We start from the raw sequence: 57,671 nt of genomic DNA, 5'->3' as shown, positions 1-57,671 counted from the left end.
CTAAAATGAAAAAGGTGAAAATCATTGCTATTACAGGTTCGGCGTTGTCTCCAATAAGGGATTATGCAAGTGCTTTGTTTGCATTAGGCTTGAAAAATCAATCTTCTTTGGACATTGTACCTGTATTGTTTTCTTTTATGCATGCATTGATTGAGGAAATGATAAGCCAAGATAAAGAGCGCTATGAGAAATATCAACAATCGTATGAACAAGTAGAAAATAATTTATTGTTTTTAGATATTGCAAGAGAGAAGCAAGTATTTTAATAAAATACAGCGTATAGATTGGGGAACAACTGCTAATCTATACGTTTTTTGCGATAGGTAATTTCGAATTAGAAGTAAAAAAAGATGTCCAAATAAGGCATTAGACATCCTTGGGAAATAATTTATAAAATTTTGCTAAAGCTATATTCAGCCTTAAACGTATCTTTTAGTTTAATAGCATTGGCGCGGGTTCCTTCTTGCTGAAACCCATGTTTTTTAAATAACTGTAACGCAGCATCATTGTGCTCCATAACGGATAATTCTAAGCGGGAAATATCTCTTTTACTAGCCCAGTCTTCCACTGCATTCATAAGTGCTGAACCGATACCTTTTCGTTGGTGTTCTTTCTTAACGGCCATGTGAATTGATGCAACATGTTTAGCTTTAGAATGCTTATAACCATGGACAACGGCATAGCCCGCAAATGTGCCATTTAATATGCAAAGCAAAATCGTGCGGTTTTTTAATTGCTTCCAATAAGTTAGGTCTTTTCTTAGCTGCTGTACGGTAAGCTCTAACTCATTTTCTACATTATACAAAAAGTCAGTTTGCTGAAGGATTTCTTCTTGTAAAAGAATAAATGCTCTAGCATCTGTTGCTTCAATCGCTCGGATTATGTACGCAGAAGTATTTTCGTTATTTTCAGAAATATTGTCCGAAGGTATTTTCTCTTGTGTGCGAGAGAAAGTGACACTCGTGCCCAATTTGACATCAATGACATAATAACCTGCATTTGTCCAAGATAAAAAGTGCGTAAGAGGGGGCTTTGTTTTTTTCCACCAGCTCTTATTCAAGTATGCAGCATTGGGTAAAGCTTGTCCCATAATGTTTTCTAATGCGCTAAAGGATAATGTAATCTCATTTTGCGAAGCTACGTCAAAATAGCTTGCTAAAGGAATATACTTTTTTTCCATCTTCTTTGTCATCATAATCCCCATTCCTGTAATTCCTAAAAAATTTTGACTACATGATAATAGCATAAAATTATCGTTTCTTGTATAAAAATCACAACTATATATCTATCTAAAATAAGGAAATTTATGCTTAACATAGAAAAAGTAAAAAAGTGTATGGTAAAAAATAGATAAACTACAAAATGAAGGGGAATGCTTTTATTATAGTATAGCTCAGCATGAATGAACAAGAAGATAGTTAACGAAAAGGCAGGATGATGAAAGTTATACTTTATATCATGTTCTGTCATAAATTATGTTAAAATAAATGAAAATGTAGAAGCCATTTAGGAGGAAAAGTATTAATGAGTAAAGTTTTAGTTTTCGGACATAAAAATCCAGATACAGATACGATTACATCTGCAATAGTATATGCATATTTAAAACAACAAATTGGTGTAGATACTGAAGCAGTACGTCTTGGTGAAGTAAATAACGAAACAAAATATGCCCTAGAGAAATTTGGCTTTGAGGCACCTCGTTTAATTACTTCCGTAGTAGGGGAAGCGGAAAAAGTTATTCTTGTAGACCATAATGAATTCCAACAATCGGCTGATGGAATTGAAGAAGTACAAATTACAGAGGTAATTGACCACCACCGTATTGCAAACTTCCAAACAGCAGACCCATTGTATTATCGTGCAGAGCCAGTTGGTTGTACAGCAACTATTTTAAATAAAATTTTTAAGGAAAACGATGTTAAAGTACCATCAAATATTGCTGGTTTAATGTTATCTGCTATTATTTCTGATACATTATTATTCAAATCACCAACTTGTACAGAACAGGATGTAAAAGCAGCACAAGAGCTAGCAACAATCGCAGGAGTTGACGCTGCTGACTATGGTCTAGCAATGTTGAAAGCAGGCGCTGATCTTTCAGATAAATCATTAGAAGACCTTTTATCATTAGATGCTAAAGAGTTCCAATTCGGTGAATATAAATCAGTAGTGGCTCAAGTAAATGCTGTCGATATTAATGATGTACTTGGTAGACAAGAGGAATTAGAAATTCTTTTAAACAAAAATGTTGCTGAAAATGGCTTAGACTTATTCTTCTTTGTGGTAACAGATATTTTAAACAATGATTCAACAGCTGTTGCAATTGGACAAGTTGCAGAAGCTGCAGCAAAAGCATTTGGTGCTGAGCTTACAAACAGTCGTGTTGTATTACCAGGTGTTGTTTCTCGTAAAAAGCAAATCGTACCTGTGTTAACTGAAGCATTAAAATAAGTTAGAGTATGACCCTAACTTAAGAATGAGGATGGGGCAAAACTTTAAATTTTAAAAAAGATGAACAAAATTTTTAGTGAATTTTCATGAAGTACGTAAAAGTTAAAATAGAGTACTAGTTGATGTTAGCGGAGGTGGCGACTCCTGTGGGAACGCACAAAACGTTAGACGCAACAGGCGGCGCTATAGCGACGGTTGTTGCTTACAATGTGCCTGAGGAAAGCGCCCGCCGTAGCAGACATCAACGGCAATGCAAAAAGTGTTAGATTGACTGTCTGTAGTTAATCTAACACTTTTTTCTGTTGTCTCAGCCTTCTGCAGTCGAACTAGGTGCTGGAGGAAATGCTTTTAGTACGTCGTTTTTGGGCTATCCTTTTTAGTCAAGCTTCAGTGGCTGCACTGCTGGCCCCTCTAGCACTTCACCTTGGGAATTAAAACGTGAGCCGTGACATGGGCAATCCCACGTTTCGTCGGCTTCATTCCATTTAGTTTTACAGCCTAAATGTGTACAAGTTGGCGCGTTTCCATTTTTAATATGGCCTGAGACAAATTCCTTTGCCACGAAGCCTCCTACCTTAAGCATTTGCATAAATTGTGCACCAAATTTCGTGCGTGCTGGCGAATAGAGTGCACTTGCATCGTTGTCATTTGTAGTCCCGGTAATAAGTGATGACAGTAAATCTCCAGCTACGAACGAATTAGAAATTCCCCATTTACGATACCCTGTTGCTATAAAGACATTAGGTAAGGATTTTGTGATTCTACCGACATAAGGTACCATGTCTGGTGTTTCAATATCTTGTGCCGACCATCTATAAAGTGGCTCCTGCCCAAAATGCGCTTTCATTTCATTTTGAATGGCGTCATAATAGGGCTCGGTTTTTGCCGTTTCACCGGCTATATGATTAGCCCCACCGAGAAGTAAGTAATGTTCATCGTTTATTGTCGTTGTACGAATAGAACGGGAAGGGAAATCAACCGATAAATATTGTCCTTGGAACGTCTCAGTTATTTTACTAGCGACCATATAAGAGCGATTATTCGAAAGCTTTAAAAGTTGTAGCCCTTTGAAGGCTTCAATTGGATAATGTGTGCACAAAATTAGCTTGTTATATTGAACCGATATATTTTTTTCGGTATGTAAGTTATTTTGCGCAATTTGAAGTTGCTGAACACGGGTATTCGCATATAGTTTTGCACCCATTGATAACGCCTCTTTAATAAGAAAATTGCTAACCATTACAGGATTTATTTGCGCCTGTTGTGCAATACTGAGCGCTTTTGTAACAGGGAAAGGGAGCTCTGTGTCAGAGGTAATCTTAGACTTTATATTTAATACTTTATAGGCGTTCCACTCTTTTAATAATTGTGAGTAGCCTTCTTTTGTTTGACAATAAAGTAATGAATCCACTTGCCGAATGGACTCTTTAGGTAATAACTGTAATGCTTTCTCTATAGCAAGCTGATTCAATTGATAGTAAAGCCGAGCATCATCTACAGAAAGCTTTTCGATAAGATTCGCATAAACTAAGCCATGCTGGGCGGTTAATTTTCCTGTTGAATGACCAGTCGTACCATGACTAAGCTTAGCATTTGCCTCAAGCAGTACAACATCAACACCTGCTTTTGCTAAAACATAAGCAGTATATAGTCCAGTCAAACCCCCTCCAATAATACAAACATCACATTTAGTTGAAGCCGTCAATGATGGCAAGGAATCAGAGTCGGTCGTTGCTAGCCAAAGAGATTGTGTCATAGATAACCCTCACAGTGTTTTTATGCTTAGTATGGTGATAGGTTTGAAAATTTATGCAATGAAGCATAAAAATTGCTTCAAGGGAACTGGTGTCGTTACAATGTAGCAAAAGGAGCGTGTTTAATTATGAAAATTGAAATTTGGTCAGATTATGTTTGTCCATTTTGCTATATTGGCAAAAAGCAATTAGAGAAGGCTATTCAGGATACAGGCTTTGAGGGACAGGTGGAACTTGTTTATAAAAGCTATCAGCTTGATCCAACAACACCAGAAGATACGAATGAGTCAGTCTATGAATCTTTGGCAAAAAAATATAGTATGACTTTAGATAAAGCGAAAGAAATGACGCAAGGTGTGACTGCGCGCGCAAAAGAAGTCGGTTTAAACTATAACTTCGATAAAATGAAGACAGAAAATACATTAAAAGCACATCGACTTGTGAAATGGGCTGAACAGCAAGGGGACGCTACAGCACTTGTTGAGGCACTGTTACACGGCCATTTTATAGAAGCAAAGCGTATTAGTCATGATGATGTGTTAGTAAGCATAGCAGAACAAGTAGGCCTAAACCGTGATGATGTTCTAAAGGTTCTAGACAGCAATGAGTTTAAAGCTGATGTAGAAGCAGATATACAAGAAGGGCTTCAACTTGGTGTGAAAGGTGTTCCGTTTTTTGTGCTAAATCGTAAATACGGTATTTCAGGTGCACAACCTCAAGAAGTGTTTGAAAATACATTACGAAAAGTAGCAGAGGAAGAAGGTTTGCAACCTGCTTTAAAAATGGAAGGCTCTGGTGATGCAGGTGTCTGTACAGATGAGAGCTGTGAATTTTAATTTAATTTAATATAGTGGCACTTAAGCCCCTGCTGCTGTCTCAGGTTGTTAGAGGAGTTTTTCAAGCAGGCTCGAAAAAAATTGGACGCCATTACGTTGCAACGGTTTGGGGCTCATACTAAAATTATTCAGTCAAAAGTCTTAGGTTAGGAACATTGACTTTTTATCCTGATTTTTTTATTATAAGTATATATCTTGAATTCGAGATATTAAACTAAGATATTTAAGGGAGATTTATATAATGAACGTATTAGTAGTAAAAGCTAACAACCGTCCAGACGGAATTTCAACAAAAATGTATGACACTTTCATGGAAAGCGTACAAGATGTAAACGTAACAACATTCGATGTGTATGCTGAAGATATGCCATACTTCGGTCAAGATCTTTTCAACGCATTTGGTAAAGTTCAAAACGGTGAAGAATTATCTGATATCGAATCACGTCTTTTAGCTGCAAAACAAAAAGCTATGGATGCATTAACTGCAGCAGATGTTGTTGTATTTGCTTTCCCACTATGGAACTTAACAATCCCAGCTACATTACAAACTTTCATTGACTATGTATACCAAGCTGGTTTCACTTTCAAATATGATGAAAACGGTCAATTAGTTAGCTTAATGACGGATAAAAAAGCTGTCATCCTAAATGCTCGTGGTGGTTATTATTCAGCACCAGAAGCACAACCTATGGAAATGTCAGTAAACTACATTAAAAACGTAGTTGGTGGCGTATTCGGTATGGAAATTATCAATGAAGTGATCATTGAAGGTCATAATGCTACACCAGATAAAGCAGAAGAAATTATTGCAAACGGCCTAGAAGCTGTTAAAGAAGTAGCAAAATCTTTACAAGCTGTAAAAGCGTAAGTAACTTTTTTTTACTAAAAGTCCTCTCATTATTGAGAGGATTTTTTTTTTGTTTTTATAGAGGTATGGTAGAGGTATAAAGGTCTGACATATTGGTATTGTGCATTTATTAAACATTTACATAAAATAACATACTATAAATAACGATAATTAAGAAATGATAATAATATATGATTTACTTAAAAAGTGTTCTGCTATTAGTTAAAAAGTACATACAATTAGGACTAAGTGTTCAGTTAAATTGATGATTAGTATAATATAATAGAAAACGAAGGAAAATATTATATTTATAGGGAGGGAATTGCTTGAATAAGAAAATAATAACTAAATTGTTAGCCGTGTTACTTGTTCTATTTGCTGTATTACCATTTGGCCTTTCAGCGAATGCTGCATCTAATGATGTAACACGTGGAGATTACGTGAAGGAACTAGTAGAAAGCTTGAATGTCGAGCTTGGTGACGGGTCTTCACTTGGTTTTACGGATGTCCCTAAGGATTTAGCACCTTATGTGGAAAAAGCGGTAGAACTAAAGTTAATTAAAGGTAAAACGGCAACTTTATTTGGTCCAAATGATAAATTAACTCGCCAACAGGCATTTGTTATTTCGGCCCGTGGATTAGTAACAAACAATGCTTCGCTTAGTGAATTAGACAAATTCAAAGATGCTGATCAAGTTGCTGAGACACATAAGCAAGATTTAGCAAATGCTGTAGCAGCGAATATTTTACAAGGATACGAAGATAATACAATTCGTCCGCGTGACTATGTGACAGCAGATCAAATGCAAAGTATTGTTGAACGTTTTGTCACTGAATACAAAGTACCTACATCTGATGCGACAACAGTAGATCTTCAAATTTTAGGTACTACTGATATTCATACTAACTTAGCAAACTATAACTACTATTTAGATGCAAAATCTGCTGATGTTGGACTAGCAAACACTGCTTCACTTATTGAGCAAGCGCGTACAGAAAACCCTAATACATTATTATTTGATAATGGAGATTTGATTCAAGGAACACCACTAGGTTCTTATAAAGCACTAGAAAATGTATTAAAACCAGGTGAAACACATCCAGCTATTGCTGCTCTAAATGCGCTAAAATATGATGGCGGCACTTTAGGAAATCATGAATTCAACTATGGTTTAGAATTTTTAACAGAAGTACTAAATGATGCACAATATCCAGTTGTGAATGCGAACACTTACGATGCAAAAACAAAAGAACATATGTATACACCATTTGTTCTTATCGATAAAGAGGTTGTGGACAATACAGGTAAAAAACATACACTAAAAGTGGGTGTAACAGGTATTGTACCAACTAAAATTGTTGAATGGGATGCTATTCATCTAGAAGGTAAAGTTGAAATGCAAGAGCCTGTAGAGGCAATTAAAGAAGTTGTACCTGAAATGCAAAAAGCAGGTGCAGATGTCATCGTAGTACTTTCACATTCAGGTATCGGTGAAGATACGAATGTAAAAGGTGCTGAAAACGTTGGTTATCAAATTTCTGAAATTGAAGGTATTGATGCTTTAATTACAGGTCACTCACATTTAACATTCCCAGGGGACTATAAAGACCTTAAAAATGTCGATCAAGAAAAAGGAACAATTAATGGTGTTCCAACTGTCATGGCAGGTAGCTATGGTAGCCACCTTGGCGTAATTGATTTGAAATTAGAGCAACAAGGTTCTAAGTGGGTTGTTGTAAATGGACAAGGTTCAATCCGTTCTATTAAGCAAGAAGGATTACAACCGTCGCAAACTGTGTTAAACGCTATTAAAGAAGCACATGAAGGTACATTAACGTATATTCGCCAAGCTGTTGGTGAAACGACTGCACCTATTCACAGCTACTTCTCAATGGTTCAAGATGATCCATCTATTCAAATCGTAACACAAGCTCAAAAATGGTTTATTGAAAAGGAACTAAAAGGCACTGCTGATGAAAACACACCTATACTTTCTGCTGGTGCTCCTTTCAAAGCGGGCTCTCGTAACAACCCTGCGGACTTCACAAACATTCCTGTAGGTCCACTTGCTATTAAAAACATGGCAGACATCTATCATTACGATAATACTGTTGCAACGATAAAAGTAACGGGTGCACAAGCTATCGAATGGTTAGAAATGGCTGCTGGTATTTACGCAACAATTGATCCAAATAAAACTGAAGAACAAAATATTATTGATGCGGAAGCGCGTTCTTACAATTTTGATGTGTTAGATGGTTTAACATATCAAATTGATGTAACATCACCAGCAAAATACGATCGTCGTGGAGTGGCTTTAGATGACAAAGCGAATCGTATTAAAAATGTACAATACAATGGTAAGCCAATTGATTTAGAGCAAGAATTCATTATCATCACAAACAATTACCGTGTTGGTGGTTCTTATGGAGCAACGTTTAAAAATGCAGAAGGCACAAACGTAACAAACTATGCTTATGAAAATCGTCAAGCAGTAATTGACTATATTATGGTAAACAAAACAATTAATCCTGCTGCGGATAACAACTGGTCATTCGTACCGTTCCCAGCGAATACAAAAGTTATTTACCATTCTGCGAAGGATGCTCAAAAAGTAATCCCAGCAGGTAGCAATATCGAGTATCTTGGTGATACTGAAGGCGGCTTCGGTAAATATTTGATTAAATAATACTGCATAAAAAAGGAGAGCACGATGATTAATCGTAGCTCTCTTTTTTATGGCGTTCAAATGTTTTAAAACGCGTTCCTTGAAATGTTAATAGACCAAAGTCATGCTCAGCAAGCATGCCATATTCTCGACCATCGAGTTTTAATTCTAACCGATCCCCACTCTGTACTTCGAACGTTATATAGTAGGAAGTATGGGCACTTGAGTTACCTGATCCGCCCCATGTATCCGAGCGTTTGGTTACGATTTTAGCAGGCACTGTTAATTCGGGTTCATTATTATTTTTAGCCCATTGTCTGATGCCGTTTAAAATCATAAAGGCAAACGTGCCGAAGTCGATGAAAAAGATCAAGGAAATAATTTAAGGAAAACGAATAGTGGTTGTCGTGTCATTGATCTGCAGCATGCTAATTTTGAAAGTATTTTAAGTAGTATTTACCGTCTAACTGCGTATGAAATGGCAATCTAAAAAGGACTTTAAACATCTAAGTAAACATCAGAATTCGGCTCGAAACGCTGTTATATCAACGTCGAGTGTAGAGGTATCTCACGCGCGATTAGAAGTGATTATGTATCAATTATTAGATGCAGCTATTTCAGCGAGCAGTCAATACATCAAAACGAATCAAAAATAACGATTATAGGCCTCCTACAAATAGTGTCTTTTACTAATATTCTGTAACAAAATCTTTACAAAATATTATTACTTTTTTAATATTCTCATGTTACATTTTAAAAAAAAAAAAGGGAGGTAGTAATTATGAGAAAAATTTGGTCTTTAATTATTGCGACAACTTTGATGTTCACTGTATTTGGATCACTTAATATTGCTAAAGCAGAAACAAATTTCATGGATAACAAAATTCCAGATAATGAAATTGAGTTTCTGACAGGAAGCACTCTAGATGGTTATAACTATATTGAACTTTCGGAACCCGTAACAGAAAACTATGATGGAGTTTACGAAGTATTAGTTGGATACTACATAGAAGAGAACTTAGATGAAATCAAAACACTCGACAATTATAGGGAATATGACACGTATTTAGTTTATGATTAGGGTATAACTCAAAGCTGGTCTTGGTTATCAAGACCATATTTTATTATGAGTATTGCAAGAGGTATGTCTTATAAAAGTTCAACAGAAGTATCAGCTACTATTTCAGGCACATTTAGTAGTGATATTCCGAGTAAGGCTTTACCAAAAGTTAAATCTTCTTTCGGTTTCAGTGCATCGGGCAGCAAAAAAATAACTGAAGAAGTTGTTTTATCGGGTCCTGACGCAGGTTATTCTAGTAGAGATTTTTACTATAAGCAAGGAAGACACACACATAGAGTAAAAATTATACAAGAACACAGATCCAATTGGGATGGTGTGTTATGGACTAAAACATACTACGGTAGTGTAGGAAAACCAGCTATAAAACATTATTCAGTTGATAGAAAGTAGGTTCTTAAAGTGATTCAACAGATAGTTAAATGGTTTTTGCTTACTATACTAATAATTTCATCGATTAGTTTTATAATTGTTCTTCAATCAAATTATTTAGCGGCTGAATTAACTGCTCGTTCGATTCCAATAGCTATTGTAGTAGGTTTGTCTTCAGTAGCGGTTGCTATAATGTTTCGAAAATAATATTTGTATAAGAAAAACCGGGCAAAAACTATGTCCGATCCCAGACTGTAAACAAAGTCGATTTTTTCGACTTTGTTTACATAAGAAATGAATCCCTATCAAAACAAAAAGAGAACAGCTTTTGCTACTCTCAATCTTTTTTTATTTACTTAATTTTTTACTGGCACTTTTTCCAAAACCCCTATAATTCTTTTATATCATTTTCCTGTGTCTTCTAATTCTTCCCGAAAAACTTCTGCTACTAAACAGGGTGACTTCACTTTTCCAACAACAACATTATCACCAGGTTAAATATTAAATTCACGTAAATGTTTAGGGATATGCCACGTATATTTCTTTGGATATAATTTCAATGCCTCTGATATGAAATCCCGAAAGTGTATTATTCTCCATCTACATTCTTTCCAATCATCAACTTTTATTGATTTTCCTAACGTACTTCTATAATAAATCGCAACATGAATGGCAACGTGACGTCAATTTTCCTAATAAAGATATGACTTTTAATGAAAATCTTTCGTTTTATTATAATTTGAAATAATTAACGAACATAGAAAATCATTGCATCTTCATTGTTATCTATAACTACTAACTGTTCATTGTCGAATGTAAATGGAATTTCCTTGTCTTTTAAATTAGACAGCAACTTTTGTAATTCTTCAGGTGAAGAAAGGGAAAAAGTGTAGCTGAGTAAACCCGTAGTTTGTTTTGGTGGAACGGGAGCACCTACCCCTTGCCATATATTTACTGCAATATGATGGTGATAACCCCCTGCAGAAATGAAGAGTGCGCTATCATGGAAGTTAGTCATAATATCAAAACCAAGTGCATCTATATAGAAGTAAGTCGTTGCTTCATTTATAACGCTCACATTTAAATGGATGTGACCTAATACTGTTCCTTTAGGGAAACCTGTCCAAGGGCGCTGACGGTCATATAATGCCATCACGCCTTCTATATCCACTGCCTCTGTGCCAGTTACAAGCCCACCATGACCATCGCTAATCCATTCAGTACGAGGGCGATCATGATAGATTTCTATACCGTTTCCTTCAGGATCGTTTAAGTAAAAGGCTTCTGAATAAATATGATCACCAGCCCCTGTTATAGATACGCTTGTGTTTAATAAATTGCCAATCACATATGCTAAATCCTCTCGGGAAGGAACTAAAATAGCAAAGTGGAATAAACCAGTCGTACGAGGTGGACGAATCGCTACACCTTCTTCTGCTGATAATACTAAAATGGGCTTCGTATTGCCTGGGATTGAAAATGTCACTTGCGATGTTGTTTGGTTGAGGACTTGTAGTCCAAGTTTTTTATAAAAACTAGTCATGGTTTCTAGTGACTGTACGAGTAAATGTAAATGCTCAAGCTCTAAATTTGCATCAATTTTAAATGTCATTGCTAATAAACCCTCCAAATAGATAAGTTACTTTTTGTAATTAAATATAAAATAGTAAACACATTACGTCAAGTAAATAAGTTACTTTAAATTTACTTTTACTAAATTAATCGTTACAATAGAATACATAAGAGGTGAAAAATATGAATGAGACAACTTTATGTCCTCGTTTAGCTAAGGCAATGGATTTAATCGGAAAACGCTGGACTGGGCTAATTTTATATCAATTATTAGACGGATCGCAGCGTTTCAATGAAATTGAATCAGCATTGCCTGTAAGTGGCCGTTTATTATCTGAACGTTTAAAGGAACTTGAAAAAGAGGGGCTTGTTGAGCGCAAAGTATTTTCAGAGGTGCCTGTGCGTGTAGAATATTCTTTAACGGATAAAGGTCGAGCATTAGAAGGTGCTATTCGTAATATTGAATCATGGGCAACTAACTGGCTCTAGTATTTAAAACTATTATTTGTGATAATTCAGCGGTTAATGTCAGTGTGAAAGCGCGTTATAGTTTAAACTTCATCAAGTGAAAGCCGTTTTACTTAGATGATTAGTTGAACAAATCGGGCAGTTATAAAGTCCCGGATGCTCGGGAAAATACAGAGTATAACTGAAAAGGACAATAAACTGCCCGTTAAAGCGCGAAAAATACCCTTCATTTTACTTGTCAAATCGAGGTTCTAAATCCATACTAGTGTAGAGTAAGAAGGACGTTAGAAAGGAATTAGCTCTCATGACAAAAGAACAATGGGCTGCGGATTTAGCACAAAACATAAATCCGGCCAATATTAAGTTAGATGAATTATTACAGCAATATACAATGACAAAATTAGGTGGTAAAGCGGATGTTTTTGTTCTTCCTGAAACAGAGGAAGAAGCAATTGCCGTTATTCGCTATGCACATTTAAATAATATTCCATTATTAATGTTAGGAAATGGATCTAACATGGTTGTCCGAGATGGAGGCATGCGTGGGATTGTTGTGACATTCGCGCATTTAGATGAAATTCATATTAATGGTGAGCATGTCTATGCACAAAGTGGCGCACTCATTAAAGATGTATCAAAGCTTGCAGCTGCTGCATCTCTTACAGGTTTTGAATTTGCGTGTGGTATTCCTGGCTCTATTGGTGGAGCGATGGCCATGAATGCAGGTGCTTATGGTGGCGAAATAAAAGATATTATTATTTCTTCGAAAGTTTTAACAAAAGAAGGGGAAATTTTAATTTTATCAAAAGAAGAGCTAGAATTAGGTTACCGTCAAAGTAGTATAGCCAAAAAGGGTTATTATGTACTGTCTTCTGAGTTTCAATTAGCTCCAGGAGTACAGGCAGAAATTGATGCGAAAATTGCTGATTTAACGTTTCAACGTGAATCAAAGCAACCATTAGAGTATCCATCAGCTGGTAGCGTTTTTAAACGCCCGCCAGGACACTTTGCAGGCAAGCTTATTCAGGATAGCGGCCTACAAGGAAAAGGGGTAGGTGGAGCGGAAGTTTCTACAAAACATGCCGGTTTTATTGTCAATAAAGGAAATGCTACGGCTACTGACTACATTGCAACTATTAAAATGGTACAACGAGTTGTGAAAGAAAAGTATGATATTGATTTGGAAACAGAAGTGAAAATAGTCGGTGACGACCTATAAAAACAATGCCGCTCTTCGCTTTGGCGAAGGGCGTTTTTTTGAGGAGTGGGAATGAATGAGATTTATTTCGTGGAATGTGAATGGTATACGAGCTTGTTTGGGGAAAGGTTTTTTAGATTTTTTTAATAGTGTAAATGCAGATTTCTTTTGTATTCAGGAATCCAAATGCCAAGCAGGTCAAGTTGAGCTTGCATTACAAGGTTATGAGCAATATTGGAATTACGCTCAGAAGAAAGGTTATTCAGGTACAGCAATTTTTACAAAGCATACCCCTCTTTCTGTGCACTACGGTGTTGGTGAGGAGGAGTCGCAGGATGAAGGAAGAATTATTACATTAGAGTATGAAAACTTTTATTTGGTAAATGTTTATACGCCAAATGCGCAACGGGATCTAGCAAGATTACCTTTTCGATTAGACTGGGAGGATCGATTAGCGTTGTATTTAAAAGAACTTGATGCTAAAAAACCAGTCATTTATTGTGGAGATTTGAATGTTGCACATGCTGATATTGATTTAAAAAATGCAAAATCAAATATTGGTAATTCAGGTTTTACATATGAAGAACGAGCTAAAATGACAGATTTATTAGCAAGTGGCTTTGTAGATTCTTTCCGCTACAAGCATCCAGATGTGACCGATCATTATACGTGGTGGTCGTATATGAATAAAGTTCGTGAACGAAATATTGGATGGCGCATTGATTATTTTATTGTGTCTGAGCGTTTAAAGGAACAAATTGATGTAGCTACAATACATCCACATATAATGGGCAGTGATCATTGCCCAATTGAACTTCGACTGAATATATAGCCTTTTTTTATTTGAAATTGTTTGAGAATTGTTTGAGTGCCTGGCACTTTAGGTGGGCACTTTTGGTGAACCGTATTATCCATTAGGAAATACGGTTTTTTGTTTGTATAAAAAGATAACTTGAATAGATGTAGAAAAAAAGTGCGTAATACAGCAAAATCCGATAAAAGTTGAGGTTATTCTGAGTGTAGAAAAGGATTTGAGAAGACAAATAAAGAATATATTGCTTATAGAGGGGGTTGTAAGGTGAGAAAGTTGAAGTGGAAAAAGTGGTTATTGGCAATCGCTGGTGTGTTGGTGGTAGTCGCAATAACATCTGTTATTGTCTTTACATGGTTTATGAATAAATCAAAACCGATTATTGATGGAGAGCTCGCTGTTAGCATGCTCGATCAAGATGTGACCGTGACAAGGGATGACAAAGGGGTTCCTCATATATTTGCCGAGACAGATGCGGATTTGTATCGGGCACAAGGCTATGTACAAGCGCAGGATCGTCTGTTTCAAATGGATTTAGCACGTAGGCAGGCTAGTGGCCGCCTGTCAGAAATCATTGGCGAGGCAACGATTGAGACAGATAAGCATTTTCGTACATTTAGTCTTCGTAATGCTGCTGAGAAATCATTAGCAGCGTATGATTCAGATAGCAAGCAAGTTCTTGAATGGTTTGCAGAGGGCGTAAACGCCTTTATAGAAGAGGCGAAGAGTACGAATACGCTAAGCTATGAATTTGCGTTACTAGGTTACGAGCCAGAAGAATGGACTGTTGTAGACTCTTTAACAATTGGAAAATATATGGCCTATGATTTAGGTGGAAATTGGAATACGCTTGCCTTCCGCCATTGGGCTTTACAAAACTTTGATGAAGAAAAGGCAAAGGAATTATTTATTACGTATCCTGAAAATGCATCATCGATTATCGAGGCAAATAAAGAAAATCCAGTGTCTGTGGTAGGGCAGTTTAATGCTGAGTTATTGCCCAATGAATTTAATGGCAGTAATAACTGGGTTGTATCTGGCGATAAAACAAAGTCAGGAAAGCCAATTTTAGCTGATGACCCTCACTTAGGGTTAAGTACACCATCTATTTGGTATCAAATGCATTTACAATCACCAGATCTAAATGTAAGTGGTGTAATATTTGCGGGAATTCCAGGGATTATTTTAGGTCATAACGACGAAATTGCATGGGGGGTAACGAATGTAGGTCCTGATGTACAGGATTTATATATTGAAATTCCGAATCCAGATAATCCAACACAATTCCGCTATGACGGTGAGTGGGAACAAGCAGAGGTACGTGACGAGTCAATAAAGGTAAAGGATGGAGAAACGGTAGACTTTGAAGTAATTGTTACACGCCATGGCCCAATTATGACAGATTTAGTGTTTAAGGAAACTGAGCCTTCAGCCCAATTTTCAATGCAGTGGACAGCACTTCAACCAACTGCTGAATTAAGAGCGGTGCTTGGTTTTAATAAGTCGAAATCTTGGAGTGACTTTGAGAAGGCTTTAGAAGATTTTAAAGCACCCGCGCAAAACTTTGTTTTTGCATCTAAGGATGGCACGATAGCTTATAAAGCTAACGGCCAAATTCCACTGCGAAAGCAAGGGGATGGACAATTACCAGTACCTGGTGACTCAAGTGATTATGGCTGGGAAGGCTTTATTCCTTGGGATGAGTTACCGACTGTTGTCAATCCAGAAGAAGGATTTATTGCAACAGCAAATAATGAGGTTATTGGCGACGAATATCCATATCATATTACTGATTTTTGGGCGCAGCCTTATCGCTTTGAACGGATTAAGGAAGTGTTAGAAGCGAATGATTCAATAACAGTTGAGGATATGATGAATCTGCAAATGGATCAGCATAATCTATATGCACGTGAATTTTTACCCGATTTATTATCGTCTATTAAAAAGATGGATAAGGGTGGGAAGTATACGGAAGTGATTACTTTGTTAGAGGATTGGAACATGGTGGATGCCAAAGATTTAGGAGCTCCATTAGTGTTCCATACGTTAATGGTGCAATTACAAGAAGTATTGTTTAAAGAACAGATGCCAGAAGATATGTATAAAATGATGTACGGTAAATTTAATATTACTGATCAGCTTTTACGTAAAGCATATGCAGGGGAGAAAAGTATTTGGATGGAAGAGCAAGGTGGTGTAGATGCCACAGTTTTTGAGGCGTTAGAGCGCACTGTTACACAAATTGAAAATCAGTTCGGGAAAAATGTATCGAAATGGCAATGGGGTGACTTCCACCAACTAACGTTTGATCATACATTAGGCAGTGCTTCGCCGATACTTGCTGCATACTTTAATGCTAAGAAGGTTCCGGTTGGTGGCTCGAAGGTGACGGTGCAGGCAGCCGATAATGATTTAGCAGGCAACGTTAATCACGGTGCATCATGGCGTTTTGTTGCTGATGTAGGTGATTTAAGCTCTGCTTACCATATTGTAGGACCTGGCCAAAGCGGTCACGTGAAATCGGATTGGTATCAAGATCAAGTAATGGACTGGGCAAATGGTAATTATCATGAAACGTTTGTCAAAAAGGAAGATATTAAGGGTAAAACTGTATTATTAAAATCGCAATAATAGATAAGAGAATCAGCGCAAGTTTTTTATGCGCTGATTTTTTGTTGAGCGGAAAGTACCTGTTTAGAAGGTGCCATGCACCCAAACAATTTATATAACATCCTAAGTAAAAATCCACGTAGACTCCTGCCGGAAAGCACAGAGCGTAAGTCGCAACAATCCGCGCGTTAGCGAGGGTTGCAGCTTACTCGTGCCCAGGGAAAGCGGAGTAGATTTTTACGATTTAGGAGCCACTACTATGTTAGAAATCTAAGTGAGGTGCCAGGCACCCAAACAATTCCCAAACAATTCGCAAACAATTTATTATACTTTCGTGATAGTAATCATATACATTCAAATGACTGTTTGAATATGATGGAATATTATGCTATATTAAAAACAATCAAACGAATATTTGAATGAGGTGAGGAAATGACAAAAGAAGTATGTGAAGTGACACATATTAATGAACAAGCGGTCACAAAGGTACAGCAACAAATGCCAGACTTATCAGGTGTAGCCAAATTTTTAAAGGCATTATCTGATGAAACAAGACTCAAAATAGCATATGCCTTAACAGTAGAGGATGAATTGTGTGTTTGTGATGTTGCAACAATAATAGGTTCATCTGTAGCGACAGCATCGCATCATTTACGATATTTAAAAGAACATAGTTTAGCGAAATCGCATCGTAAGGGGAAGCAAATGTATTACGCTTTAGCCGACGAGCATGTATACCAAATTGTAACGATTGCCTGTGAACATGCGAAAGAAGGGATTGCCAATGGCAGTGATACCAAGTAAGCAAGAGTATCGTCTACAAAACTTATCCTGTGCTAGCTGTGCAGCTAAATTCGAAAAAAATGTAAAAGCTCTTCCCGACGTTCAAGATGCACAAGTGAACTTTGGGGCTTCTAAAATAATGATTGTAGGAGCAGTTAGTGTTGATCAAATAGAAGAAGCAGGGGCATTTGATGGCATTAAAGTTTCACAATCTGGGGCAAAAGCAAGTGAAGCAACAATTCCTTTTTATAAGAAAGTGGAGAACATATTAGCTAGTGTCTCACTGCTATTCGTTATAGTTGGTTATCTATTATCTTCTGTTCGTGGAGAAGAAGACTTGTTGACGATTGCTATGTTTATCATTGCGATTATTGTTGGCGGGGTAAAGATTTTTAAAACAGGCTTCCGCAATCTTGCACGATTAGAATTTGATATGAAAACCCTTATGACCATTGCAATAATTGGTGCTGCAATAATTGGTGAGTGGGAAGAAGCGGCCGTTGTTGTCTTTTTATTCGCAGTGAGTGAGGCACTTGAAGCATATTCAATGGATAAGGCGCGTCAATCAATTCGTCAGCTAATGGATATTGCTCCGCCTACTGCCACTATTAAACGAGCGCATGGTGAGCACTTCCACGAGATGGAATTGGCAACAGAACAAATTGAAATTGGCGATATTTTAATGGTGAAACCTGGTCAAAAAATTGCAATGGATGGCATTGTAATCACGGGGTTATCTGCCGTTAATCAGGCAGCCATTACAGGTGAATCAATTCCTGTCAATAAATCAGTCGGTGACGAGGTATTTGCAGGAACGTTGAATGAGGAAGGTGCATTAGAGGTACGTGTAACGAAACGTGTAGAGGATACAACGATTGCGAAGATTATTCATTTAGTGGAAGAGGCGCAGGCAGAAAAGGCCCCATCACAACAATTTGTAGATCGTTTTGCTAAATACTATACACCAGCAATCATGCTTGTGGCGCTTCTTGTAGCGATCGTTCCACCTTTATTTGTTGGGGATTGGCAACACTGGATTTATCAAGGGTTGGCAGTTCTTGTTGTTGGTTGCCCATGTGCGCTTGTTGTTTCCACACCAGTGGCAATCGTAACTGCTATCGGGAATGCTGCAAGACAAGGCGTTCTTATAAAAGGTGGTATCCATTTAGAGCAATTAGGTCATATAGATGCAGTTGCATTTGATAAAACAGGGACATTAACAAAAGGAACGCCTGTCGTAACAGATATTGTTACACAGAAGGGATTGCTAGAGAATGATGTATTACAGCTTGTAGCAGCAGTTGAAAAGCAATCTCAGCATCCATTAGCAAAAGCTATATTGAAGGCGTTACATGATAAAGAGCTGACAGCGCTGGTTCCAACAGATTTTCAATCCGTAACTGGTAAGGGTGCTTATGCAACGGTAGACGGTCAGAAAGTTTACGTGGGTAGTATGAATTGGATTTTATCGTTAGCGACAGTTGATGATACGATAAATGAACAGGTTAATAAACTTCAAAAGCAGGGTAAGACAGTAGTAGCAGCTGTTAGTGATGGCAAGTTTATAGGATTAATAGCCATTGCTGATCAATTGCGTGCGGAAAGTAAGAATGTGCTAGAAAAGTTAAGTGCTTTAAAGGTGAAGCATACTGTGATGCTAACAGGAGATGCCAAATCAACTGCCGAAGCAATTGCCTCTACATTAGGAATGAGCGATGTGAGAGCAGGATTACTTCCAGCCGAAAAACTCTCTGCTATTAAAGAAATACGTACGAAATACGGAGCTGTCGCAATGGTCGGAGATGGTGTAAATGATGCGCCAGCATTGGCTTCGGCTAATGTAGGGATTGCAATGGGTGGCGCAGGTACAGATGCCGCATTGGAGACAGCTGACATTGCACTAATGGGTGACGATTTAACAAAATTACCGTATACGATAGCTTTAAGCAGAAAAACATTACGAATTATTAAAGAAAACATTATATTTGCACTAGCTTTAAAATTAATTGCCCTATTACTCGTTATCCCAGGGTTGTTAACATTATGGATTGCCATTTTTGCAGATATGGGTGCAACATTACTCGTTGTTTTCAATTCTTTAAGGCTTATTAAAACGAGAAAATAATAGGTACAAAGATGTGTGTCATTTTTCTCTGTAGGTAATTAATCGTTCCAATGTTTATTTATTATTGTTGTATAGATGCTACTAGCGATTCTTGAAAAGCGTTAAAATTAACGATATTATTAATGGAGGAAAAATGTAACAATACATTATAAATGAGGCGAAAGTTTTATATGTCAGAACCTATTTTGGTAAATGTTACAGAGGAAATTGTGCGTGGTTTAGTAAGTTTTCTACTTCGGGGACCAGAATATCAAACATTTTGTAAATGTCAAAACTGCGAATTTGATACAGTGGCACTTGCATTAAATGCTTTGGCTAGTAAGTATGTTACATCTATGGAAGCGCGAGATGAAGCATTTAAAGTGTTGAATACTCCTGAAAATATCGAGTTGATTAACAGAGAAATTATTCATGCATTACATGTGGTAAATAAGTATCCTCGACATTAAAAAGAGCCCACTTCTATAGTGAAGTAGGCTTTTTTTATGTTTCAAAGAAGTGTTTATCTTGGATATGTATTTTCAGTTAACTTTTAAGGCAAGCTTGTAGTAAACTAGAGAGTAAGAATAGGAAAGAGAGGGAATAAGATATGCCAACACCTAGTATGGAGGACCACATCGAACAAATATATTTATTGATCGCTAATAAAGGGTATGCTCGAGTGTCTGACATTGCTGAAGCATTATCTGTTCTTCCTTCTTCTGTTACTAAGATGGTTCAAAAATTAGATAAAGACGGTTATTTAGTTTATGAAAAATATCGTGGACTTACATTGACGCCAAGAGGAGAACAACTTGGGAAACGTCTTGTGCAGCGACATGAACTGCTAGAACAATTTTTGCGAATCATTGGTGTAGATGAAGAGCGTATTTACAATGATGTAGAAGGAATAGAGCATCATTTGAGTTGGAATTCAATTGATCGTATTGCGGAACTTGTGCAAGTAATGGAAGAAAATCCAGACATCGCAAAAAAATTAGAAGCATCAAGAAAACAGCACAATCTATAAGATAGAACATTCATCTTTGGGGGTTACGACGACTGTTATGGATAATTTATTCTCCATGTTAGAGACGATGCTTATATGACCAATATTGTGTAAACTTGTGCTCGTTGCTTTGAAGTATATGCATTAAGAACGGAATTATATATTTTGCGAAATTGATGGTATGAAGGAAAGGAAGACATTATGAACGAATTAAAATCAGGTGAAGTTGTTACTTTAACAGTGTTAGAGCAACAAGCATCGAAATGGATCTTAACAAATGGGGTAGTTGAACTGCCATTAAATGCTTCTGAGGTAACAGAACCACTAGCTGTAGGGGATCGTCTTGAAGTGTTTTTATTTGCGGATCGACGTGGTGATTTAGCAGCTACTACTGCTATTCCAGCATTTGCACAAGGCGAATACGGCTGGGCTCGAGTTCTTCGTGTTGTAGAGCATGAAGGTGCTTTTGTAGATATTGGTACTTCGCGTGAAGTGCTTGTCAAAGCAGAGGATTTACCTGCTGTTAAAGAAGTATGGCCAGAACCGGGTGACCATGTATTTATGACATTACGAACAGATCGAAATGGAGATTTATTTGGTCGTTTAGTAACGGAAGAAAAGATTTTGGAGCTATTCGAAGGTGCATTTGAAGATATGCACAATAAAAATATTACAGCTCGTCCATATCGTTTATTACCAGTAGGCACATTTTTACTAGGGGTAGATCAACCATATCGTATTTTCGTGCATGAAACAGAACGCTATGAGGAACCACGTCTTGGACAAGATGTAGATGTACGTATTATTGATATAAAAGATGATGGCTCAATGAATGGGTCTCTTTTACCTCGAAAACACGAGCGCATCACAGGAGATGCACAGCAAATTTTAAGCTACTTGCAAGATGTCGGTGGTAAAATGCCATTTAGTGATAAGTCTTCACCAGATGAAATTAAAGAAATGTTTAATATGAGTAAAGCAGCATTTAAACGTGCACTTGGTACACTTATGAAGGCCGGTAAAGTGAAACAGCAAAATGGCTGGACAGAAGAAATTTAATTTCTTTAAAAAATATATAGAAATGACGAGAAACATGCCTGAAACCTTCTCGTCATTTTTTCGTACTAATAATTGTATAATGACATACATTATACAGGCTAAATGATTTTTCTAGCGAAAGGGGTCACACAATTTGAAAAAAACATGGGGGAAAATACTAGTAGCAACGATGCTAGTGTTTGGTGTGCTGGCACCAACAACGGGATATGCAGCAGACAATACACCACCGAAAGCAATTGATGAAAAATTAGGTGTACCAATTGTCGTATATGGCGCAAACCTATCTGAAGCCGAAAAAGAATCTGTAAAAAAATCGTTAAAAGTAAATGAAGATCCTGAAGTTGAGGAAATAACAGTCTCAGGGAATGACTTAGCTAAATACATTAAAGATAGTAATTCAAGCTCACGTATGTATTCTTCTGCAAAAATTACGCGTAAGGATGCGGGAAAAGGCTTAGTTATCGAAATTGTCACACCATCAAACATTACACAAGTAACTTCAGAAATGTATGCAAATGCAATGCTGACAGCAGGTATTGAGGATGCTACGGTTCAAGTAGCAGCACCAAAGCCTGTAACAGGCCACTCTGCGCTTGTAGGTATTTATAAAGCCTATGAGGTAACAACAGGCGAAACGTTAGATATAGACCGTACAGACGTTGCCAATGAAGAATTATCAGTAGCAACGAAACTAGCTGATTCTGCTGGTGTAGATGATGCAAAGGTTGCGGAATTACTTACAGAAATAAAAAAACAAATAGCTGAAGTAAAGCCAGAAACACGTGAAGATGTTGAAAAAATTGTTCAAGAGCAGCTAGATAAGCTAGAAGTAAATTTAAGCGAAAAAGATCGTCAGCTACTAGTTGACCTGATGGACAAAATTAGTAACCTAGATATAGATTTTAGTAAATGGTCCGATCAACTAAATGATATTAGTAATACATTGCAAGAGAAGTTTGGCGCATTGATGGAAGATGAAGGCTTCTGGACGAGCGTGAAAAATTTCTTTGCAAATTTAAAGGATACAATTTCAACATGGTTTAACTAAATGAAAGAGCGCTCTGCCATAAGGTAATAGTGCTTCAGACTGTAGACAAAGTCAAAAATATTTGGCTTGTTTATAGTCTTTTTTTATATAAACAAAATGATGTTCCGTCAGTGCGTGAATACGAAACGATATCTACTATTTTTGTAAAAATGCAAATAGCTATGGTACTATGAAAAAAAAGGAGTGGTGAGAAATGGAATTCCAATTACAAAATGTAACGGAAAACAAACTGGCTTTTGTTTATAAGCAGGATGGGGAACAGTTAGCGGAAATTACATGGAAACAGGAAGGTCAAGTAATGGTCATGGATCACACCTACGTTTCAGATAAGCTTCGTGGTCAAGGGGTAGCAAAAAAATTATTAGATCGTGCTGCAGATTACGCTCGTGAAAATAAGTATAAAATGGTAGCTGTTTGTTCATATGTAGTCGCAGCATTTGAAAAATCGGATGCTTATGATGATGTAAAACAATAAAAAATAAAGCAATCTGCTACATAGCTTCGAGCTATAATGCGGATTGCTTTTTAGGTTGAATGTAGAAATTTTTCATTGCACATATTATAAAAAAAGGACACTGTAAATAAGTACTGTTAAGAAGCCTGCTCCTCCAACTAACGAAGCCATATCTACCCAATCATAAACTAAATCTAAATCTTTCATAAAAGACATCCTCCTATCGTTTGTATTATTGTATTATTTCCCTCATATTGTCAGTACTAATCATATATAAGTACAAAATAATAAAGAATTACGAAAAAATATTAAGAATTATGTGATAATAACGAGTAGGAGAGTGATTGCGAATGTCTTGGAAAATACAGACGTACGATGAATTAACGACGGAAGAACTGTATAAAATTATTCAGCTACGAGTAAATGTTTTTATAGTTGAGCAACAAACATGCTATGAGGATTTGGATAACCATGATCAAAACTCTATACATATATCATATGTGGAGAATGGAAAATTATGCGCATATTCGCGTATATTGCCTCCAGGTGAAAAATTTGAAATGGCCTCAATTGGGCGAGTTATTACTAGTCAGGAGATGCGTGGGACAGGGCTAGGTAAAGAAATGATTCAATTAGCATTAGAAACAATCGAGCAGCGATGGCCAGGTTCTGAAATATTTATTCAGGCTCAGGAATACTTAAAAAATTTTTATGGTTCCTTTGGCTTTCAACAAGTCTCAGCGCCATATATTTACGATAGCTTGCCACATTTAGATATGCTATATCAAGCAAAAAAATAATGTTTAGTCCTCTTCGAATAGGGAATAGCTATAGTATAAGGCTAGTTTCTATATTATTTTTAGGAGGGATTTATTATGGCAAAGCGTAAAGGAACAGGTGTTGTGCTTGCTGGATTAGCAGGATTTGCAGCATCTTATTTAAGTAAAAAAGAAAACCGTGATAAAGCATGTGAAATGTTCAACAGTGCAAAATCCAAACTTGAATCTTTTCTGAATACTTCGAATGTAAATATGGATGATAGAATTGCGGAACGTGTAACAGCTGAAGTAGCAACAGAAGCAGGGACAGCGCCTACAAAGCTAGCTTCAAACGAGATGGTTTCCGAAGGCGGAGGACATACAGGTGTTCATTTCTACAATGAAGAAATACAAGAAAAAGAAAAATAATAAAAAACCTTCTCATTTAGCTTTGAGAAGGTTTTTTAAAGTGCCAGGCACTTAAACAATTCTGAATTTAAAAACCCACGTAGACTCCTGCGGGAACATTACAGAACGTAAGAAGCCGCAATCCGCGCTGTAGCGGCTTACTCTGCGCCCGCGGAAAGCGAAGTGGGCTTTTACGAAATAGGTAATCCAATAGTTTGTTTATAGCGAATTAAGGGGTAGCCCCTTTTTATTGGGAATAAGGGTAACACCAGCGAAAGTGATTAACACAATTCCTGTGAAGATGAATCCGCTGACTACACCAAGTGATAACCATCCGAGTAATGAGGAGCCTAACACTACTCCTAATGAAAAGAAGGCATAAAAATAACCGTATGCTTTTCCGCGGATTTCAACAGTCGTAGAGTCAATTAATAGTGAATTCACAGACGGGAATAATAAACCGAAGCCAATGCCGTAACAAGCCATTGCTATATAAAGTAACGTACTCGAATCAGCCTGACTAATCAGTATTTGACTTAAGCCCATTAAAGCAATACCAAGCGATAATGTTTTAACGGGAGCTACTTTATCAAAAATGCGATTACTCGGCAATATAAATACAAGTACAGCAACAATACCGAAAGCACTCATTAAAGTACCGCTTAAGCGTGAATCAAAACCTAAAGATTGAACCTTTAAAGGTAGTAAATAGGCGATGACACCTTGTGAAAACATTAAAAAGAATGCGCCAGTGAAAGCCTTTAACGTACCTACATTATTAAAAAATACACTAATTGGGATATAGGTTTTAGAAGAAGTCTTTTCTTTTTTTACTTTATTAGAGTTCAGTAAAAAGAAAGAAAGGATACCTAACAGTAGCATAAAACTTGCAGTAATATTAAAGACAAAAGGTACACTTGTACGACTTGCTAGGATACCACTAAAAGCTGGGCCGATAATGGCTGCAATTCCTACAAATGCTCCGGAAATCGCACTGCCTTTGCCCCGTTTCTCTTGCTCGGTAGCATTAGCTAAAAAAGTAAAAGCAGCAGGGACAATAAAACCAGCAACTAGTCCATGAATAAAGCGGACTATTAATAGGGCAAGTGGTGCTTCTACTAAATTATATAATGTTAGCGAGAGTCCTGTTGTTAAAAGACCGATAATTAAAATGATAAAGGGTCCCTTACGATCGGTTAAAAAACCGGAAATAATATTTCCGAACGTATTAGAAAGTGAATACATACCAACGGCAAGGCCAGTTAAAAAGGCAGATGCACCTAAAGATTCTGCATATGTACTCATTACAGGAAGCTGAGTAAATAGGTCAAAAAATGAAAAGAATATAATCAAATAGATAAACTTTTTCATAACTCCTCCACTACAAATTACGACATAGTGGGTTTATTATACCATTTTCGACAAAAAAAGAATGCCTAATAAGTGGAACTTATTAGACATTCGATAAAGAATAATATTAAGCTTTAGCAATTTCTTTTTTCATTGTTTTGTTTTTCGCAAGGTTTACGTGCCAAGAAAGAGCCTCTTCTAAAATATGAGGAGTTTGTTGGTTACCTGTTGCTTCGATAGCACGGTTGTAGTAATCCCATAATTGTTCCTTGTAATCTGGGTGTGCACAGTTTTCAATAATTAAAGGTACACGTTCTTTTGGTGCTAAACCACGTAAGTCAGCAATACCTTGCTCAGTGATGATTACATCTACATCATGCTCAGTGTGGTCTACGTGAGAAACCATTGGTACGATTGAAGAAATCGCTCCGCCTTTTGCATAAGATTTTGTTACGAAAATACCAAGACGTGCATTACGTGCGAAGTCTCCTGAACCACCGATACCATTCATCATACGAGTACCTGATACGTGAGTTGAGTTTACGTTACCGTAAATATCTAACTCAAGAGCAGTGTTGATTGAAATTAATCCTAATCGACGGATAAGCTCAGGGTGGTTAGATATTTCTTGTGGACGTAAGCAAATTTTATCAGCATATTTTTCTAAATTGCCGTATACTTTTTTCTGTAATTCTTCAGTAAGTGTAATTGAAGTAGCAGCTGCGAATTTAACTTTACCAGCGTCGATTAAGTTAAATACAGCGTCTTGTAGCACTTCTGAAGCAACTACTAAATCTTCGAATTCAGAATCTGCAAAGCCATCAAGTACAGCATTTGCAACAGAACCTACGCCAGATTGTAATGGCATTAATTGATTTGTTAAACGACCCGCTTTAATTTCATCACGGAAGAAGTCTAATAGAATGTTAGCCATTGTTTGTGTTTCTTCATCTGGTGGTACGATTAATGAAGGAGCATCTGGCTCTTCAGAAATAACAATCGCTTTAATTTTAGCCGGATCAACTTTGATACCGATTTCACCAATGCGTTGCATAGCATCTGTCATTGGAATTGCTTCACGATTACCTTGTTCTCCAGGCACATAAATATCATGGATACCTACTAAAGCTTCTGGATGAGAAATGTTTAACTCAATAATAATATTTTCTGCGTATTGAGCAAAGATTGGTGAGTTACCTACAGAGTTTGTTGGGATAATATAACCATCTTCTGTAATAGCAACTGCTTCAAGAATTAGATATTTAATTGGCCCGATAATTCCTTGACGCACTAACTCAGCATTATGAGAAAGGTGAGCGTCTACATATAGGACATCGCCAGAGTTAATTAAGTTACGGATACCAGAGTCTCCTTGGAATGGTCCGCGTTTACGAATTGCACCAGCTTCAGCTAAGTATTTATCTACTTCTGGACCTAATGATGCGCCTGTGTATACATCAATTTTAAATTCTTCATTTTTTGCACGTTCAACTAATGCCATTGGAACTACTTTTGCATCCCCAGCGCGAGTAAAACCACTCATACCAACTACATCACCGTTAGAAATAAGTGCTGCTGCTGCTTCAGCAGTAACAATTTTACTTTCAAGTTCTTTTAAACCTAGGCGTTTTTGAATATTTGCATCCATAAAAAAATCCTCCCCTAAATCATTTTGATGGAAACCGATTACAAAACTAGAAAAAACCTGTATGAATTTTCTGTTTATTCAGTTGTAGTATGACTCCAACCATTTGATTAATACTATCACCAATTTGTCACAAAAACTTTATAATTAGCATTAAATTAAGTAAACAAAGAAAAAACGAGCGGAAGGTTGATTTTTCGACAGAGAAAACGTTTTATTGTAGAGCTGAGGTTTCCAGCTTTAAATAAAAAAGTACAGCAAGCTATCTTAAAGAAGATATTTGCTGTACTAGAGAAAATTAGAAGCCTAAAGAACGACGGAAATAACTTGCGTAACGTTGACTAACAGGGATACGCGTACCATCTTTCATTATTAATAAGAAAGTTGAGTGTGAATCTGGTTGAATTTCATCAATGTAATCAATGTTTACAATATAAGAACGGTGACATCTAATAAATGAGTCAGGTGCTAAAAATAGCTCAAGATCACTTAAATTTAAACGGTGATAGCCTTCTCGTCCCATTGTTTTAACAAATGTTTTACGAAGCTGTGTTTCAAGATAAATGACTTGATCATGCTTAATTGGATACCAACAATCATCGATTTTAATCGTGATATAGTTTGTTAAAAATGCAGATGGCTTTTGCGGGAAGATGGCTGTGATAGCACCTTTTGTTTCGCCTTCTTCCATTAAAGGGATACTCATACCATAGTAAGCAACACCAAATACATCAGGTTCGATATACGTGCTGATTTTTTGATTATAGCTTAAAGCCTTATGTGCAGCTGAACCTTCTTTAATCGGATCACCTGGCTTAATTTTTAAATCAACCTTTTTGCTCGGTTGGTAGTACAAGTATTCATTTGTATCAGAAATTGCGATTGAAGTATTCTCAGGGAAAAACTCCTTAATAATCTCCATGATTTCTTCTATTTGTTTTGGATCCACTATTAGCACCTCGTTTTAACTTTTAAAAATAGTATTATCATCTATTTTACTACATATTCGTATAAATTATATAGAGAAGATTTCGGAATAAAATAGAGATATGTCGATTGCTAAAATAAAAAGTAGGAAAAACACTTACATAATATTCATTATAGAGTAATTAATTACTAATTATTTTTATTATGTATATGGTAAAATTTAAATGTCTATTAATAAGTTTACAAGGTTTCAACTATCTTTATATGATAAATAAGAACTAGAATGATGTACAAAATGTGGTTGAAAGGAAATCGCAGAATATGGTAAAATTCACTGTAAAGTATATTTTTTTTAATAATGGTGTTTAAGGTGGGTTATTTTTAAGCTACATTCAATATATAATTGTGTAATAGGACTCAATTCATACGATAAATAAGTAAATACTTTTTTCTTATTTTGAAATTGTAATTCGATGTCAAATATTGTAATGTAATTCGTGCACTCTGAGGAAAGATGGGGAAGATTATGCAACTACATCAACATTCTATGTCCGAAACGATATCAAAAAGATACTTCCAAGAAATCGATAATATTAACCAATATGTCGGTGTAGAAGAATTTTTTAATATTGAGTCAAAGTTAATATTTGAAATTTATCATTTAGAATCTGCGAAGGCAAAAAAATCTTTGCATGAATTAATTGATATTCTTTCTATACGTTTTGGCAAGCAAGTCATTAAAATTGTGAGAGGTTATTTTTCTGTGTTAGCGTCGATTGTTGCTCGTAAATTGCTAGACAATCAAGTACCTTCAAAGAAAGCCTTTGCTTTTAATATTGCTTGTAATGATATGATTGAAAACCAAATGAAAGACGCTGAATTTTTGCAATTTGCTGATGATTTAATTGATTTCTTTGTCTATTTTATCGCAGATAGAAAACAACCGACTTTCCGTCATCAGACAGTCAACAAAGTGATTATGTATATAAATGATGAGTTAGAAAATGATCTGACGGTAGAAAGTATCGCGAATAACTTCCATATTAGTACTAGTCACTTATCACGTATTTTTAGAGAACATGTGGGCATAACATTGGTTGAATATTTAAATGTTCGTCGAGTAGAAGAATCACAATATTACTTACGTCATACAAATAAAAGCATTACGTCAATCTCAGACCAATTCCATTTTTGTAATCAGAGCTACTTTACACGTATTTTTAAAAAATACACAGGTGTAACGCCTAAACATTTCCGTGATGAGTTACACCATGAATTTTATCGTTTTGAAATGAACGAGACTGAGATGCAAAACGTATAATTATAATCTTGGACATGGAATGACTGGCGCTAAATATAGAAACATACTGTAAGATGCGATCGTATTAGCGATGCTAAAGCGCGCATCTTTTTTATTTGAAATGATCGCCATAGTTACAAACTCACAATAACATCTAGGAAGAATTGATAAGTAGCGCTTGCTATTTGATAAAGATAGTCTCTATAAGGTATACTTCACATTAGTTGAAAAATAATAGTAGGTGGAAAAATGAAAAATTTGAAGCTATTATCAATGCTTGGTCTTGTTGTTTTTGTATTAAGCGGCTGTCAAGCAGTTGAGAACAAAGAAGGCTTTTTCTATAGTGTTTTTGTAAAACCTATGGAATTTTTACTGGAGTTTTTCGGAAATGATATTTTTTCAGGTAGCTATGGTTTAGCGATTATCGCCATTACGGTCCTTATCCGTTTAATCCTAATGCCGATTATGTTGAAAAACTATCGTCAGCAACAATTGATGAAATCGAAAATGGATGCCTTCAAACCTGAAATGGAAGCTGTTCAGAAAAAAATGAAGGAAGCAAAGACAAAAGAAGAACAAATGCAATATCAACAAGAAATGATGGCATTGTACTCAAAACACGGTGTGAATCCATTGAATATGGGTTGTTTACCAATGTTAATTCAAATGCCAATCATTATGGGTCTTTACTTCTCAATTTTATATTCTGCCGATGTGAAATCACATGAGTTTTTATGGTTTAGCTTAGGTTCACCAGACATTGTTATGACAATTATTGCAGGGATCGTTTATTTAGTACAAGCACGTGTATCTTTATGGACTGTACCTGAGCAACAAAAAAAGCAAATGAAAATGTTTATTTACATTTCGCCAATTATGATTGTCTTTATTTCTATGTCCTCTATGGCAGCTCTACCTCTTTACTGGTCTGTCAGCGGTGCATTACTAATTCTTCAAACATATATTGGTCGAAAATATTATTCGGAGCATCCCGAAAAAGCAAAATCATAAATGAATTTATGTCGAGGCGCTTATGTAGCCTCGATTTTTTTTAGGAGGAAAACAGAATGAACACAAAATGGATATCATCAATACTCGTGGCAATTTTTAGTATCGCTGCAATTGTATGCATTGTTTTAGGAAACTTCAATTTTGCTGTATTAGCGATGACAATAATGTTTGCCATGTCTAATGGTTTCAGAGCGAAAAGCTTTAAAGAGCAGGGATATATTAAAGAGGCAAAATGGATGAAGTATATGTCTATCTTTTTCTCCATAGCTTCAATTGTTGTCCTTATTATCATTTTTACAGAATAATAGTGAAAAGCTTCACTTAAAAATGTGAACAGTGATAAAATAAAACTATCAAATTAAAATGTTTTAACTTGCTTTAGCAGAAGTACTCCACTTCAATAAGTGGGGGATGAATAGAATTGGCACTGAAATCTATGGGGGTTCAAATCCTTGCTGAACCAAGTTAAAAGCCCCGGCGGATGTCACAGATTTTTTAGATGTACTTTTCGAGCAGGCTAGAAAAAAATCTGGACGCCATTACGCCGAGGCGTAATTGATTAAAGGTCTTAGGGTTGCTCAAACTCCCGATGAAACGACCTATCTGGTAGTTTAGCAACCCTGTATCTGTACAAAAGGGGCAAAAAAAGTGAAAAAAAGTCGTTTACCACTTATTATTGGCGCTGTTATTTCAGTGGCATTGATTGTTTCTATTTTTGTAGTGATAAACTATAAAAATAGCCAAGTAAATGTAGCGTCTGATGAGGAACAACCAGTAGCACAAAAAGGCAAAGAAGATGAGCCAACAAAAGAACAACCAAAAACACCTGATAATACATCTGAGCCTCAAGAACAGCCGGATGAAAACGGCTATTATCCAAATCAAACTATCCCAACAGAGCCTACTTATATTGATGGTATTTTATTAGCAAATAAAAGATATCCACTACCATCAACATTTGCTCCTGGTGAAAGTCCAGAGGCTCGTCAAGCGTTAAATAAGATGATTGCAGAAGCGAAGCAACAGGGCTTTAACTTAGTAGCATTTAGTGGATATCGTTCTTACGAATATCAAACAACATTATATAACAACTATGTTAAACGTGATGGTCAGGCTGCAGCAGACCGCTATAGTGCGCGACCAGGTTTTTCTGAGCATCAAACAGGCTTAGCATTTGATATTGGTGAAGTTGGCAAAGATGATTTATGGCTGACTGAGGAATTTGGAGAAACTCCAGCAGGGCAATGGTTATTTGATAATGCTGCGCAATTTGGTTTCATTTTACGATTCCCTCAAAACAAAGAAGACATTACAGGTTACATGTATGAATCATGGCATTACCGTTACGTTGGAGTCGACATTGCGAAAAAAATTAAAGAACAAAACCTTACTTTAGAAGAATATTTAGGCGTGAAGTAAAATAGAAGACTACTATCGTTGATTTCCACTACAGGCGGGCGCCTTCCGCTCCAATCAACTGACCGCGTTGAAAGGGAATCCCATTTTTTGTTTATAAGCACCTTTAGCGGAAATCAACAGTATAGAAAAAGTGTTAGATTGATTGAAGTCAATCTAACACTTTTTTCTTTTGTCTCGGCATCTATTGAACATAATTAAGTAGCTACAATACTGGTGTGAGTAAGCGTGAAATAGATTCCTTAAACTTTATCATGCTCGAACGATTTTGATACATTTCCCAAGTTAATTCCGTGCAGTCAAAAATATCCTTTTCAAATAGCTCCGCTAACTGATGTGAAATCGTTGAATCGTAAATAAAAGCATTTACTTCGAAATTTAAACTGAAACTTCGTACATCGATATTGGCAGTTCCAACTGTAGAAGCCTCGTCGTCGATAATAATGGCTTTAGCATGAATAAATCCTTTTTCATAAATATAAACTTTTGCCCCAGCGCGCAGTAATTGTCCCACATAAGAGTATGTAGCCCAATAAACAAACATGTGGTCCGGTTTATTTGGAATCATTATACGAACATCAATACCTGAAAGCGTAGCAATTTTAATAGCATCTAAAAAGCTGACATCTGGAATGAAGTAAGGGGTTTGAATATAAATATATCTCTTGGCCATATTAATAAGCTTTAAATAACCAATTTTAATTTGCTCCCACTCAGAGTCTGGCCCGCTTGAAACAATTTGTAAGCCTACATTACCTTTTTTCGGAATAGCAGGGAAGTAGCGATCCGAATAGCCCATTTTTTGCTGTGCACAAGCTTGATTCCAATCTAGAAGAAAGCGTGTTTGCAACGGATGGACGGCACTACCTTCGATACGTAAATGTGTATCTCTCCAATAGCCAAATTTCTTTTGAAGTCCAAGGTATTCATCTCCTACATTAAAGCCCCCAATATAACCAATACGACCATCAATTACTACGATTTTACGGTGATTTCTGAAATTTAGACGTGGATTAAGTAGTGGGAATATTGAAGGGAAGAACACTTCAACCTCACCGCCCGCTTCAAGAAGTTCTTTGAAATGTCTTCTTTTAACATTACGTGAGCCCATTTCATCATACAAGAGCCTTACTTTAACGCCTTGTTTTGCCTTTTTAATCATTGCGTCGACGAGACGCGTACCTAAATTGTCTAAACGAAAGATGTAATATTGAATGTGGATATGATCTTTTGCTGCTTCGATATCTTTTATAAGCTGTTCAAATTTGTCTGCACCATCATCGAAAATAGAAATATGGTTGTCTTGTGTTAATACGGCATTATTCGTTTTTAAATGCATGTAAATCATCTCTTTATAATTTTCAGCATTTTCAATACGAAACTCAAATGTATCATCTCGAATCGTATCAATTTGATAGCTAATCAGATTATCAATCCCAATATCCTTGCGCCCTTCCCAACGAAACAAATGTTTCTTCCGCAGTTGCCTGCCGACTAGTAAATATAAAATAAATCCAACTAATGGCAAGAAAAATAGGACAAGAATCCATGCCCATGTAGAAGTGGCATCTTTACGCTCTAAAAAAATTATGGTCATCGCTGATAAGATGTTAAAGATTAATACTAAAGGTACTAGATATTCTACATCTGTAAAAATGCTCATTCCTGCACCCCTCTACTATTTTTCATATAATACTTAGTATAGCCTACTTTTCGGGTGGAAAGAAAGAAGAGTCCGCTATTTGTTGTCACCATAGAAAAGATTACCCCAAAATAGGAAGAGGTAATCCGTGCGCTACTATAAATGAAAGTGTATAAATAAACGATGCTTAGATTCGTGCTGTATAGGCAACGGGCAAACTATAACGTAAAACCGGCAAGCCTCCCCTGTGGTATGGCTTGCCGGTTTTGACTATTGTAGATAAGCCCTTCTAAAGAGAAGGGAACATCTTACTAGCTTATGAATAACATTCCCATTGAAATAGTATATCGGAAAAATCTTGTTGTAGAAGTTTTTCACGATTGATAAAAAACTTCCCTACGCCGCTATCCGCCCACATAATACCGAACTCATCATTAGAATCAATTTGTAGTAAAAGTACATCATATCGTTGTAAAAGCTGAGACGCATGTCGAATGTCCTCTTCTAAAAAATATGCATAACCACCTATCTTCGCCCCCGCACCTAAAAAATGCTGTAAATAAATTTCATACAAATTAACATCATAATTTAAAGTTGCTATTAGGCTAGGTAAATAATGCACAGCACGATAATCTAACGCAGAAACAGGTTCTTGCGTGTAGTGGAATTGTAATGCTAATTCCTCATTAATAGGAAACCAATTATTTGAGGATTGTGATAGGTTATTATGTGTTGGCATCGTTATTTTGGATTCTACTGTCGGGTAAAATCGTACCTTATAAAACTGTTGAAAAATGTCTTCTTTATAATGCGCTGCATTGGAAAAAATATTTGATGATATAAAAAACTGTAAAATACCTTGTGTAGGGAAGCCTTGTATGAGCGGTATTTCTGCAAAATTAATTTGAGCTAATAAACGCATAGATTCACCAGTAATATCCTTTGGAACTGTTTGATAATATGGTAAATAAGGTTCACCGGCAAATTTACTTTCTGTTAATGAAGTTGCTCGTTTAGATGGCGTAATAATAATCGCTGGAAGAAGCGAATCTTCAATTTCAGAACGTAATGGGTAGAGCTCTTTAGGTAGTGATAAATTTATCGTTTTGTTCATGCAGTGCCCTCCGAGTTTACACTTTCAAACATTGATGTCTTTAACTAACATAATCAAAAACGTCTGTTACTATAAGGTACGACATTTTGTAAGTAAATTATTCAAGGCGTAAAGTTTTATTTGATGCTTTATAAATAAATATTAAACTAATTGAGATAATGGCGATTGCTGCAGCAATGTAGTAGCCAAGATTCGATTCCATTGTGAATAACCATGTGAAGAATAGAGGACCGAGAATACGTCCTAAATTGTCCATAGAATAAGAAAGACCTGCTGCTGTTCCGTATTGGCCACCAGATTCTTTGGAGGATAGTGATACAACGCATGTTCTTGCAAGGGCATTTCCAGCTGTGAATACACAAAGAGCAAATCCTGCCATCAATAGATTGCCTGTTAAAGTAAATAAAAGCATACCGAGTGCAGTAACGATTTGAGCTCCGATAAGCCAAGAAGTTTCTGTACCATTTTTTATACGACGAACAACACCGCCTTGTATTGCTGCATCCACAAAACCACTAAACATAAATAAATAACCAATTTGCAATGGTGTTATTTGAATGCGATCAATTTGGAAAAGCTGGAAAGTTGCTTCTACTCCTGCGAGCATAAAAGTGACTAAAAAAGAGAACATAAATAAATAACGAACTCGGTATTGAAGCATTTTGCCAACACCTTTTGGTACAATTGCTCGTTTTGTTACATCTTTTCGTTTTTCTGGTTCTTTTAAGACGAAAATTGCATAAATAAATAATAGCGCAATTAAAACTGCTGATGCGATAAATGGTAGTTGCAAGCTATAATGACCTAGCATGCCACCAATTGCAGGACCGAAGATAAAACCTAGACCGATGGACATGCCCATTAAACCCATGTATTTATTACGATCTTCCTCGCTCGACATGTCACCGATAAAGCCTGTTACCGCTGTATACAGTGCACCTGAGAATAAGCCGCCAACTAAACGTGAGACGTAAAGCATTGTTAAATTATCAATAAACATTGAAAAGATAACGAAGCTGAGACTGAATCCCACCAATCCCGTTAAAATAAGCTGCTTTCGTCCGACTTTATCGGATAGCTTTCCCCAAAGTGGTGCAGTAAAAAAACTTGCAAGTGAATACACTGTCAGTAAACCGCCTACATGAATGTTTTGCCAGTCGTGTTGCACGATGACTTCTGGTAAGACTGGAATAATAATTCCGAAGCCTAAGTAGACGAGAAATTGCACTGACATTAAGAGTAAAATTGGTTTTATCATTTAATTTCCTGCTTTCTTACAATATTTCAGTATGTATATTCTACCTCTCTTGTTCTTGCTATTACAAGGAAACGTAGGTAATGCATTTTGTTGGGAACTGTAAAAAGTTTTTTAAATCGATTTTTATTTCGCTTAGCGGTTATTCCACAATATATATTTCTCCTTCCATTCCCTCCATTGGTAGAGGTTTTAACAGGTCCAAATATTCATATTGAATGGCGAAAAAAAATGAGGAACTACGAATAGAAGCAGTAAGATGTGTAAAGAATATAGTTATATCAAATCAGTTTATTTTTTGCCGTAAAAATTGGTCATTAAACATAATTTACATTGTAACAAAATTGAAAAATATTAAAGGCGAGTTAAATGGTATGATAGATAAAGATAAACTTGTCTGACATCTATAACATAGAAAATTGAAACTTTTTTGGAAATAAAACGTTATATAAAATCGAGGAAAGATTGAGGTGGAATGTATGACAAAGGAAGTAGATTTGAAAAAGATTGTTTCGAATTTATCGAAGTTGGGTGTGACTGCCACTGTAACGAAGTCTCGACTTGAACTTTTAAAAGTGCTCACACCACCAACGCAAACTCCGCAAGTTCAAGCTTAACTCGTTTTACAAAAAAAGAATGGATAGTCTTTGAAAATAAGACTACCCATTCTTTTTTTATTCAAGTTTTTAATCATCTTCATCATATGTTGTAAACATGTAAGTACGATAATGGAAGCGCATGCTAAAGACCAGTCCGATGGCAAGTGCATTCCCCATTAATGAACTTCCTCCATAACTAATGAACGGAAGCGGAATACCTGTAATTGGTAGTAATTGAATTGTCATACCGATATTTTCGAATACGTGGAACGTAATCATAGCAATAATCCCTGCACATACATAAGTTGAAAAAGGATCTTTTAACAATAGTGTTGTTTTCGTTAAATGATAGATTAACAAAAAGAAAATACAGATTACGATACTTGCGCCAATAAATCCCCATTCCTCACCAATGACAGTGAATATGAAGTCCGTATGATTTTCTGCTACATACACTTCGCGACCACGGAAACCTTTACCGAAAATTTCACCGGAACCTATAGCGTTTAAAGAAGTGATTAAATGGTAGCCATCACTAGATGAATAAGAATAAGGATCTAGCCAAGAATAAATTCTGGCAAACTGGTAAGCTTTAAATCCAAATGTTTTTTCTAAAAAGTCCTGCATATAAAGCGCCATCCAAAGGAGACTTCCTCCGATCGCTGCGCCACCTAAAAAAGTAGGTAATATAATCTTCCAAGAAATCCCTGCGACAATAACGAGTGCTGCAGTAATCGCAAAGAAAACAAGTGCAGAACCAAGGTCTGGCTGTTTCATAATAATACCAAGTGGTATAATCAACGTTATAGCGATTTTGCCTAGTAAAATGAAGTCGGATTTTACGGATCTTAAAGAATAGACTTCATGATGCTTACTAATAAGTCGGGCAAGTGCTAAAATATAAAAAGTTTTCATAAATTCGGAGGGCTGGATATTGCCGAGTGGTGTATGGAACCAGCTTTTTGCTCCATTTACAGGCTCACCAATTTGACCTTTTCCTTCCGGCATGAAAATAAGTAATACTAAAAGGGCGATCCCAGCTCCATACATATACCAAGCCATTTTTTTATATTGATCGGGTTCGAAAAACATAATGACACCGATAATAACTGCACCAATTACATACCACTGTAACTGCTTTGGCACGTAGTTGATACCGTATTGTCCAGAAGTTTGCGCAGATGCAATAGCTAACAAACTAATGACAAGAAAAGTGAAAAGTATAAAAGCGAGCGTCCAGTCAAAACGGTTCACGAAATTTCGTTTATTTTCCATAAAAGCCACCTAAAATAAAATAGTTTAAAGAGATGCGTATATACGCATGTTGAACATTAACATTATAACGCAAAAAACAATTTTACGCCTGAGTATATTGTTCTGACGACAAATAGCATAAAATGTTTCAAAAAATGATGATTAGTTTTATAATGAAGTGAAGAATGGGGTGATGGATGTGGCTAAGAAATTAAAGTCAGCTGAAGATTTTATGTATCATATATACGTTCATATGAACGATGTCGATAAATTTGTTATTTTTAGCGGGCTTAAGCTCTCGCAATTTGTGGCTGCTTTAGATCCACTGCATCACTTACTTTTACTTAAGCATTCCTATGAAGATGGATCATTTAATATGCATACACAGTTTGATTATGTACCTGATGAGGAGGTTCCTCGTTTTGTAAAAAAGGCTACAGAGTCAAAAGAATTGTGTTGGATAGATTTTATGGATGAAAAGAGGCTAGATCAGCTGACTGCGATGGAGCAGGGAGAACTGCTTTACATAAGCCATAAAAAAGAACCGATTACATCGCCATTTTTTAATAAATTGCAAAATCGGTTTGTTTATTGTTCTTCAGATGTAGAGAAAATGACAAAAATTTATTTTCGCCATTTAAGTGATTCGGATTTACTAGTTGCAAATGTCATCAATTCTTTAATTCGGGAGAAAGAGCGAAGCACGGGTTTTTGGCGACGTAAAGTAAAATCGAGTATTCCTTGTCTTACACCAGAATTTTTAAGAGCTTATCGTTCTTTTGCTAAGGACGGTGCATTGTTATCACTGTATCGCATCGAGAAGCCGAAAGCAGCATATGGTATAGAAATCCGAAACTTATCAGATTATTCCTTCCCAGATGAGGTCTGGGATGATTTAAATACAATTTTGAAAAACGAACACGATGAATTGATTCAAATTATTTAGCTCTATTTAGCAGGTATTCTACCAGCCAAATATGAAGGGAACCCAAGGAAGTGATAGTATGTCATTTACTTGGGTGACCAACTTTTGAATGAATAAGGCACTCAAATCTCACCGTAATTTTAACGGTGAGATTTTTATGTCATTTGTCAAGACGTTTCGTGATAAACTAATAATACTCAAGAAGTATGTGGAGGGCACAAAAATGAAAAAAAGAATCGGTTTATTATACGGCGGAAAATCAGCGGAGCATGAAGTGTCATTGTCGACAGCGTGTGCGGTCACTGGAGCTTTGAATTTCGAGGAGTATGAGATATATCCGATTTACATTACACAAGATGGGGAATGGCGACGCGGTGAGCGTTTAGAAAAACCTGCAAATTCGATTGAAGAATTACAATTTGGTGATGAAGCCATTATTTTAGAAAATAATATTACAGCATTTTTAATTGATAAAAATGGGACAGCGGTACAATTTGATGTTATTTTCCCTTTACTGCATGGAACAAATGGGGAAGATGGAACTGTACAGGGCCTACTTGAAGTATTGAATCTTCCGTATGTCGGAAATGGTGTATTGGCGTCATCAGCAGGTATGGATAAAGTAATTATGAAGCAATTGTTTGAAATTGCCGGTTTACCACAAGTGCCATATACGTACTTCATTCGCAGTGAATGGGCTAACGAGCAGGAAGCTATTTTAACACGTTGTGAAGAAAAATTGACTTGGCCAATGTTTGTGAAGCCAGCCAATTTAGGTTCAAGTGTTGGTATTAGTAAGGCTTCAAATCGTCAAGAGCTTATTAAAGCAATCGAAGTGGCTTTACAATTCGACCGTAAAATTGTAGTAGAGCAAGGAATTGTAGCTCGTGAAATTGAATTGGCTGTATTGGGCAATGATTTTCCAGAAGTTTCAGTACCAGGTGAAATAAAACCTATGACTGAATTTTATGATTATGATTCGAAATATAAGGACGGCTCAACAGCGCTCATTATTCCTGCAGAGCTTCCTACAGAAGTTGTGACAAGCTTAAAAGAACATGCAAAAAGCGCGTTTAAAATTTTAGATGGAAGCGGTTTAGTACGTGCAGATTTCTTTGTCACAGCAAATCATGACATTTATATTAATGAAGTAAATACAATGCCAGGTTTTACACCTGTTAGTATGTATCCGCTTCTTTGGCAACACACAAATGTAAGCTATCCAGAGCTTATTAATCGTCTGATTGCGCTTGCACTTGAGCGTTTTGAAGAAAAACAACAGCTTCACTATAAAAAAGACTGAGTGGGATTATTGTGAAAAAGACATTAAAGCAATTAGCAGCATGGTTGAATGATGAGGAGCCGACTTTCGGAGAGACGGTTGTAACTGGTATATCTATTGATACAAGAACAATCAATCAAGGAGATTTATTTGTACCATTCCGTGGTGAAATGGCAAATGGTCATAAGTTCGTACTACAAGCTTTTGAAAAAGGCGCAGGTGCTTCGCTATGGCAAAAAGATGAACCGAATCCACCGAAGGGTGTTCCATTATTATTTGTCGAAAATCCAGAGCAAGCCTTACAGCAAATGGCACGTGCTTATCGCCATGAGCATAAAGCGACTTTTATTGGTATTACAGGGTCGAATGGTAAAACTTCAACAAAGGATATTTTAGCAGGCACGCTTGCTCCTTTTTTTAAAGTGCAAAAAACGATTGGCAATTTTAATAACCAACTTGGTTTACCGATTACGATTTTACAGCTTGATGAGGATACAGAAGTTGCGGTACTTGAAATGGGCATGAGTGGTTTTGGTGAGATAGAATTTTTAACAAAATTGGCTCGACCTCATATGACGGTTATTACAAATATAGGTGAAGCGCATATGCAAGATTTAGGCTCTCGTGCAGGCATTGCTAAGGCGAAGTTTGAAATTATTCAAGGTATGCAGGATAATGGTGTGCTTTTTTATGACGGTGACGAACCATTGTTAAAAGAACTCGTTGCAAAAGAGCAAAATTTAAATGCGAAGGCATTTGGTTTAGAACCAGGCGATTTGTTATATGCTGAAAATATTGAAGCAACTGCTAATGGAAGTAGCTTTACAACACATGGTGCGATTGAAGGTGAATTCTTTATCTCGGTTCTTGGTAAGCATCAGGTGAAAAACACATTGATTGCAATGCTTATCGCACAAAAGCTAGGGTTAAATGATGAACAAATTCGCGAATCTTTAAAAGGTGTCACTTTAACTGATATGCGCATGCAACAAGTACAAGGCAATCAAGGTGCGTTATTTATTAACGATGCATACAATGCTGCACCTACATCTGTAAAGGCGGCCATCCAGTTTATTGCAACAACAACGATTCGACCAGAAAAGTGGCTTGTCTTAGGTGATATGCTAGAACTTGGAGCTAATGAACAAAGTTTCCACGAAGATTTATCACTAGCTATCCACGAAGGCGAAATTGACTACGTGTGCTTATATGGTCCGCGTATGGCATATTTATATGAAGTGTTAAAAGACCGTTTTGATGCAGATCATTTACTATATGAGCAGGATGATTTTGCACCTATTATTGCAAAGCTTCAACAAGCAACGGAGCAATCCATCGTTTTATTAAAAGGTTCACGAGGCATGAAGCTAGAAACGATTTTACAAGCATTTACTTCATAATTTACGAGTGTAAGTATAATTTATAGTTACCTATAGGGTAAAAATCCGCTTTGGCTGCAATAGACATCATATGCGGATTTTTACCTTTTATTGAAAAAGGCAATATAGGATGCCTTTATGGCGGGCTATGTTGCGCGTAAACGTCCACTTTTTAGAGGTGAGAGTAATGGCAATAGGTGTTTTATGTTTACATGGATTTTCAGGTGGCGCTTATGAAGTAGAGCCGTTTACAACTTATTTACGTGCTAATACAGATTGGTTAATCGAGACGCCTACTTTATCAGGACATGGGGAAGATTTAAACATGAAAGGTTTTACAGCACTGCATTGGTTAATGGATGCAGAGTTGGCTTTTCGAGCGCTTTCCAAAAAGGTGGATGAAATCATTGTCGTTGGCTTTTCAATGGGTGGAATTATCGCACTCTATTTAGCAAAGCGTTATAAAGTAAAGAAGCTCGTACTGCTTAGTGCGGCAGCTAAATATGTAAGTCCTAAGCAACTTGTAAAGGATTTTAAAATGCTAGCGACTGAGGCATACCATCGAAATCTTTCTAATAATGAGCTTTATTTGAGATATCGCCATAAGTTTAATCATGTGCCATTATCAGCAACGATTGAATTCATGAAACTCGTTCAAAAGGTTGCACCGTATTATCAAGATATTAAAGTGCCTGTTTATATTATCCAAGGGAAATTAGATGGTATTGTGCCGTATCATACCGCCCAATTTTTATTTGACCAACTAGCCTCAATAAATAAAAAGTTGTATTTTTCTGACAATGGCAAACACCATATTTGTTATTGTGAAGATTGTTTTGACTGGTTTGCGAAGGTTTTAGCGTTTTTAAAGGAGCGATAAAGTAGTCAGATTATTACGACTCATGCGTTATCGTTGCATACGGTTGATTACCATGATAGACTAGTGTAAGCAATGGATACATTTTGTGCGAAGACTCTTCATAATTTGGTTGAAGAGTACTTTTTTTTGAACATAACGGTTTTATTCTAAGTGAATAATTACGCAGAATCGAACCGCTCGGTAAAGACCGGGCTTTCCTTTTCATATAAGAGAGCTCTACATGAAACCTTTGTAGAGAAAATTTTTAAGTAACGGAAACGTTCCACAACACAGGCTCGAATTTGCCGACAACTTCATCTGAAAATGTAACCATTTGTCAACTTAAAAGGAAAAAAGGAGATTGAGAAGTTTGACAAATTTTTCAGAATTAAATATTAGCGAATCTACATTACGTTCAGTAAAACGTATGGGATTCGAAGAAGCAACACCAATCCAAGAGGGAACTATTCGTTTTGCCATTGAAGGTCGCGATGTATTAGGTCAAGCGCAAACTGGTACTGGTAAAACTGCCGCTTTTGGTATTCCACTTATCGAGAAAATCGATCCTAAAAACCCTAATATCCAGGCATTAGTAATTGCTCCAACTCGTGAATTAGCGATTCAAGTTTCAGAAGAACTATATAAAGTCGGTTACGACAAGCGTGTGAAATTATTATCAGTTTACGGTGGGCAAGAAATCGGCCGTCAAATTCGTGCACTGAAAAATAAACCACAAATTATTGTAGGTACACCAGGTCGTATTTTAGACCATATTAATCGTCGTACTTTAAAACTAGAAGATGTTCAAACACTTGTACTGGACGAAGCAGATGAAATGTTAAACATGGGCTTCATCGATGATATTAATTCAATTTTAGAAAACGTACCTGCTGAGCGTCAAACATTATTATTCTCAGCAACAATGCCACCAGCAATCCGTAAAATTGCTGAGACATTTATGCGCGATCCTGAAATTGTAAAAATTAAAGCAAAAGAATTAACAGTGGATAACATTGATCAATATTTTGTGAAAGCTGCTGAACGTGAAAAATTCGAAGTATTATCTCGTTTATTAAACGTTCACCAACCAGAATTAGCAATTATCTTTGGTCGTACAAAACGTCGTGTTGATGAGTTAGCACAAGCTTTATCTATCCGTGGATATCTTGCAGAAGGAATTCATGGTGATTTAAGCCAAGCAAAACGTATTTCAGTATTACGTCAATTTAAAGAAAATAAAATTGATATCCTAGTTGCGACAGATGTAGCCGCTCGTGGTCTTGATATTTCAGGCGTTACACACGTTTATAACTTCGATATTCCTCAAGATCCTGAGTCTTACGTGCACCGAATCGGTCGTACTGGCCGTGCAGGAAAATCAGGTCTTGCAGTAACGTTTGTAACACCTCGTGAAATGGGTTATTTACGTATCGTTGAAGAAACAACGAAAAAACGTATGACTCCACTTCGTCCACCAACAAATGACGAAGCTTTAGTAGGTCAACAACGTTTAGCTATTGAGACACTTGAAGGTCTTATTGCTAATAATAACTTAGGTGATTATCGCACATTGGCTACAGAAGTACTTGAAAACCATGATGCAATCGATGTTGTAGCAGCTGCATTACGCTCATTAACAAAAGAGCCAGATGATACGCCTGTTACAATTACAGAAGAACGTCCATTACCAATGCGCCGTGAGCGTTCAGGCGGCGGCGGTGGCCGCGGTGGCGATCGTAACGGTCGTAACAGAAGCGGTGGCGGTCGTAGCTTTAGCGGTAACCGTCGTGAAGGTAGTGGTGGCGGAGATCGTCGCAGCAGTGGAGGCCGTCGTGAAGGTGGTCGCCGTGAAGGTGGAGCTCGCCGTGAAGGCGGACAAGGTCGTTCACGCGCACCACGTCGTCATGAAGACTAATTAATTTTGAAACTTCCAACCTTACAGTCAAATCGACTGTAAGGTTTTTTATATTTATATTGAAACAAATTAGTGTTAGTGTACGTATACATAGGTAATTAAAAGAGGAGGAACAACATGAGAGCTGAACCAATTCATCAAATTTCCCGTAAAGGCTTAACTGTATGGCGATTATATGGTGTGTTACAAACACTACTATTGTTAGTCATCGCAGCTTTGGTATGTTACGGTACTTATTATTTTGATTGGCCATCATTTATTTATATCATTGCAATTGCTGTTGTTTTACTAAGTGCCTTTTTATTGGCGTATTTATTTCCTAAAATCCGATGGGAGCGTTGGAGATATGAAGTGCGTGAGCATGAAATTGAAGTACAACATGGTTTATTTGTTGTAAAACGCACACTTATACCAATGGTACGTGTACAACATGTTGATACTACACAAGGGCCTATTTTAAAAAGATATAGCTTAGGCAATATTTCAATCTCTACAGCTGCTACAGTACATACAATTCCTGCACTTGTCATGGATGAGGCAGATGGACTTCGTGCACGTATTTCGGAATTAGCAAGGGTGGCGGAAGATGATGTCTAATGAAGTATATCGTTTGCACCCAGTATCGGCCATTATTTCTAGTGTCAAAGCGCTAAAAAGTATGATATTACCTGTTGCAATTATTATTATTAGTAACGGTTTTAACTTTTCGTTTAACTTCCGCAGCGAACATTTTTTTGAAACAATTTTATTGTTTGGTGTCTGGGGTGTAGCAGCAGTGCTTGCACTTGTTGGTGGTATCGTTAAATGGCGTACCTTTGTTTATTGGTTCGAGGATGGCGAATTACGGGTGAAGTATGGATTATTCGTAAAAAAGAAGCGTTATATTCCATTTGAACGCATTCAAAGCTTAAATTACCATGAAGGTATTTTTCATCGGTTATTCGGATTAGTAAAGGTGCAAGTTGAGACTGCGGGAAATAAGGGCGGTAAGCCAGAGGTAGAACTGACAGCTATCCGAAAAATAGCAGCAGACGTAATTGAACAGGAAATGCGTCGTGCAAAAACGCAAATAGCCCAACATATTGACGTAGAACAATCACCTGAGCAAATAAGTGAAGTAATGGTTCCTGCTATTTACCATATGTCGATGAAGGATTTACTTGTATTAGCAACGACTTCTGGTGGGATAGGAGTCGTATTGTCTGGGCTTGTGGCAGTAGTCTCACAGTTTTCTGATATAATTCCTTATGAAGAAGTCTTTCATGAACTGGCGGATTTTGTGAAAGTTGGGGCATTTTTAGTTGCCTTAATGGTCATGTTTGTACTTATCATTGCATGGTTCATATCGGTTGTTATAACACTTGTAAATTATTACGATTATACAGTCCGTATTGAAGATGAAAAGCTAATGATTACTAAGGGGTTACTGGAGAAGAAAAGAATTACACTGCCATTAAATCGTATTCAGGCAATCCGAATTGTTGAAAATCCTTTGCGACAAGTATTTGGCTTTGCAACTGTTATTGTAGAAAGCGCTGGTGGCAACGGTGAAAAAGGTCGAGATAAGAAAATTGCGTTATTCCCATTAATTAAAAAGCAAGATTGTTTACAAACACTAGTTCAGCTTTTCCCTGAAATGAATTGGCAACCTGAATTTACGAGGGCTCCGAAACGAGCACGTCCATTCTTTTATCGCATTGATTTTTTGTGGCTTGTACCGATTTTAGGTGCTTGTAGTTATTTCTTATATCCTTATGGGTTGTTGTCATTATTACTAATTCCACTATCAATATTGCTTGGCATTTGGCAACATAGAACAGCAGGTTATATGATTGACGGAAAGCAACTCGCAATGCAATATCGTATCTTCAGCCGTATCACATTGTATATGGAGAAAAAACGTATACAATCTATGGAAAGTAGTCAAACGTATTTCCAAAAGCGCAAGCAAGTAATGTCTATAAAAGCAACGGTAATGTCAGGGATGTCTGGTATGACAGGTAATGTACCAAGCCTAGAGCAACGAGATGCAGAAACGATATTATCCTGGTATGAACATTAATAAAAAATGGCTAATCTTTACAAGAAAATGTAGAGGTTGGCTTTTTTTATATACAATAATAGAAAAAACGCGTTTATAATAGAATAAATCGATGAAAAGGGGTGGGATTGATGTTTAGATACAGCATAAATGAACACACATATTTAAAAATGTTGGATTTAAGTGATGTAGATGAATTATTTGCGCTAACGGATCGTTCGAGAGAGACTTTACGTGAGTGGTTACCCTTTGTAGATAATGTGAAGACGGTCAAGGATACGGAACAATTTGTACGAAATGCAATGCAACAATATGCTGATAATAATGGGATACAGGCTGGGATTTATTATGACGGTAAGCTAGCGGGAGTGATTGGTTACCATCAAGTGAATTGGCAACATAAATGGACGAGCATTGGCTATTGGCTTGGAAGTGATTTTGTTGGCAAGGGGCTTGTGACAAATTCTATGAGGGCGTTCATCGATTTTGCTTTTGACTATTTAAAGTTAAATCGCATTGAAGTACGAGTTGCAGTAGGAAATATTCGTAGTCGTACAATTCCAAAAGTGCTAGGATTCAATGAAGAAGGACGATTAAGAGACGCTGAATGGTTATATGATCATCATGTAGATCAAGTTGTATATGGGATAACTGCGGCAGAATGGAAAAAAATAAAAATGGCGAAAGAGGCTAATGCTGTACTATAATTTCAAAGATAGTATGACAGTTGGGCGAAGTTTTTGAGCTAAAAAAAGAGGGCTAGCCATAAGTGATGTAGACATCACTGTAAGGATCAGCTCCTCTTTTTATTAGCTATTTGCCAGCCATTTTTTGCTTGCGCCAACTTAAAATTCTTTTGGGATGTAAGTAAATAAGACCGAGAATGAATCCTGTCACTAAACCACCTAAATGGGCATAAACATTTACATTAGACTGTAAGAAAGTCATGATGACACTGATGACGATAATCGGTAATATAAGCTTACGAAGCATTGGCATTGTGCGACGTGTATAGTATACAAGAGCACCGAACGCTCCGAAAATCCCGAAAATTGCGCCACTTGCTCCAAGGCTTGCATAGCTTCCATCATTAAGCATAAAGGTTGCCATGTTACCTACGATACCAGATAATAAATAAATCGTAATGAAACGTGCTTTACCTGCAATTTTCTCGAGTTCTGGCCCGAATAAAAATAGGGAAAACATATTAAAGAGCACATGCATAAAGTTTGCATGCAAAAACATTGCTGAGAAAACTCGCCACCATTCACCGCTTTGTACGAGGAAATTGACTTGAATCCCATAGTTCCACAGCAGTTCTCCTATAACGGGAACAAGTGTTAATACATAAAGAATTAGATTCACTGCTATTAATGTTGAAACAACAGGGTAATAACTTGTATATTGCTTAAAATTTTCTGTTCTACTAAACATAGCTCCACCTCAATTTACAATTATTATACATGGCTTTTTGGAAATAAGAAAAGGAGAAGTTCATATGATTAAAGGAATAGGTCTCGACATTGTAGAAACCGAGCGTATTGTGAAGGCAATGACACGTACGGATAAATTTAAAGACCGCATTTTATCAGAGAAAGAAAGAGCACTATTTGCTTTGCATACAGAATCTCGCAAAGTAGAATTTTTGGCAGGGCGATTTGCCGCAAAAGAGGCCTTTTCGAAAGCGCTAGGCACAGGTATCGGTAAAGATTGTGCACTGCAAGATATTGAAATATTAAGAGGAGAAGCTGGTAACCCTGTTTTATATTTTAAAGGAAAGCTTGTAAATGGCTTTGTCAGTATCACGCATTCTAAGCAATATGCAGCCGCACAAGTAATATTACTGTTGTAATAAAATATATTGCCTTTTCTTCAAATGACATAACTGACACATACGGTTCATATATTGTCGTAGTGGATTTGAAAGAAGAAAGGGTGAAAGCGTGGGCAACCGTTTAGTTACTTGGCTCGTCTTAATTTGTGCGATATTACTTCTGTCGGCGTGTGGTACAGCCTCACAGGAAAAAGTGTTAAAGAAAGTTAATGGTAAATGGTCAGAGACGAATGGTTATGAGTTAGACGCTAAGATGGAGATTAAATCGGGTGGAGAACCTAGAACGTATGATGTTACCGTATGGCATACTAAACCTGATTTCTATCGTGTGGAAGTAGTTGAAAGTGGGAAAGATGTTTCGCAAATGATTGTGCGTAATGCAGATGGAGTTTTTGTTGTTACACCAACATTAAACAAAATGTATAAGTTCCAAAGTGATTGGCCAAAGAAAAATAGTCAGGCATATTTAATCGGAGCACTAGCAGAAGATTTAGCTGAAGATAAAAATTTAGTCATGAAAGAAGAGGACAAAGCATATATATTTGAAGCGGCTACTAGAAATAGCTATAAAAATAGTATGCCTCACCAAGTTATTACCGTTGATAAGAAAACGATGCTCCCTACATCTGTAGTCATTATGAATGATGTCAAGGAAGAGCAAATCCGTATCACATTTAATAATATTAAATTAGGTGTACAACATGCTGCAAAAGAGTACGCTGTTGAGCAATTTACTGAATCAGATGATTCAAAAGGCGAACAAGCTGCACCTACAAATAAAGACGGAAAAGATGCTAAAGATGAAAAAGACGCAAAAGGTGAAAATGGTGAAAAAGAAGCAGTCGGTGCAGAGGTTGAGTATGAAGAATTCCAAACGCATTATCCAGTTGTAAACTTTGAAAACACTAAAATGACAGATGAGAAAGCTATTCGCGAGGGTGGCATGGATCGTGTTATTTTAACGTTTGAAGGTGATAAAGCGTTTACGGTTATGCAACAACCAGTTATGAAAGAGACGTCTATGTTACCAGTTACTTCGCCTGGCGATCCTGTAGACTTAGGATTTACGATCGGAGCAATTACCGATACGTCTATTAGCTGGGAAAAAGACGGAGTTGCATTCTTTGTAGCTTCTAGTAAATTAACTCGTGAAGAAATGATGGAAGTTGCCGCTTCCATGACGATAAGTAGTATGAAATAATTTTTCAAGCTACAGCTTTCTATTTAAAGAGAGCTGTAGCTTATTGGCGAAAAATGCAATTGTATAAAACACTATTCTGTAGATAATACTTTCTATAGAATAGTGTTATGTAATTTGCAAAAACGAACTGTTTTTATATAGGGAAAAAAAGGGAGATAGCGAAGTGTCGTCGAATTTAAGTAACGAGCGCTGTAAATTTTTGTGTAAGTAGAGCTAAGTTGATTTGAATTGCGGACGGTATTACGCCTGTGAATGCCTTATATTCAGTGGGGAGCTTCAAAACCTTGCTGAGTTAAAGATTTGAAGATGGCATAGAATTTTTAGAGGGGTTTTTTAGAAAGCTTGAAAGAAATCTGGATGTAATGAAGCTAAGCTAAGGCATAATTGAATTGTTATTTGGTAGTTTTTTCAATACATAACGGTTTAATAAATAAAAAAGAGGGTATTCTAATGGAGACACAGCAGCATTTTAGACCAACGAAAGCAATTGTAGATTTACAAGCAATTCAGCAAAATATAAAAAATTTAAAAGAATTACTTCAACCAAACGTACAAATTATCGCAGTCGTAAAAGCCAATGCATATGGACATGGGGATATAGCAGTTGCTCAAGCTGCTTTGGAAGCTGGCGCAACGATGCTTGCAGTGGCGACACCAGACGAAGCATTACATATTCGGGCACATTTCGAAGAACCAGACATACTAATATTAGGAGCCTCACCAGTAGCGTTTGCACCTTATGCAGCCCAACAGCGCATTACACTTACAGTATTTTCTAGTGAATGGATACAGCAAGCTTCAACGTTCATAGCTGGTGAAGTAAACCCTTTACAACTACATATAAAGGTTGATAGCGGGATGGGGCGAATTGGAGTTCGCACAGAGAAAGAATTGTTAGAGGTATATCATACAATCAATTCAACATACAATGTAGAATTGGATGGCATTTTTACTCATTTTGCAACTGCCGATGAGAAGGATACAGCCCATTTCGATAGTCAGGTACAATTATTTGAAAAACTTATTTCTACATTGCCTGATAAACCTAGACTAGTACATGCATCCAATACAGCAACGGCATTAGTGAAAGATAATCATTTACATTATGACGCTGTACGTTATGGCATCTCAATGTATGGGTTAGCGCCATCTACTTACGTTGAAGAAATTTTACCATTTCAATTGAAACCTGCCTTTTCACTTGAGAGTGAACTTGTGCATGTCAAACAGTTAAAAGCAGGGGATTCAGTAGGTTACGGAGCAACATTTATTGCACAGACAGATTTGTGGATCGGAACTATTCCAGTAGGCTATGCAGACGGAGTTATTCGTAAGTTAGCTGGACAAGATGTACTTATAGACGGACAAAGAATGCCGATAGTCGGACGAATTTGTATGGACCAATGTATGGTTGCTCTACCAAAAGCATATGCTATAGGTAAGAAAGTAACGCTCATTGGTCGTCAAGGGCAGGAAGTTGTTTCAATGGATGAATGGGCATCAAGGCTTGAAACTATTAATTATGAAGTACCATGCATTATTACAGCCAGAGTTCCTCGAGTATACATTTAACTTGTTGTAGCAAAAGTTTTTCACTTCTATAAGTGGGAGAGAAATGTTAAATAAGTAATGAATTCTGTATGAGTCCTACCGAGGCTGAAGCATATTAATAGTTCCTAGTGCTCGTCTCTGATTAGCAAGAGCTTTTCAAGTGAGCTCTAAAAAGTCTAGAGGCAATTACGCCTGAGACGTAATTGATTTTATTTATAGTAGTCATTAATAAAAATAATTTTCTATACCTTTCGCAGTTAGAAAATATTTGTCGAAATTAATAATTGTATGGGAAAACATAATCCAGTTCGGTTTTAACGTAGGCATATAAGGAATTTAAGCAACATGCACCAATGTCAAAGAGACATATGGAAGCAGTAAATACCATCGACAACCAACGAAATTTTACAACTTGTTCTTCAAATTGTCAGATATTTTGTCATTTCATGTCTTTTCAACAATATCTTTCAATGGTAGAATGAGTAGTAATGAAAAAGTGTATGGTTCCGTTGGAGGTGCTTGCTGTGTACGAGAAAAAGTTAAGAGAAGCTACAATTGCTGTTCAAGATAGACTGTTTCTACAAACAAAGGAAGTAATTGAAGGTGAATCTTTTGTGCGTTTTTTGTCGCGCAAAAATTTAATGCAGGAGCAACCAAATCAAATACGGGAAGCTATGATGAAAGGATATGTTGAGATGTCTCATATTAATCTGATGATTGCAAGTGAATGCTTGCACGCGGAATATGAAGCACAACATACAGTGGAGCGTCTCGTTAGCGGGGGATGACACTTTGAATGTAAAACGTGGTGACGTTTTTTTTGCAGATTTATCGCCGGTAGTTGGGTCCGAACAAGGTGGTACTAGGCCGGTATTGATTATTCAAAATGATATTGGAAATCGATTTAGTCCGACTGTCATCATCGCAGCAATTACTGCACAGATTCAAAAGGCAAAGTTACCGACACATGTTGAAATAAATGCTGAGAAGTATGGATTTGAACGTGACTCGGTCATTTTGCTTGAGCAAGTACGTACAATCGATAAGTCTAGGTTGACTGATCGTATTACGCAGCTCGATCATGCAGTGATGGAAAAAGTGGATGGAGCGTTGATGATTAGTTTAGGGCTTGTTAAATTTTGATATACATATGTGTATAGAGCATCAGGGATTTTACTTATCCTGATGTTTTTTTAATTTTTTGCGTTATCATATAGTTAATTTACTATTTAATAGTATTAATAGAATGAAAAAAAAATGCAAGTAATATTGATTTAAGTGTTGTAGAAAAATGTCGATGCTTTTATGTTAACTCTAAAAAAAATTAAAGTTATGATATTAAATATAGTTAATTATGTTTAACATCCGATAAATGTGGGAAAAGAAAAAAAGTCGAATAAAAAGGGTGGAGGTGTACTGTATGGACATGGTGGTGCATTTTAAAAAAGACGGTACAAAATTATATGGGTTTGTTGAAGGTGAAATTGATACGTATACAGCCTCAGGTCTTCGTGAGGAACTAGAGGCAGTAAAGGTTACAAAAGGTATTGAAATTGAATTAGATTTATCGAAAGTAAATTATATGGATAGTACAGGTCTTGGTATTTTTGTAGCTTTTTATAAAAGAGCTTTACGTGAAGAAGGTAAAGTAAAGATTGTTGGACTATCTAAACGACTACAAAGATTATTTGAAATTACTGGCTTAAGTGAACTGATGGATATTGAAACTGATAAAAAGGTGGAATTAAGCAATGAAGGAATTTGATTATATTGAAATAAGGGTTCCTGCAAAACCTCAGTTTGTCAGTGTCATTCGTTTAACTGTTTCGGGATTAGCTAATCGTATTGGATTTAACTTCGATGAGATCGAGGATTTGAAAATTGCAGTTAGTGAAGCGGTAACGAATGTTGTGCACCATGCTTATAAAGATGCTGAGGAAGGCGAAATTGTAATAGGTTGCGCCCTTTATGATAACAAGTTGGAAATGATGATTGCAGACTATGGAAATAGTTTTAATTTTGAAGAGGTTAAAACAAAAATTGGGCCTTATCATCCTGAAGATAGTATAGCGGGGCTAAGAGAGGGCGGTTTAGGACTTTATTTGATGGAAACTTTGATGGATGAGGTGATGATTAATAACGATGGTGGCGTAACTGTTTTCATGACAAAGTATGTCGCTAGGGAGCAGGTGGAAAAAAATGTCGAAAGAATCACTACATAAATCTTCTTCAAAAGAAGATGTGTTAAAGTGGATAGCACAGTACCAAACAACAGAGGATGAAGAAGCACAAACCAAATTGGTAATTCATTATCGGAATTTAGTAGAGTCCATTGCACGCAAATATTCATATGGTAAATCTTATTATGATGATATCGTGCAAGTAGGAATGTTGGGGTTACTAGGTGCAATAAGACGTTTTGATGCAAGTTTTGGCCGCAGTTTTGAGGCATTTGCTGTACCAACTATTGTTGGAGAGATTAAGCGATTTTTACGAGATAAAACATGGGACGTTCATGTGCCAAGACGAATTAAAGAGATAGGGCCACGTATTAAATCGACTGTGGAATCGTTAACGATAGAGTTCCAACGTTCACCGTCCATTCAAGAAATTGCTGAGCGTTTAGAGGTACCTGAGGAAGAAGTTTTAGAAGCGATGGAGATGAGTCGCAGTTATCAAGCACTATCAATGGATCATTCAATAGAATCAGATAATGACGGAAGTACTGTCACACTATCTGATATTATGGGTAAAGAAGATATGGGATATGAAATGACCAATAGAAGGATGATTGTTGCTGATGCTATGGAAGTTTTAAATGAACGAGAAAAGCAAGTTATTCAGCTTACTTATTTAGAACAGCTTAGCCAAAAAGAAGCGGGCGAACAATTGGGCATTTCTCAAATGCATGTATCAAGAATACAAAGAAAAGCAATTAAGAAATTACAAGAAGTCATTCTTGCAAGTGGTAGTGTGCCACTGTGAGGATGAAACTAAGGCGTTTATTACTAGAGGATTTCTCCGTCCAATAGTGATAAGCGTCTTATTTTTTGTCTGTTTACCCCACCAAGTAGACTATCTTTGGTTTTTTATTGAAGTGTAGTGTTAAAATGAAAAGAAAAAAGGTAGTGATAATGTGGAACAAAAACAAATGTTACAGCTTATTGCAAAGGATGTAGCTATCAGACCAAATCAAGCAGAGGCAGTGATAAAATTATTAGATGAAGGTAACACCGTTCCGTTTATCGCGCGTTATCGAAAAGAAGCTACTGGTTCTCTGGATGAGGTACAAATTAAAGCTGTAGAAGATCGTTACCATTACATACAGCAACTTGAACAACGTAAAGAAGAGGTTCTTCGTTTAATTCAAGAACAAGATAAGCTAACTCCTGAGCTTGAGAATGCAATTCAGATAGCAACAGTTCTACAGCGTGTAGAAGATTTGTATCGTCCATACAAGCAAAAACGACGTACGAAGGCGACAATTGCAAAGGAAAAAGGGTTAGAGCCTCTAGCCGACCATTTATTAGAATATCGTAATGCAGCGTTAGTTCAGTTAGCTCAAGACTTTGTAGACATGGAGAATGTCGCAACAGTAGATGATGCACTAGCTGGGGCACGTGATATTTTGGCAGAGCGCTTTGCGGATGATGCAGGTATAAGACAAAAAATTCGTGCATTTTCTTGGAAAGAGGGCGTACTTACAACCACATTAAAAAATGCAGAAATGGATGAAAAAAAGGTTTTTGAAATGTATTACGAATATGAAGAACCTGTTAATCGCATTGTTCCTCACCGTATTTTAGCAGTGAATCGTGGGGAGAAAGAGGATGTCTTGAAGGTAGCGATACAAGTGCCGATAGATCGAGTACTGATGATTATGTGGAAAGAATGGATACCTGCTACAGGTTCATCGCCTGCTATTGCGGAGGTGAAACTTGCGATAGAAGATTCCTACAAACGATTAATTCAGCCATCTATAGAAAGAGAATTACGCAATGAATTAACAGAAAAAGCAGAGGCGCAAGCTATTCACATTTTCTCGGAAAATCTCCGTAACCTCTTGCTACAGCCACCGCTAAAGGGCAAATATGTATTAGGAGTGGACCCTGCTTATCGAACTGGCTGTAAATTAGCTGTTGTTGATGAGACAGGAAAAATGCTAGAAGTTACAGCTATTTATCCACATCCACCAAAACCAGATGTAGCAAAATCAAAGGCTGTAGTGAAAGGAATTTTAGCGAAATATCCTATTAAGATTATCGCGATTGGTAACGGTACTGCCTCACGTGAAACGGAGCAGTTTATTGCTGATGTATTGAGTGAAGTGAAAACAGAAGCGGCATATGTGATTGTTAATGAAGCTGGTGCATCAGTTTATTCAGCGTCTGATATTGCGCGTGCTGAATTTCCTGATTTACAAGTAGAGCAGCGAAGCGCCGTTTCTATCGCACGACGTTTACAAGATCCCTTGTCAGAATTAGTGAAGATTGAGCCAAAGGCAGTAGGTGTAGGCCAATATCAACATGACGTTTCTCAAAAGAAATTATCAGAGTCGTTAACATTTATAGTAGAAACTGCAGTCAATCAAGTCGGTGTTGATGTTAATACAGCGTCAGCTTCATTAATGCAATATGTTTCTGGGCTATCGAAAACCGTTGCAGAAAATATTGTGAAAGTTCGAGAAGAAAATGGACAATTCACAACACGTTCGCAGCTTAAGAAAATTCCACGACTTGGTGCAAAAACGTATGAGCAAGCAATCGGATTTTTACGTGTGCCTGAAGCGAAAAACCCATTTGATGCCACAGGTATACACCCAGAAAGCTACAATATAGCTGAACAAATTTTAGAAGCAGCAAATATAAATAAAAAAGAACTAGGAACGCAAAAGGCAGAGGAAGCAATTGCCTCCCTTAATGTTCAAGAACTAAGTGATACATTAGGAATGGGTGTCGTTACAATCCAGGATATTGTGGATACCTTGAAGAAGCCAAGTCGTGATCCTCGCGATGCATTTCCGCAGCCCCTACTAAAAACAGATGTTTTGAAAATGGAAGATTTACAGGTAGGTATGGAATTACAAGGCACTGTACGTAATGTAGTCGATTTCGGTGCATTTGTTGATATCGGTGTTAAGCAAGATGGACTTGTGCATATTTCTAAGCTACAAAAGAAGCGTATCAAGCACCCATTAGAAGTTGTGGCGCTAGGTGATATTGTCACAGTGTGGGTGGAACAGATAGAGGTAAACAAAGGGCGTATTTCGTTAACAATGCTACCTCCAGAGAAACAAACAATTGAAAAGTAGTAATAATTTATTGCCACACTGTCTATACTGCGCAGTGTGGTATTCTTATTGTTAGAGGTGATGAAGTTGAACAATGAGGAACTGCAACAGCTTGTAACCCGCATTTCATTAGAAAGTTTTCATAAACCATTCATGCATCGTGCATACTTTAACTCAAGACTACGTTCAACTGGTGGCCGCTATCTTTTGCAATCCCACCATATTGAGATAAATCCAAAAGCATATGAAATGTATGGTGTCAGTGAGGTAGAGGGGATAATTCTTCACGAATTATGTCATTATCATTTGCACATAGAAGGGAAGGGCTACCAACACCGAGATAAGGATTTTCGGGATCTATTAAAAAAAGTGAACGCTCCTAGATTTTGTTCAGCGTTGCAGAAACCTACATCTCGGAACGGAAAACAGCGTCCTCAATATAAATATACTTGTATAAAATGCCACCAAATATATGTTAGAAAAATAAGATTAAATGTGAAGAGATACTGCTGCGGCAAGTGTTCAGGGCAATTAAAGTTAGTGGAAGAAAAAAACTTTTAAAAAAAGATTGACGTTTACTGAGCTTATCCTTATAATAGTAAAAGTCGACAAGATAAAGACGACAAAACAATATGATTATTCCGAAGTAGCTCAGTTGGTAGTAGCACCTGACTGTTAATCAGGTTGTCGCAGGTTCGAGTCCTGCCTTCGGAGCCATGGCCCCTTGGTCAAGCGGTTAAGACACCGCCCTTTCACGGCGGTAACACGGGTTCGAATCCCGTAGGGGTCATTTTCATAAATATAAATAATTGTAACATTGGTCCCGTGGTGTAGCGGTTAACATGCCTGCCTGTCACGCAGGAGATCGCCGGTTCGATCCCGGTCGGGACCGCCACTTATTGGGGTATAGCCAAGCGGTAAGGCAACGGATTTTGATTCCGTCATGCCCTGGTTCGAATCCAGGTACCCCAGCCATTCATTTCTTAATTTGAGCCATTAGCTCAGTTGGTAGAGCATCTGACTTTTAATCAGAGGGTCGAAGGTTCGAGTCCTTCATGGCTCATCTTTTTTTAAGAAAAAAGGTTGATATTTCAAGTTATCATAGTATAATAAGAAAGTTCCTATTTTATGAATGCGGTCGTGGCGGAACGGCAGACGCGCTAGGTTGAGGGCCTAGTGGGGGCAACCCCGTGGAGGTTCAAGTCCTCTCGGCCGCACCAAGTCAAGTCAGTTCGGTTATTTAATACTTGCGCCCGTAGCTCAATTGGATAGAGCGTCTGACTACGGATCAGAAGGTTGTGGGTTCGACTCCTGCCGGGCGCGCCATAATAAAACTTATATATTCGCGGGTGTAGTTTAATGGTAAAACCTCAGCCTTCCAAGCTGATGTCGTGAGTTCGATTCTCATCACCCGCTCCAAAAAAACATTCAAAAAAATGTTGACATCATAAACGATTGATGATAAGATGTAAAAGTTGCTAAAAACAAACGGTAACGAAATGAACCTTGAAAACTGAACAAGCAAAACGTAATCAATATAGTTTTTATTAGCTAACTTCGTTAGTGAACGAAACAAAATTTTGGACATCAAA

55 protein-coding genes and 8 tRNA genes (1 of these 63 running past the window's edge) are annotated in these 57,671 nt (G+C 36.9%); 51 read left to right on the top strand and 12 right to left on the bottom strand.

What is annotated here, in order from left to right:
• A protein-coding gene (locus ACIP9C_RS18785; protein WP_401013044.1) for a MurR/RpiR family transcriptional regulator crosses the window boundary here: on the top strand, positions 1 to 266 show its 3' end. The gene continues 601 nt to the left of window position 1, outside the view; the window shows 266 of its 867 coding nt (coding positions 602–867); its start codon lies off the left edge, out of view; its stop codon occupies positions 264 to 266.
• Positions 267 to 388: 122 nt separating this feature from the next.
• Here ACIP9C_RS18785 and ACIP9C_RS18780 read toward each other — a convergent pair whose 3' ends face one another.
• Positions 389 to 1,195 (bottom strand): GNAT family N-acetyltransferase, encoded by an 807-nt coding sequence (locus ACIP9C_RS18780; protein WP_401013042.1) that lies wholly within the window; start codon positions 1,193 to 1,195, stop codon positions 389 to 391.
• A 329-nt stretch (positions 1,196 to 1,524) separates the two neighbouring features.
• On the opposite strand from ACIP9C_RS18780, the gene ACIP9C_RS18775 reads away from it, so the two are divergent.
• Positions 1,525 to 2,451: a manganese-dependent inorganic pyrophosphatase gene (locus ACIP9C_RS18775; protein ID WP_401013040.1), complete on the top strand. Its 927-nt coding sequence runs from the start codon at positions 1,525 to 1,527 to the stop codon at positions 2,449 to 2,451.
• Between the two features lie 376 nt (positions 2,452 to 2,827).
• Here the strand turns inward: ACIP9C_RS18775 and ACIP9C_RS18770 are convergent, their stop codons facing one another.
• Positions 2,828 to 4,207, bottom strand: a complete 1,380-nt coding sequence (locus tag ACIP9C_RS18770) for an FAD-dependent oxidoreductase (RefSeq protein ID WP_401013038.1) — start codon at positions 4,205 to 4,207, stop codon at positions 2,828 to 2,830.
• 126 nt (positions 4,208 to 4,333) lie between these two features.
• Here ACIP9C_RS18770 and ACIP9C_RS18765 point away from each other — a divergent pair, with 126 nt between their 5' ends.
• The 3 genes from ACIP9C_RS18765 (at position 4,334) to ACIP9C_RS18755 (ending at position 8,578) form a co-directional block, all read left to right on the top strand.
• Positions 4,334 to 5,041, top strand: a complete 708-nt coding sequence (locus ACIP9C_RS18765) for a DsbA family oxidoreductase (RefSeq protein ID WP_401013036.1) — start codon at positions 4,334 to 4,336, stop codon at positions 5,039 to 5,041.
• Between the two features lie 241 nt (positions 5,042 to 5,282).
• Positions 5,283 to 5,909, top strand: coding sequence for an FMN-dependent NADH-azoreductase (locus ACIP9C_RS18760; protein WP_401013034.1), 627 nt, complete (start codon positions 5,283 to 5,285; stop codon positions 5,907 to 5,909).
• A gap of 305 nt (positions 5,910 to 6,214) precedes the next feature.
• Positions 6,215 to 8,578, top strand: coding sequence for a bifunctional 2',3'-cyclic-nucleotide 2'-phosphodiesterase/3'-nucleotidase (locus ACIP9C_RS18755; protein ID WP_401013032.1), 2,364 nt, complete (start codon positions 6,215 to 6,217; stop codon positions 8,576 to 8,578).
• 28 nt (positions 8,579 to 8,606) lie between these two features.
• Here the strand turns inward: ACIP9C_RS18755 and ACIP9C_RS18750 are convergent, their stop codons facing one another.
• On the bottom strand, positions 8,607 to 8,930 hold the full coding sequence (locus ACIP9C_RS18750) for a DUF2500 domain-containing protein (protein WP_401013030.1): 324 nt from the start codon (positions 8,928 to 8,930) through the stop codon (positions 8,607 to 8,609).
• Positions 8,931 to 9,338: 408 nt separating this feature from the next.
• Here ACIP9C_RS18750 and ACIP9C_RS18745 point away from each other — a divergent pair, with 408 nt between their 5' ends.
• Both ACIP9C_RS18745 and ACIP9C_RS18740 read left to right on the top strand, forming a co-directional pair.
• Entirely contained in the window at positions 9,339 to 9,638 is a 300-nt protein-coding gene (locus ACIP9C_RS18745) for a hypothetical protein (protein ID WP_401013028.1), read from the top strand.
• Positions 9,639 to 9,683: 45 nt separating this feature from the next.
• The gene (locus tag ACIP9C_RS18740) at positions 9,684 to 10,028 is read left to right on the top strand and encodes a hypothetical protein (RefSeq protein WP_401013026.1); all 345 of its coding nucleotides are present in this window, start codon (positions 9,684 to 9,686) and stop codon (positions 10,026 to 10,028) included.
• A gap of 727 nt (positions 10,029 to 10,755) precedes the next feature.
• Here ACIP9C_RS18740 and ACIP9C_RS18735 read toward each other — a convergent pair.
• On the bottom strand, positions 10,756 to 11,619 hold the full coding sequence (locus ACIP9C_RS18735) for a VOC family protein (RefSeq protein ID WP_401013024.1): 864 nt from the start codon (positions 11,617 to 11,619) through the stop codon (positions 10,756 to 10,758).
• 143 nt (positions 11,620 to 11,762) lie between these two features.
• Here ACIP9C_RS18735 and ACIP9C_RS18730 point away from each other — a divergent pair, with 143 nt between their 5' ends.
• From ACIP9C_RS18730 to ACIP9C_RS18670, 13 genes are all read left to right on the top strand, one after another.
• Positions 11,763 to 12,068 (top strand): winged helix-turn-helix transcriptional regulator, encoded by a 306-nt coding sequence (locus ACIP9C_RS18730; protein ID WP_173479393.1) that lies wholly within the window; start codon positions 11,763 to 11,765, stop codon positions 12,066 to 12,068.
• Positions 12,069 to 12,351: 283 nt separating this feature from the next.
• Positions 12,352 to 13,266: a UDP-N-acetylmuramate dehydrogenase gene (gene murB, locus ACIP9C_RS18725; protein WP_401013022.1), complete on the top strand. Its 915-nt coding sequence runs from the start codon at positions 12,352 to 12,354 to the stop codon at positions 13,264 to 13,266.
• A gap of 55 nt (positions 13,267 to 13,321) precedes the next feature.
• On the top strand, positions 13,322 to 14,077 hold the full coding sequence (locus ACIP9C_RS18720; protein ID WP_401013020.1) for an exodeoxyribonuclease III: 756 nt from the start codon (positions 13,322 to 13,324) through the stop codon (positions 14,075 to 14,077).
• A gap of 246 nt (positions 14,078 to 14,323) precedes the next feature.
• Positions 14,324 to 16,687, top strand: a complete 2,364-nt coding sequence (locus ACIP9C_RS18715; RefSeq protein ID WP_401013018.1) for a penicillin acylase family protein — start codon at positions 14,324 to 14,326, stop codon at positions 16,685 to 16,687.
• Positions 16,688 to 17,098: 411 nt separating this feature from the next.
• Complete coding sequence (locus tag ACIP9C_RS18710; protein ID WP_401013016.1) at positions 17,099 to 17,470, top strand: ArsR/SmtB family transcription factor; 372 nt, start codon at positions 17,099 to 17,101, stop codon at positions 17,468 to 17,470.
• The gene (locus tag ACIP9C_RS18705) at positions 17,451 to 19,574 is read left to right on the top strand and encodes a heavy metal translocating P-type ATPase (RefSeq protein WP_401013014.1); all 2,124 of its coding nucleotides are present in this window, start codon (positions 17,451 to 17,453) and stop codon (positions 19,572 to 19,574) included. Before ACIP9C_RS18710 ends, ACIP9C_RS18705 begins: the two co-directional genes overlap by 20 nt.
• Positions 19,575 to 19,744: 170 nt before the next feature.
• Complete coding sequence (locus ACIP9C_RS18700) at positions 19,745 to 20,023, top strand: late competence development ComFB family protein (protein WP_401013012.1); 279 nt, start codon at positions 19,745 to 19,747, stop codon at positions 20,021 to 20,023.
• Between the two features lie 140 nt (positions 20,024 to 20,163).
• Positions 20,164 to 20,583: a transcriptional regulator MntR gene (gene mntR, locus ACIP9C_RS18695; RefSeq protein WP_173479397.1), complete on the top strand. Its 420-nt coding sequence runs from the start codon at positions 20,164 to 20,166 to the stop codon at positions 20,581 to 20,583.
• A gap of 180 nt (positions 20,584 to 20,763) precedes the next feature.
• Positions 20,764 to 21,621: a CvfB family protein gene (locus ACIP9C_RS18690; protein WP_401013010.1), complete on the top strand. Its 858-nt coding sequence runs from the start codon at positions 20,764 to 20,766 to the stop codon at positions 21,619 to 21,621.
• A gap of 133 nt (positions 21,622 to 21,754) precedes the next feature.
• Positions 21,755 to 22,669, top strand: coding sequence for a DUF1002 domain-containing protein (locus ACIP9C_RS18685; RefSeq protein WP_401013008.1), 915 nt, complete (start codon positions 21,755 to 21,757; stop codon positions 22,667 to 22,669).
• 193 nt (positions 22,670 to 22,862) lie between these two features.
• Positions 22,863 to 23,144, top strand: coding sequence for a GNAT family N-acetyltransferase (locus ACIP9C_RS18680; protein ID WP_401013006.1), 282 nt, complete (start codon positions 22,863 to 22,865; stop codon positions 23,142 to 23,144).
• A gap of 329 nt (positions 23,145 to 23,473) precedes the next feature.
• Positions 23,474 to 23,923, top strand: coding sequence for a GNAT family N-acetyltransferase (locus ACIP9C_RS18675; RefSeq protein ID WP_401013004.1), 450 nt, complete (start codon positions 23,474 to 23,476; stop codon positions 23,921 to 23,923).
• A gap of 75 nt (positions 23,924 to 23,998) precedes the next feature.
• Positions 23,999 to 24,310, top strand: coding sequence for a hypothetical protein (locus tag ACIP9C_RS18670; RefSeq protein WP_340822027.1), 312 nt, complete (start codon positions 23,999 to 24,001; stop codon positions 24,308 to 24,310).
• Positions 24,311 to 24,508: 198 nt separating this feature from the next.
• Here ACIP9C_RS18670 and ACIP9C_RS18665 read toward each other — a convergent pair whose 3' ends face one another.
• From ACIP9C_RS18665 to ACIP9C_RS18655, 3 genes are all read right to left on the bottom strand, one after another.
• Complete coding sequence (locus ACIP9C_RS18665; protein WP_401013002.1) at positions 24,509 to 25,660, bottom strand: MFS transporter; 1,152 nt, start codon at positions 25,658 to 25,660, stop codon at positions 24,509 to 24,511.
• A 106-nt stretch (positions 25,661 to 25,766) separates the two neighbouring features.
• Positions 25,767 to 27,287, bottom strand: a complete 1,521-nt coding sequence (scpC, locus tag ACIP9C_RS18660; RefSeq protein ID WP_401013000.1) for a succinyl-CoA:acetate CoA-transferase ScpC — start codon at positions 27,285 to 27,287, stop codon at positions 25,767 to 25,769.
• A gap of 295 nt (positions 27,288 to 27,582) precedes the next feature.
• Positions 27,583 to 28,233 carry a LytTR family DNA-binding domain-containing protein gene (locus ACIP9C_RS18655; protein ID WP_173479405.1) on the bottom strand — a complete coding sequence of 217 codons (651 nt, stop codon included), beginning with the start codon at positions 28,231 to 28,233 and terminating at the stop codon, positions 27,583 to 27,585.
• A gap of 504 nt (positions 28,234 to 28,737) precedes the next feature.
• On the opposite strand from ACIP9C_RS18655, the gene ACIP9C_RS18650 reads away from it, so the two are divergent.
• From ACIP9C_RS18650 to ACIP9C_RS18635, 4 genes are all read left to right on the top strand, one after another.
• On the top strand, positions 28,738 to 29,532 hold the full coding sequence (locus ACIP9C_RS18650) for a helix-turn-helix transcriptional regulator (protein ID WP_173479406.1): 795 nt from the start codon (positions 28,738 to 28,740) through the stop codon (positions 29,530 to 29,532).
• Between the two features lie 228 nt (positions 29,533 to 29,760).
• On the top strand, positions 29,761 to 30,522 hold the full coding sequence (gene yidC / locus ACIP9C_RS18645) for a membrane protein insertase YidC (protein WP_401012997.1): 762 nt from the start codon (positions 29,761 to 29,763) through the stop codon (positions 30,520 to 30,522).
• A gap of 56 nt (positions 30,523 to 30,578) precedes the next feature.
• Complete coding sequence (locus ACIP9C_RS18640; protein ID WP_401012995.1) at positions 30,579 to 30,827, top strand: hypothetical protein; 249 nt, start codon at positions 30,579 to 30,581, stop codon at positions 30,825 to 30,827.
• A 343-nt stretch (positions 30,828 to 31,170) separates the two neighbouring features.
• Positions 31,171 to 31,941 carry a M15 family metallopeptidase gene (locus ACIP9C_RS18635; protein ID WP_401012993.1) on the top strand — a complete coding sequence of 257 codons (771 nt, stop codon included), beginning with the start codon at positions 31,171 to 31,173 and terminating at the stop codon, positions 31,939 to 31,941.
• A 202-nt stretch (positions 31,942 to 32,143) separates the two neighbouring features.
• Here ACIP9C_RS18635 and cls read toward each other — a convergent pair whose 3' ends face one another.
• The 3 genes from cls to ACIP9C_RS18620 form a co-directional block, all read right to left on the bottom strand.
• The gene (cls, locus tag ACIP9C_RS18630) at positions 32,144 to 33,601 is read right to left on the bottom strand and encodes a cardiolipin synthase (protein WP_401012991.1); all 1,458 of its coding nucleotides are present in this window, start codon (positions 33,599 to 33,601) and stop codon (positions 32,144 to 32,146) included.
• A 295-nt stretch (positions 33,602 to 33,896) separates the two neighbouring features.
• Entirely contained in the window at positions 33,897 to 34,694 is a 798-nt protein-coding gene (locus ACIP9C_RS18625) for a YwqG family protein (RefSeq protein WP_401012989.1), read from the bottom strand.
• A 97-nt stretch (positions 34,695 to 34,791) separates the two neighbouring features.
• Entirely contained in the window at positions 34,792 to 35,952 is a 1,161-nt protein-coding gene (locus ACIP9C_RS18620; protein WP_401012987.1) for an MFS transporter, read from the bottom strand.
• A gap of 476 nt (positions 35,953 to 36,428) precedes the next feature.
• On the opposite strand from ACIP9C_RS18620, the gene ACIP9C_RS18615 reads away from it, so the two are divergent.
• Positions 36,429 to 36,566 (top strand): Lmo0850 family protein, encoded by a 138-nt coding sequence (locus ACIP9C_RS18615; protein WP_004232019.1) that lies wholly within the window; start codon positions 36,429 to 36,431, stop codon positions 36,564 to 36,566.
• 69 nt (positions 36,567 to 36,635) lie between these two features.
• Here the strand turns inward: ACIP9C_RS18615 and ACIP9C_RS18610 are convergent, their stop codons facing one another.
• Positions 36,636 to 37,823, bottom strand: a complete 1,188-nt coding sequence (locus tag ACIP9C_RS18610) for an FtsW/RodA/SpoVE family cell cycle protein (RefSeq protein ID WP_401012985.1) — start codon at positions 37,821 to 37,823, stop codon at positions 36,636 to 36,638.
• A gap of 172 nt (positions 37,824 to 37,995) precedes the next feature.
• Here ACIP9C_RS18610 and ACIP9C_RS18605 point away from each other — a divergent pair, with 172 nt between their 5' ends.
• The 8 genes from ACIP9C_RS18605 (at position 37,996) to ACIP9C_RS18570 (ending at position 46,910) form a co-directional block, all read left to right on the top strand.
• Complete coding sequence (locus ACIP9C_RS18605; protein ID WP_340822042.1) at positions 37,996 to 38,748, top strand: hypothetical protein; 753 nt, start codon at positions 37,996 to 37,998, stop codon at positions 38,746 to 38,748.
• A gap of 202 nt (positions 38,749 to 38,950) precedes the next feature.
• A complete protein-coding gene (locus tag ACIP9C_RS18600) occupies positions 38,951 to 40,030 on the top strand; it encodes a D-alanine--D-alanine ligase (RefSeq protein WP_401012983.1) in 1,080 nt (359 codons plus the stop codon).
• 11 nt (positions 40,031 to 40,041) lie between these two features.
• The gene (locus ACIP9C_RS18595) at positions 40,042 to 41,409 is read left to right on the top strand and encodes a UDP-N-acetylmuramoyl-tripeptide--D-alanyl-D-alanine ligase (RefSeq protein WP_401012981.1); all 1,368 of its coding nucleotides are present in this window, start codon (positions 40,042 to 40,044) and stop codon (positions 41,407 to 41,409) included.
• A 166-nt stretch (positions 41,410 to 41,575) separates the two neighbouring features.
• Positions 41,576 to 42,268 (top strand): alpha/beta hydrolase, encoded by a 693-nt coding sequence (locus ACIP9C_RS18590; protein WP_401012979.1) that lies wholly within the window; start codon positions 41,576 to 41,578, stop codon positions 42,266 to 42,268.
• A 349-nt stretch (positions 42,269 to 42,617) separates the two neighbouring features.
• Positions 42,618 to 44,162, top strand: coding sequence for a degradosome RNA helicase CshA (gene cshA, locus ACIP9C_RS18585; RefSeq protein WP_401012977.1), 1,545 nt, complete (start codon positions 42,618 to 42,620; stop codon positions 44,160 to 44,162).
• Positions 44,163 to 44,279: 117 nt separating this feature from the next.
• Complete coding sequence (locus ACIP9C_RS18580) at positions 44,280 to 44,759, top strand: PH domain-containing protein (RefSeq protein ID WP_401012975.1); 480 nt, start codon at positions 44,280 to 44,282, stop codon at positions 44,757 to 44,759.
• Positions 44,752 to 46,224, top strand: a complete 1,473-nt coding sequence (locus ACIP9C_RS18575) for a PH domain-containing protein (RefSeq protein WP_401012973.1) — start codon at positions 44,752 to 44,754, stop codon at positions 46,222 to 46,224. Before ACIP9C_RS18580 ends, ACIP9C_RS18575 begins: the two co-directional genes overlap by 8 nt.
• A 110-nt stretch (positions 46,225 to 46,334) precedes the next feature.
• Entirely contained in the window at positions 46,335 to 46,910 is a 576-nt protein-coding gene (locus tag ACIP9C_RS18570; RefSeq protein WP_401012971.1) for a GNAT family N-acetyltransferase, read from the top strand.
• A gap of 106 nt (positions 46,911 to 47,016) precedes the next feature.
• Here ACIP9C_RS18570 and ACIP9C_RS18565 read toward each other — a convergent pair whose 3' ends face one another.
• Positions 47,017 to 47,637: a rhomboid family intramembrane serine protease gene (locus ACIP9C_RS18565; RefSeq protein ID WP_340822052.1), complete on the bottom strand. Its 621-nt coding sequence runs from the start codon at positions 47,635 to 47,637 to the stop codon at positions 47,017 to 47,019.
• A gap of 64 nt (positions 47,638 to 47,701) precedes the next feature.
• On the opposite strand from ACIP9C_RS18565, the gene acpS reads away from it, so the two are divergent.
• The 18 genes from acpS to ACIP9C_RS18475 all read left to right on the top strand — a co-directional run bounded on the left by acpS (position 47,702) and on the right by ACIP9C_RS18475 (position 57,498).
• Positions 47,702 to 48,055 carry a holo-ACP synthase gene (gene acpS, locus ACIP9C_RS18560; protein ID WP_401012969.1) on the top strand — a complete coding sequence of 118 codons (354 nt, stop codon included), beginning with the start codon at positions 47,702 to 47,704 and terminating at the stop codon, positions 48,053 to 48,055.
• A gap of 91 nt (positions 48,056 to 48,146) precedes the next feature.
• Positions 48,147 to 49,238, top strand: coding sequence for a LolA family protein (locus ACIP9C_RS18555; RefSeq protein ID WP_401012967.1), 1,092 nt, complete (start codon positions 48,147 to 48,149; stop codon positions 49,236 to 49,238).
• Positions 49,239 to 49,688: 450 nt separating this feature from the next.
• Entirely contained in the window at positions 49,689 to 50,810 is a 1,122-nt protein-coding gene (gene alr, locus ACIP9C_RS18550) for an alanine racemase (protein WP_401012965.1), read from the top strand.
• A 479-nt stretch (positions 50,811 to 51,289) separates the two neighbouring features.
• Positions 51,290 to 51,577: a hypothetical protein gene (locus ACIP9C_RS18545; RefSeq protein WP_401013440.1), complete on the top strand. Its 288-nt coding sequence runs from the start codon at positions 51,290 to 51,292 to the stop codon at positions 51,575 to 51,577.
• Positions 51,578 to 51,581: 4 nt separating this feature from the next.
• A complete protein-coding gene (locus ACIP9C_RS18540; protein ID WP_008177055.1) occupies positions 51,582 to 51,932 on the top strand; it encodes a type II toxin-antitoxin system PemK/MazF family toxin in 351 nt (116 codons plus the stop codon).
• A gap of 277 nt (positions 51,933 to 52,209) precedes the next feature.
• Positions 52,210 to 52,554, top strand: coding sequence for an STAS domain-containing protein (locus tag ACIP9C_RS18535; protein WP_340822058.1), 345 nt, complete (start codon positions 52,210 to 52,212; stop codon positions 52,552 to 52,554).
• A complete protein-coding gene (gene rsbW, locus ACIP9C_RS18530) occupies positions 52,541 to 53,011 on the top strand; it encodes an anti-sigma B factor RsbW (protein ID WP_340822060.1) in 471 nt (156 codons plus the stop codon). Before ACIP9C_RS18535 ends, rsbW begins: the two co-directional genes overlap by 14 nt.
• Positions 52,989 to 53,774 (top strand): RNA polymerase sigma factor SigB, encoded by a 786-nt coding sequence (gene sigB / locus ACIP9C_RS18525; protein ID WP_401012962.1) that lies wholly within the window; start codon positions 52,989 to 52,991, stop codon positions 53,772 to 53,774. The genes rsbW and sigB overlap by 23 nt, the downstream gene beginning before the upstream one ends.
• 151 nt (positions 53,775 to 53,925) lie before the next feature.
• Positions 53,926 to 56,100: a Tex family protein gene (locus ACIP9C_RS18520; protein ID WP_401012960.1), complete on the top strand. Its 2,175-nt coding sequence runs from the start codon at positions 53,926 to 53,928 to the stop codon at positions 56,098 to 56,100.
• 66 nt (positions 56,101 to 56,166) lie between these two features.
• Positions 56,167 to 56,640 (top strand): SprT family protein, encoded by a 474-nt coding sequence (locus ACIP9C_RS18515; RefSeq protein ID WP_401012958.1) that lies wholly within the window; start codon positions 56,167 to 56,169, stop codon positions 56,638 to 56,640.
• Between the two features lie 79 nt (positions 56,641 to 56,719).
• Positions 56,720 to 56,796, top strand: a tRNA-Asn gene (locus ACIP9C_RS18510).
• A 1-nt stretch (position 56,797) separates the two neighbouring features.
• Positions 56,798 to 56,869, top strand: a tRNA-Glu gene (locus ACIP9C_RS18505).
• Positions 56,870 to 56,898: 29 nt separating this feature from the next.
• A tRNA-Asp gene (locus tag ACIP9C_RS18500) sits at positions 56,899 to 56,974 on the top strand.
• Between the two features lie 5 nt (positions 56,975 to 56,979).
• Positions 56,980 to 57,054 (top strand) — tRNA-Gln (locus ACIP9C_RS18495).
• Positions 57,055 to 57,069: 15 nt separating this feature from the next.
• A tRNA-Lys gene (locus ACIP9C_RS18490) sits at positions 57,070 to 57,142 on the top strand.
• 71 nt (positions 57,143 to 57,213) lie between these two features.
• Positions 57,214 to 57,299 (top strand) — tRNA-Leu (locus tag ACIP9C_RS18485).
• 29 nt (positions 57,300 to 57,328) lie between these two features.
• Positions 57,329 to 57,405: transfer RNA gene (locus ACIP9C_RS18480), tRNA-Arg, on the top strand.
• Between the two features lie 19 nt (positions 57,406 to 57,424).
• Positions 57,425 to 57,498, top strand: a tRNA-Gly gene (locus ACIP9C_RS18475).
• Positions 57,499 to 57,671: the final 173 nt, after the last annotated feature.

Source organism: Lysinibacillus sp. NPDC093210 (assembly GCF_044753985.1).
GTDB lineage: Bacteria > Bacillota > Bacilli > Bacillales_A > Planococcaceae > Lysinibacillus.
Note: the sequence above shows the minus strand (reverse complement) of the source record. Positions and strands in the feature narration are given on the sequence as shown.

Coding starts and splice junctions, on each gene's coding strand:
- ACIP9C_RS18780 (WP_401013042.1), bottom strand. CDS start 1,195: ATGATGACAAAGAAGATGGAAAAAAAGTATATTCCTTTAGCAAGCTAT.
- ACIP9C_RS18775 (WP_401013040.1), top strand. CDS start 1,525: ATGAGTAAAGTTTTAGTTTTCGGACATAAAAATCCAGATACAGATACG.
- ACIP9C_RS18770 (WP_401013038.1), bottom strand. CDS start 4,207: ATGACACAATCTCTTTGGCTAGCAACGACCGACTCTGATTCCTTGCCA.
- ACIP9C_RS18765 (WP_401013036.1), top strand. CDS start 4,334: ATGAAAATTGAAATTTGGTCAGATTATGTTTGTCCATTTTGCTATATT.
- ACIP9C_RS18760 (WP_401013034.1), top strand. CDS start 5,283: ATGAACGTATTAGTAGTAAAAGCTAACAACCGTCCAGACGGAATTTCA.
- ACIP9C_RS18745 (WP_401013028.1), top strand. CDS start 9,339: ATGAGAAAAATTTGGTCTTTAATTATTGCGACAACTTTGATGTTCACT.
- ACIP9C_RS18740 (WP_401013026.1), top strand. CDS start 9,684: ATGAGTATTGCAAGAGGTATGTCTTATAAAAGTTCAACAGAAGTATCA.
- ACIP9C_RS18735 (WP_401013024.1), bottom strand. CDS start 11,619: ATGACATTTAAAATTGATGCAAATTTAGAGCTTGAGCATTTACATTTA.
- ACIP9C_RS18730 (WP_173479393.1), top strand. CDS start 11,763: ATGAATGAGACAACTTTATGTCCTCGTTTAGCTAAGGCAATGGATTTA.
- murB (WP_401013022.1), top strand. CDS start 12,352: ATGACAAAAGAACAATGGGCTGCGGATTTAGCACAAAACATAAATCCG.
- ACIP9C_RS18720 (WP_401013020.1), top strand. CDS start 13,322: ATGAGATTTATTTCGTGGAATGTGAATGGTATACGAGCTTGTTTGGGG.
- ACIP9C_RS18710 (WP_401013016.1), top strand. CDS start 17,099: ATGACAAAAGAAGTATGTGAAGTGACACATATTAATGAACAAGCGGTC.
- ACIP9C_RS18705 (WP_401013014.1), top strand. CDS start 17,451: ATGGCAGTGATACCAAGTAAGCAAGAGTATCGTCTACAAAACTTATCC.
- ACIP9C_RS18700 (WP_401013012.1), top strand. CDS start 19,745: ATGTCAGAACCTATTTTGGTAAATGTTACAGAGGAAATTGTGCGTGGT.
- mntR (WP_173479397.1), top strand. CDS start 20,164: ATGCCAACACCTAGTATGGAGGACCACATCGAACAAATATATTTATTG.
- ACIP9C_RS18690 (WP_401013010.1), top strand. CDS start 20,764: ATGAACGAATTAAAATCAGGTGAAGTTGTTACTTTAACAGTGTTAGAG.
- ACIP9C_RS18680 (WP_401013006.1), top strand. CDS start 22,863: ATGGAATTCCAATTACAAAATGTAACGGAAAACAAACTGGCTTTTGTT.
- ACIP9C_RS18675 (WP_401013004.1), top strand. CDS start 23,474: ATGTCTTGGAAAATACAGACGTACGATGAATTAACGACGGAAGAACTG.
- ACIP9C_RS18670 (WP_340822027.1), top strand. CDS start 23,999: ATGGCAAAGCGTAAAGGAACAGGTGTTGTGCTTGCTGGATTAGCAGGA.
- ACIP9C_RS18665 (WP_401013002.1), bottom strand. CDS start 25,660: ATGAAAAAGTTTATCTATTTGATTATATTCTTTTCATTTTTTGACCTA.
- scpC (WP_401013000.1), bottom strand. CDS start 27,287: ATGGATGCAAATATTCAAAAACGCCTAGGTTTAAAAGAACTTGAAAGT.
- ACIP9C_RS18650 (WP_173479406.1), top strand. CDS start 28,738: ATGCAACTACATCAACATTCTATGTCCGAAACGATATCAAAAAGATAC.
- yidC (WP_401012997.1), top strand. CDS start 29,761: ATGAAAAATTTGAAGCTATTATCAATGCTTGGTCTTGTTGTTTTTGTA.
- ACIP9C_RS18640 (WP_401012995.1), top strand. CDS start 30,579: ATGAACACAAAATGGATATCATCAATACTCGTGGCAATTTTTAGTATC.
- cls (WP_401012991.1), bottom strand. CDS start 33,601: ATGAGCATTTTTACAGATGTAGAATATCTAGTACCTTTAGTATTAATC.
- ACIP9C_RS18625 (WP_401012989.1), bottom strand. CDS start 34,694: ATGAACAAAACGATAAATTTATCACTACCTAAAGAGCTCTACCCATTA.
- ACIP9C_RS18620 (WP_401012987.1), bottom strand. CDS start 35,952: ATGATAAAACCAATTTTACTCTTAATGTCAGTGCAATTTCTCGTCTAC.
- ACIP9C_RS18615 (WP_004232019.1), top strand. CDS start 36,429: ATGACAAAGGAAGTAGATTTGAAAAAGATTGTTTCGAATTTATCGAAG.
- ACIP9C_RS18610 (WP_401012985.1), bottom strand. CDS start 37,823: ATGGAAAATAAACGAAATTTCGTGAACCGTTTTGACTGGACGCTCGCT.
- ACIP9C_RS18605 (WP_340822042.1), top strand. CDS start 37,996: ATGGATGTGGCTAAGAAATTAAAGTCAGCTGAAGATTTTATGTATCAT.
- ACIP9C_RS18600 (WP_401012983.1), top strand. CDS start 38,951: ATGAAAAAAAGAATCGGTTTATTATACGGCGGAAAATCAGCGGAGCAT.
- ACIP9C_RS18590 (WP_401012979.1), top strand. CDS start 41,576: ATGGCAATAGGTGTTTTATGTTTACATGGATTTTCAGGTGGCGCTTAT.
- ACIP9C_RS18580 (WP_401012975.1), top strand. CDS start 44,280: ATGAGAGCTGAACCAATTCATCAAATTTCCCGTAAAGGCTTAACTGTA.
- ACIP9C_RS18575 (WP_401012973.1), top strand. CDS start 44,752: ATGTCTAATGAAGTATATCGTTTGCACCCAGTATCGGCCATTATTTCT.
- ACIP9C_RS18570 (WP_401012971.1), top strand. CDS start 46,335: ATGTTTAGATACAGCATAAATGAACACACATATTTAAAAATGTTGGAT.
- ACIP9C_RS18565 (WP_340822052.1), bottom strand. CDS start 47,637: ATGTTTAGTAGAACAGAAAATTTTAAGCAATATACAAGTTATTACCCT.
- acpS (WP_401012969.1), top strand. CDS start 47,702: ATGATTAAAGGAATAGGTCTCGACATTGTAGAAACCGAGCGTATTGTG.
- alr (WP_401012965.1), top strand. CDS start 49,689: ATGGAGACACAGCAGCATTTTAGACCAACGAAAGCAATTGTAGATTTA.
- ACIP9C_RS18545 (WP_401013440.1), top strand. CDS start 51,290: ATGGTTCCGTTGGAGGTGCTTGCTGTGTACGAGAAAAAGTTAAGAGAA.
- ACIP9C_RS18535 (WP_340822058.1), top strand. CDS start 52,210: ATGGACATGGTGGTGCATTTTAAAAAAGACGGTACAAAATTATATGGG.
- rsbW (WP_340822060.1), top strand. CDS start 52,541: ATGAAGGAATTTGATTATATTGAAATAAGGGTTCCTGCAAAACCTCAG.
- sigB (WP_401012962.1), top strand. CDS start 52,989: ATGTCGAAAGAATCACTACATAAATCTTCTTCAAAAGAAGATGTGTTA.